Here is a 44327-nt window from a genome sequence, read left to right on the forward strand (position 1 = left end):
CGAGCGCGCTGTGGCGGCGCAGCCGCGCACCGGCCGCATTCGGGCTGGCGGCGGTGTGCGCATGGGTCGGCGTCGGCGCAGTCGGAAAGTCGGAAGCCATCGATGCCGCGCGGCGCCATGCGGCGGAGCAGGGCATCGCCGCGGTCGCGATCGACGCGATTCCCCGGCCGGCTTCGCCCTTCAACTGGACCGCGGTGATCGACGACGGCGAGCGCTTCCATACTGCGCATATCAATACGCGGCGAGAGGAGATTCTTCAGGCCGGGCCGGACGACAACCTCATTCGTCGCCTTTCGTCGCATTACCGGCCGGTGGCGATGGCGCAGTGGCAGGTGCGCGAACGTTTCGGAAATGGCGGACAGGGCGAACTGCGGGAACAGGTGCGCGCCGTCTGGTCGGCGCCGGACTTCGCAGTCTTCCGCTGGTTCGCAATGTTTCCGGTGCTCGACAGCGTCGGCAGTGCGGCGGGTGGCGCCTGCATCAGCTTTCGCGACCTGCGCTTCGAAACCCCCGGGCGCGACAACCTGCCGTTCCGCTATGGATTGTGCGAGAGCGGCGCTGGATGGGCGCTGGTCGAACGCACGATGGCGGGCTGGCGCAGGTTGAGCGGACGCTGAACGAAAAAAGCCGGGCCGGCAGTCCGCAGACCACCGGCCCGGCTTCACTGTTCCCGGCCGCTCAGTACCGCACGGCCACCGTCAGCTGAATGGCGCGTTCGGTGCCCGGCACGGCGAAGCCGCCGTTTTCATACAGCGCCTCGTAATAACGCTTGTCGAACAGGTTGAGCACGTTCAGACGAACATCGTAGCGCGGCTGTTCGTAGGCCAGCATCAGGTCGGCTCGTACGAAGCTCGGTGCCTGCGCGATGGCGACCGGGTTGGTGCCGCCGGTACCGTAGGCGAGGCGATTGCCTTTGGCCTCAAGGCCGCCGCCGACGCGCCAGGCCGGCGTAATGCGGTAGGTCGTCCACAGATTGCCGGTATAGCGCGGTGTGTTGCGCGGGCGCAGGCCGACGATGTTCGGATTGTTTGCTGCGAACACTTCGTCGATTTCCGCCCGCATCAATGCAATGCCGCCAAACACGTCCCACTGCGGCGTGATGCGGCCGGCCGCCTCGATTTCGAAGCCATCGGTGTGGCGCTCCTTCGACAGCACGGCGGCGTTCGCCTGCTCGAGATCCGTATTGCGCTCGTTGAATTTGGTGGCGCGGTACAACGCGGTACGCAGCGACAGCGCGCCGTCGAACAGTTCCCACTTGGTGCCCAGTTCCACCGTGCGGCTGCGCTCGGCGTCGTAGCGGATACCGTTGTTCAGCTGGTACAGGTCGGCGGTCGGATTGAACGAGTCGCTCCACGCGAAGTAGTAAGTCTGTACGTCGCTGGGCTGGAACAGCAGGCCGCTGCGATAGCTCCATTCGCTGTACTTCAGGTTGAATGCGGTCGTCGCCAGCGTGGTTGAATTCAGCGTGTGGTAGTCGGCGTCCATGTGGTCATGGCGAAGCCCCAGCAACAGCTTCCAGTTCGGCATGAATTCGATCTGGTCCTGCGCATAGACGCCGATCGAATCGCCTTCATAACCCGCCGGGTTGAACCGGACGCGGTTGCCATAGGCCGCCGGTACCGCCACATCCGGATCGGGGTTGCCGACGGTGGTGGTGGGTGCGGTGACATTGACCGAAGTGTAGGACCAGCGATCCGCCTTTTCACGCAGCAGTTCGAGTCCGAACAGCGCCTCGTGCTTCATGCCCGCCAGCGCGAATTTCGTTGTCAGGTCGCTCTGCAGCGTGTAGGTGCTTTCTTCACCGCCGCGCGCCTGACGGCCGCGTGTGATCACGGTCGCGTCGTTCACCGTCGCAGTGGTCGCGCCGCCCGGCAGACGCGGTGCCACGCCCCACAGATCGCGCTTGTAGTCCGCGTAGCGGGCAACGGTGCGCAGTTCGGTGTCGGACGAGAAGCGGTGCGTCCAGATGCCGGTGGTGATGTTGGTGTCGTTCTGCTCGTAATCGGACGACGTGCCGTAAAAGCGGCTGGCCGAAACGTCGAGTGGCGATCGGGTGACCTGCGAGCGGGTGATGGTGCCCGGTCGGCTGACGAAAGGCACACCGTAGTCCGGCACGTTCTTCGTCGTGTAGTAGAGGTGACCGATCGAGAATTCATCGGCGGTGCCGATACCCCAGCGCAGCGTTGGCGCGATGCCTTCGCGGTCCGATTCGACGCCATTGCGCGAGCTTTCGGCGTCGGTCTTCATCGCGCTGATGCGAAATGCCATGTTTTCACCCAGCACCTTGTTCACATCTGCGGTGACGCGTCCGTACTCATGGCTGCCGACGGTGGCCGATACTTCGGTGCGATCGACCAGGCCCGGCTGCTTGCTGACCCGGTTGATGACGCCGCCGGCCTGACCGCGGCCGAACAGCATGGCGGCCGAGCCGCGCAGCACATCGATCTGCTCGACGTGGAACACCTCGCGGTTGTACTGGGCGACGTCGCGGATGCCGTCCAGATACAGGTCGCCGAACGAATAGAAGCCGCGCAGCATGATGTTGTCGCCGATGCGGCCGCCTTCGCCCGAATTGAACGTGAGGCCGGCGACGTGGCGCAACGCGTTCTTCATCGTGTCGGAATTGCTGTCCAGCATGAGCTGTTCGGTCACGGTGGTGATCGCCTGCGGAATGTCCCTGGACAGCTGATTCGTCCTGGCCGAGCGGACGATGCCCGACTGGTATCCGTTGTTCGGCGAATTCGGGCGTTCGCGTGTGTCGCTCACCTGAACTTCAGGCAGTACGGGGGTCGTGCCGGCGGGGGCCGTCTGTTGTGCCTGGGCGACATTGCCGGTCGACAGCGCCATCAGCATGGCGGCCGCCAGCGACAGCGGCTGCTGCGGGGGAGTGCGGGTCATCTGAGTCAGTCCTGGAGTGAAGTTGTCGGGACTGGCTTGCAGAGGGGCTGGCTGGTCCGCGGTCTGTCCGGTGAAAACACCGGCAGCGACGCGAGGTGGACTATAATCGAGAATGATTCTCGTTAAAATTAGCGTTGTAATCATTTGATGCGTGAACGCAATACGGGCCGACCTGCGCCGGATAGGCAGCCGCCCCGTTACCCGGGTCGCGCCAGAACGGCGCGCTTCGCCGCACACGCTGCAACCTGCGCCTATCGACTGCTACCGGATCACGTACACCCTGGATGACCATGCCTGATACGGAAATGCGGCTGAGCGATGCGGAAACCGGCGCGCCCATGGTGGTGATCGGTCTGGACGAACGTGCCGGACTGCCGGATCTGCAGATGCGCCTGCGCGAGCTGGGCTTCATGGAGGGGGAACCGGTGTGCGTGCTGCGTCGCGGGCAGCCCGGCGGCGAGCCGCTGGCGGTGCGCATCGGCGCATCGACCTTTGCACTGCGCCGCATCGAAGCCGCCTGCGTGCGTGTCGCGTCCAGGCAGGTCAAGTGATGACCGCAATCCCCATCGACAGCCGTCGTTTGACGCCGCCCACGCTGGCGTTGGTGGGCAATCCGAATTGCGGCAAGACGGCGCTGTTCAATCTGCTGACCGGCAGTCACCAGAAGGTGGCCAATTACGCCGGTGTCACGGTCGAGCGCAAGGAAGGCTGGCTGCGCACGCCGGCCGGCAAACGCCTGGCTGTGCTCGATCTGCCCGGTACCTACAGCCTGGCGCCGAATTCACCGGACGAACAGGTGACCTGCGACGTGCTCGCCGGCCGGCTGCCGGGTGAGCGTCGCCCCGATCTGGTGCTGGCGGTGGTCGATGCGACCCAGCTGGCGCGCCAGCTGCGACTGGTGCTGGGCCTGCGGCGGCTCGGCCTGCCGCTGGTCGTGGTGCTCAACATGACCGACCTCGCACGGGCACGCGGTGTCGATGTCGATGTCGAGGCGCTGTCGCGCGCACTTGGCGTCCCGGTCGTATCGACCGTCGCGGTGCGCGGTGGCGGCGCCGATGCGCTGTTCCGGTTGCTCGATGCGGCGCTGCCTCCGGTAGCACTCGCAGCCTCTGCCGGCAGCGTGGTCGATGACTACCGGCAGGTGAAGGACATCCTGACGACGCTGGGCCTCGATCGCGTGCCGGCACACGCCTTCACCGATCGCGCCGACCGTGTGCTGCTGCATCCACTGGCCGGTCCGATGCTGCTGTTCGCGCTGCTGTTCCTGATCTTTCAGGCCGTGTTTGCGTGGGCCGAAGCGCCGATGGGCTGGATCGAATCGGCCACGGCGCTGCTCGGCGATTTCGTCGGAAGTGTGCTCCCGGACGGTCTGCTGCGCAGCCTGCTCACCGACGGGCTGATCGCCGGACTGGGCGGCGTGCTGGTGTTCCTGCCGCAGATCGTCATCCTGTTCTTCTTCATCCTGCTGCTCGAAGAGTCCGGCTACCTGCCGCGCGCCGCCTTCCTGCTCGATCGGCTGATGGGCGGCGTCGGGTTGTCCGGGCGAGCCTTCATTCCGCTGCTGTCGAGCTTTGCCTGCGCGATTCCCGGCATCATGGCCACGCGCACCATCCAGAATCCGCGCGACCGCTGGGTGACCATCATGATCGCGCCGCTGATGACCTGTTCCGCCCGGCTGCCGGTGTATGCGCTGCTGATCGGCGCCTTCATTCCGGCGCGCCGCGTGGCCGGCGGACTCGAACTGCAGGGGCTGGTGCTGTTCGCGCTCTATCTCGCGGGCATCGTGTCGGCCGTGCTGGTGGCCTGGCTGCTCAAGCGGCTTGGCTCGAAAGACCGGCAGCACACGCTGCTGATGGAACTGCCGGACTACCACTGGCCGTCGCTGCGCAACCTGGCAATCGGCCTGTGGCAGCGCGTGCTCATATTCCTGCAGCGGGTCGGCGGCATCATTCTCGCGCTCACCGTGCTGCTGTGGTTCATGGCCAGCTTTCCGGGTGCGCCGGCTGACTTCGCAGGCGCGCCGATCGAATACAGCTTCGCGGGCCGGCTCGGTCATTTCCTGCTGCCGCTGTTCGAACCGATCGGCTTCAACTGGCAGATCGCGGTGGCGCTGGTGCCGGGCATGGCGGCGCGTGAGGTCGCGGTGAGCGCGCTCGGCACCGTGTATGCGCTGTCGGCCACGGCCGACGATACCGCGCAGGCCCTGGTGCCGTTGATCGTCGCCGGCTGGAGTCTGCCGACCGCGCTGTCGTTGCTCGCCTGGTATGTGTTCGCGCCGCAGTGTCTGTCGACGCTTGCCACGGTACGGCGCGAAACCGGTGGCTGGAGCGCGCCGCTGCTGATGGCGGGCTATCTGTTCGCGCTGGCGTATGCGGCCTCGTTCGTCACCTACCGCATTGCACTGGCCTGCTGCACATGATCTTTTCCGTGACCGATCTGCTGGCGCTGGTGATCGTCGGTCTGGCCGCATGGAAGGTGATGCGCGTCGCCCGGGCGCGGCTGAGTCCGCCTGGCGAGTCGATGAGCGATCCGGGAAGCAAGCCGGATGCAGACGCGGGCAGCGATGGAGGCGATGACGGCTGCCATGGCTGCCGTCAGTGCCCGGGGCGCGAGTCACGCCGCTGAGCGCGCGCCGCGCGTCAGGCGGCTGGCTCGGCCATCAGCAGCGGGCGCGAAGTGTGTGGGTCGATCCAGACGCGGCAATCCAGTCCGAAGGCGTCCGCCAGCGCGGCCGACTGAAGCACTTCGAACGGCGCACCGTCGGCCCGGATGCGGCCGTCGGCCAGCAATACCAGACGGTCGGCATAACGGGCGGCAAGATTGAGGTCGTGCACGATGGCGAGCACGCCGGTCATGCGGCTGTGTGCGCGATCGCGCGCGCAGGCCAGCACGCGGTGCTGCCAGGCGATGTCGAGGGCCGCGACCGGTTCATCGAGCAGCAGGAAGTGGGCGCCGGGTGTGCCGCGCCAGATCTGTGCCAGCGCGCGCGCCAGATGCACGCGCGCCTGCTCGCCGCCGGACAATGTGCTGCACAGCCGGTCGGCCATGGCCTCGCAGCCGGTGAGTGCCATCGCGGCACGCGCGATGGCGCGGTCGTCGGCACCCGGCCGGCCGCCGTGATGCGGGAAGCGGCCGAGGGCGACCACCTGCCGTGCGGTGTAGTCGAGATCGCTGCGCTGGTGCTGGGCGTGCACCGCGCGCAGCGTGGCCAGTTCGGCTGCGGGAATGTGGCGCAGCGGGCGCCCGTTGCACGACACGGCATCGCAGGCGGCGTCGATGTCGCCGGATAGCGCACGCAGCAGCGTGGTCTTGCCGGCGCCATTCGGGCCGATCAGGGCCAGCATTTCGCCGGGTCGCACGTCGATCGACACGTCGTCGATCAGCCTGCGCTGACCGGCCATGACGCAGAGGTGGCGGGCGCTCAGCATGTCAGTGTTCCTGCGCGGCGCGCCGGCGCAGCAGCAGCATGAAAAAGGGCGCACCGAACAGTGCGGTCAGCACGCCGATCGGCAGTTCGGCCGGGCTGACCCAGGTGCGTGCCGCACTGTCGGCCAGCACGACCAGCAAGGCGCCGGCCAGCGCACTGGCCGGCAGCAGCAGGTGGTGCGATGGCCCGGCGAGGCGGCGTGCCAGATGGGGTGCAATCAGGCCGATGAATCCGATGGTGCCGGTCAGTGCCGTGGTGGCGCCGACCGATAGCGCGATCAGCACCACGCAGGCGCGGTTCAGCGTGCCGACCGCCACGCCCAGGTGCGCCGCCTGTGCTTCGCCCAATGCCAGCGCATCGAGCGGCCCGGCCTTGCGCAGCAGCAGCGCGAGTGCCACGCCGACCGCCGCGGCGGCGGCGATGACACCCGGCCAGGTGGCGCCGGCCAGACTGCCCAGCGTCCAGAATGTGAATTGTCGTACCTGCGCGTCGCTGCCCATGAACAGCAGCAAGCCGATGCCCGACATGGCGAGCGCGTTGATGGCGATGCCCGACAGCAGCATCAGCGTGACCGAACTGCGGCCATTGCGGCGCGACGCGGCATAGACCAGCGCCGTGGTGAGCGCGGCACCGGCGAATGCGGTCAGCGGCAACAGCGCACTGGCGGCCCAGCCACCCGTGCTCATGGCGCGCTCGCCAAGGATGACCACGGCGGCTGCGGCCAGTGCGGCGCCGCTGCTGACGCCGACCAGACCGGGGTCGGCGAGCGGGTTGCGCATCAGGCCCTGCATGGCGGCACCGGCGATGCCCATGCCGGCGCCGGCGATCACCCCGAGCAGCACGCGCGGCAGACGCAGCGTCCAGATCACCAGATCGGCATCCGACCCGACCTGCTGCCCGAGCAGCGCGCTGACGACGGTCGCCGCCGGCAGGTCCACCGCACCACTGGCCAGCGCATGCACGACGGCGCCGATCAGCGCGGCCGCCAGCAGCCAGAGCGTCAGGCTGGCCGGCGGGCCGATGCGCGGCAACTCGACACTGCGCAGGTTCATGGCGTGCGCATCCGCTGCGCCAGATCGAGCACCGCGGCCGGCAGACGCGGCCCGAAACCGAGCAGGCGCAGCGCGTCCAGCGTCACCAGCCGGCCGGCACGCGCGGCGGGCAGCGCGGCCAGACCGGGTCGGCCGAGAAAGGCGGCGCGGCCGCCGGCGGTGGCGATCGCCTCGTCGGTCGTGACGATGATGTCGGGTGCCGCCGCCAGCGCTGCTTCCAGCGTCAGCGGGCGGTAGCCGTTGAAGCGGCCGGCCATGACGTTGACGGCACCCGCATAGTCGATCATGGCTGCGGCGGCCGTGCCGTCGCCGGCGACCATCGGACTGGCACCGCCATGATCGAGAATGAACAGCGCACGCGGACGTCCCGGCAAGGCAGCGACCTGTTGCCGCGCCGCCGCCCAGTCGGCATCGAAGCGCTCGGCCAGCGTGCGCCCGGCGTCGTCCAGCGCGAGCGACGCGGCGATGGCGCGGATGGTGCCGCCGACCTGATCGGCACGGTGGCCGGCGTCCAGCTGCAGCACGCGCACGCCGGCACCCTGCAACTGGGTCAGCGCAACCGGCGGGCCGGCGTCGGCGGTGGCGATCAGCAGCGTGGGCCGCATCGACAACACGCCTTCGGCCGCCAGCGCACGCTGGTAGCCGACCCGCGGCAGTGACTGCGCCGCCTCCGGCCAGGTGCTCGTGGTATCGGTCGCGACCACGCGGGCGCCCGCGCCGAGCGCATAGACGATTTCGGTGACCGCACCGCCGACCGTGACCAGACGCTGTGCGCTGTCGGCCAGCGCCGGGCCGCACAGCGCGGCCAGAACGCTCAGCAGGGCAAGACGCTTCATGCGGCGACGCGGTCGGTCGACGGGCAGACCTGACGCACCAGCGCACGCCAGTCTTCGCGTTCCGGCTTGCCCGGTTTGCGCTCGCCGAAGAACAGTGCAATCGTTTCGCCGCCGGCGTCGAGCAATTCGACCGAGGTGACGATGCCATCGGAGGTCGGCTTGCGCACCAGCCAGGTTTCCGCCACCAGATCGTGCCGCAGGTGCAGGTTGAATCCGGGGTCGAGCACATTCAGCCAGTTGCCCATGACTTCGATGCGATGCACCGGCCCGGTGTGGATCTGGATCATGCCGGGGTTGCCGACGAAGCACATGATGGACACCGACTGCGCTGCCGCCTGTTCCAGCAGCGGGCGCGACAGGACGTTGTCCAGCCGTTCGGCATGGCCGTCAGGCGCCAGCTGCATGGCCTGTCGGCGCGACACCTTGTGACGGCGCAGCAGCGGGAAGAAGTCGTGCGTGTCCTTCATGGCCAGCCAGTCGCGACGGAAGGCGTCGGCGTCGATCGTGGCCAGTGGCGTTTCCGCGTCCGGCTCCGTGCTGCGCAGTTCGACCTGTTCACCTGCCTGCTGGTCGTCGGCGGTGCAGGTCGCCACCAGTGCGTGCCAGGCGTCGAGCTTCGTGCCGGCGCGCGAGAACACCTTGTGCACGGCGTCGCCGTGGCGGTCGTAGAACTGGAAGCTGAGCGAGGTGCCGCGTGGCGTTTCGTCGGTCACGGCATAACCATGCGTCCATTGACCGTAAAAGATGCGCAGGTCGATCACGCTGCCCAGCGCCAGCCCGACTTGGGCGTTGCCGGACATCTGTTCGAAGCTGCCGGTCTTTTCATGCACCGCGGCTTCGTTGCGGGTCAGCACCATGACTTCGCCCAGTTCCGGCATGCGCTGGAACAACGCATCGAACGGGCCGTGCAGACGTATGGCATCGCGGCCGACGCCGCAGGCAATGGCTTCTCCTTCGCTGATGCCCAGTGCCGCCGCGGCGTCGCGGTTGCGCAGGCGCCGTTCGGCTTTCAGGGCGTGGAAGGTGTGGTACAGGCTTTCGGGATCGGCAATGCGGGTCATGGAAGTCTCCGGCTCGGGGTGGGCGGGGCGGCGCGTCAGGCGCGGCGGCGGGCGATGGCGCCAAGCAGGCCGAGGCCGGCCAGCAGCGACAGCCAGGTGGCGGGTTCGGGCACCGGTGCCGCGAGCACGGCCAGCTGGTCGAGGCTCAGGTGGGCGGCCGGGCTGGCGAAGGCGAACTGCAGGGCGAGCGGGTCGGTGACCGTCCAGCGCCACCAGGCTTCTTCCTCGCTGCCACCGAAGCCGCCCAGCGTGGCGCTGAACGACACGACCTTGCTGGCGGCGACGCCATTGAGCGTTGCGATGTCGTTGGCCGCCGTGCCCTGGGTGGCGATGCGCAGCCACACGTCGTAGGTGCCGGCGGCCGGGGCGGCGAGATCGACGATGAAGTTCGCAGCGCCGCCGCTGCTGTACAGATTGCCGCTGCCGGTCAGGAAGGATCCGGCGGCCGGATTGGTCTGGCTCAGCGAGCCGCTGCCGGCGATGTCGGGGGTGGCGTCAAGGCTGGTGCTGTCGAATACATTCCATTCGGCATAGATGTCAGCGCTGGCCCAGGGCGTGGCGGAGGTGGCACCGTTGCCGTCGAAACCGGCGAGCGGGGTATCCCAGACCGCACCGGCGGCGAAAACGGAAGAAGAAGACAGCACGCACAGCGCGCCGGTCGAGCACAGACGACGGAAAGACATGATGGGCCTCGTTCAGAGCCATGCATCCCTTCCCCGCGAAGGCGACTGCTCAGGTGTTGTTTCTGATGATGTGAGTCCGCGGCCCCGCGCCGCCGGACGGTGCTGCACGAACGGTTCGGTTCAGCCGGCGGCGAAATCGATCACGTAGCGGTACTGCTTGCCGCAATCGATGATCACTTCCTTCTGCCCGCGCTTGAGCAGGCGCACTTCCACACTGAGCGACCCGAAGCCGTCATGCCGTATCAGCTCGTCGAGCAGGCCGGCAAGTCGGGATTTCAGGGCGTCTGAAGATGAAGCGTCCAGACCTGACGTGGCGTCGTGCATGGTGACCGGAATGTCCGGCGCGGCTGGGCCGCGCTGTGTTGAACCGGTTCAAATAATAATGATTCTCAGTTCGGTGTCAAGCTAAACGAGCTGGAAAGAGGCGGGAGCTTGCTCCGCTGGTGCGCAGTGCGCAGGTTCAGCTGGCCTGCGGACGCAACACGAAGCGGTCGGTCAGGGCGGGCGTGCCATGTGGCGTGACCGAGGGGTTGAGCACATCGAGGAGATACGCGCCTTCGCCCAGCCGCGCAAAACTTGATGCGTCGATCCAGTATTCGCAGCCGGCGATTTCGCCCAGCTTCACGTCGGACTCGCCGAGCGCGATCGAGCCGATGGGCCGGCACAGCGGCTGCACGCTTTCAGCCATCGCATCGTGGCGGAACATCAGCGGGCCGTAGCGCGCAGACAGCCGGATGATGAGCATGACGGCGTCAACGCTGGCGGTCAGCGAGACAGATCGAATATGACCGGTACGGTGGAGCGAGCATTCGGGATCGGATGAATGTGGCATGTGCGGATGTCGTGGCACAACGTGTGGATCATGTGAAATGGTTCGTGTGCGTTGCATTTGCAGGCCGGCGCACACAGCGGTTGAATCAGCAAATCCCGCGCCATATCAGGCGATGCGCTGCAGGATACGGGTGGTAAAGGAAAACTGCGCAATCCTCCGGATGGCCTTTTGCGTGGTTGTCCAGTAACGGTGCACCGGACTGTCCATGGCTGAAACGTCACCCCGATGAAATATCGGTGAGCGCGCGGATTCTGTCAGGCTCGCACGATAGCCGGAATATGAAAAACAGTTCCGGTTTGTGCGATGACGAGGCATCGGCATCATCAGAAGCGCAGCGTCAGCGACAGCTTCGCGCTGCGGCCCGGCGCCTGCACGCCGACTGCGCCGGCGAAGCCGTCCTGCAGGCAGTACACCTCGTCGGTCAGGTTGTCGATGTTGAGCCGCAGCAAGGCGTCCGGCGTGACGCGCCAGCTGGCGAACAGATCGAACACCCGCGCACCGAACTGGGTGCCGATGCGCCCGACGCCGTCGATGAACAGCGTGCCCGGGCGCGAGCACACCGTGGGTTGGTTGCCGGCACTGGCGCGCCGTTCGCCGATGTCGCGCATGCGCAGACCGGCTTCGACGCGTCCGTCGAAGCCGCGCACGCCGGCACTGGCGCTCAGCGTGTCGCCCGGTACGCCGTAGATCGCGTAATCCGTACCGGCGACCGGGTTCGTGATGCGGCCGTCGATCTGCGACCAGGCGAGCGTGGCGAAGCTGCGCAGGCCGTCGTAGGACACTTCCAGTTCGGTGCCGGTGCGCCGCTCCCGACCCGGCTGGGCGACCCGGCCGCCCACGTTCGAGATCGATTGCAGCAGATGACGGGTATGGATGTCGTACCAGGTCGCGCGCGCCTGCCAGCGCCCGTCGGCGGCGCTCGCCGGCTGCGGTGACCAGGCGATCGTCAGTTCGTGGTTGGACGATTCCTGCGGCTTGTAGAGACCGCCGCAGATGCCGTTGGCAGGCGCCAGGTCGAGCGCCGCGTTGTACGGCAGGCCGATGCCCGACGGGTCGTACAGCGGATTGGCGTTGAGCTGGCCCTGACCAAGTCCGTCGGGTTCGGTTCGCGCGCAGCGGCTGGCAAAACTGCCGCGCGCGAAGTACTCATCGACCAGCGGTGGCCGGAAGGCTTCGCTGTAGCGCGCCGTCAGCGACACATCGCTGGCAGGGACGCGCCAGGTCAGCGCAAGTGCCGGCGACACCTTGACGAAGCGCAGATCGGGCGACTGGCCGGCGGCAATCATGTTGGTGCGCGTCTGGCCTTCGGCGCTCACGTGGTAGCGGTCGATGCGCGCGCCCGGTGTCAGCGTGAATGCGCCGTAGGTCATCGCGTTCTCGACGATCAGCGCGTCGGACACCTTGTCGCCGGGCGGCTGCGCCTCGTTGAAACCGCCCGGGTAGTTGTTTGCATTGGCGAATGCGTTCGACGTCACGCGCACGATGTCGCGGCTGTTGCGGATGCCCTGGTAGCCCACGGTCAGCACGCCGCGCAGCGCGCCCAGCGTGTAGCGCAGATCGTTGAACAGCTCACCGGTCCAGATGGCATAGCGCCAGTCGTCGTTGCAGCGGTCGATCCGGAACATGGCGGAGGGTGAGGGCGACACGCAGATGCGGCTCTGGCCAAGGCGGTGCAGGTCGGCCAGTTCGGTCGTTTCGTAGGCCAGCGTGCCGCGCAGTGCGATCCACGAATCGGGCGGCAGATAGCGCAGCGACAGATTGGTCGTGGTGTCGTCGATGTTGCGCTGGACGATGCCGAAGGCACCGCTGCTGCCCGCCGTCGCGTCGTACGGCGCGCGCTCCGGGCCGCCGGTGTAGCGCGTCTGGCTCAGTTCGATCACCAGGTCGTCGGTGGCGTAGAAGCTCGCCTTGACGAAGCGGCTTTCCGACGCGGTGGCGGTCAGTTCGAGGGGCTCGCCGTCGGGCAGCCGGAAGTCATCGGAATCGCGCCGGGCGACCGACACGATGAGGTCGAGGTGGGCATTCGGCCGGCCATAGATGGTCACCATGCGCAGCCGTTCGTGGCTGTTCCAGTTGTAGCCGTACTTCACTTCGCTGCCGAAGGTCTGGCCCGGCTTCAGGAAATCGGACGCCGATCTGGTGGTGGCCGACACCGTGCCGCCGAGGGCGCCCGACCCGGAAGTGACCGACGGGCCGCGCTCGACCTGCAGCGCTTTCAGCAGTTCCGGCTCAATGAACACGCCGCTGCCGAAGCGGTACTTTTCGAAGCCCTTGACCGCGCCGTCGACCTTGAACAGCACGTCCTCGTTGTCGGAGAAACCGCGCAGATTGAATTTCATGCCGCTGGCGCGCGGTCCGCCATCGACCGCCACGCCGGGGATGTCCTTCAGGATGTCGAAAATGGTGCTGGCCTGGCGCCGCTCGATTGCGGCGGCATTGATGACCGTGACCGGGCGGTCCGGCGGCAAGTCGATCTCGACCGGGCGCTGCAGCTCGCGTTCGTCGGTCACCTCGACTTCGGGCAGCACGGTCGCGTCGGTGTCGATCGCTTCGCCGGGGTCCTGCGCGCCGGGCAGTGGCTCTGGTGGTGTACGCGCTTGAGCGTCCTGCATCGGCGCGACGCGGTCAGGCGTGTGCGTGCCTTGTGCCACGGCCGCCGAGGCGGCGAGACAGGCGAATGCGCACAGTCCGGCTGCAGGCCAGCAGGCGGAGCGGCGGAGAGGACGCCTTGCGGCGGTGGAGGGCTGGGGTGTCACGGGAAGTCTGCAACGGATGCGGTGCGCAGCGCGCACCGCAGGGTGGACCGCCGGACCTGATTGTCCGGCGGTGGGCGGCAATCAGCCCTTGTTGATGCGGCGACGTGCGCTCAGCGTGATCAGCCCGAGGCCGCCCAGCATCAGGGCCCAGGTTTCCGGTTCCGGCACCGGTGCCGCGACCAGCTGGTCCAGCTGGAAGGCCTGGGTCTGCGAGTGGGTGTCGGTGCCGAAGGTGATGCGGAAGCTGTCGACCGGCACGGTGACGCCCAGCGCCGCGAGATTCCACGTGAAGGTGGCGTGGTTCGGGTTGTTCGGGTCGGACGCCACGACCTGACCGGTGAAGAAGTCGGTGTAGCTGAGGTTTTCCGTCTCGACCAGCGACGTGGTCAGGAACTGCGTGCCGTTGTTGTAGCTCAGGCGCGGCTCGTAACCGGTTTCGAACAGCCCGTCGACGCCATTGGCGCCGCGGCTGATGTTGATGTAGCTCTGGAACACGATGCTGGTCAGGCCGTCGGCGGCGTCGGCAACCGCCATTTCGAAGCTCGAGCCGGCACCGCTGAATTGGTACAGGCCGGCCGATGCGGGGTAGGCACCGCCCGACATCTTGCGGAAGATCGTGTCGCCGGCGCTGCCGTCGACATTGGCGACCAGGCCGGCAGTCAGTTGTGCGGCCGTGATGCGGCCCGCCGTCAGGTTGTTGAAACCGTCGCTGGCGACCGAATCGGCCGGCGCGGTGAACGATTCATGCGCGGTGGCGGCAACTGCCTGACCGGCGAAGGCAAAGGACAGCAAGGCGGCGGTGGTGAGAGCTGCACTGGGCAGGCGTGACGTGATCATGATTGACCTCTCGAAGCGGGTTGAAGACGTGGAGCCGGCGCGGTTGCGCGGCCATTGACAGGAGACGCGCCCGGTGGAGGAAAGGCAGTGAAGCGAACCGGCGATGCAGATCGATGATGCGAACAGCGACATGTCAGCGTCTCCTGAAGATGCGTGACTGGCTGGATCGCGTGAGCGGATCTGGCTGGCAGCCCCGGCCGCGGCGCGGGCGGGGGAAAGTGGAAAAACAACAGAGAAGAAAAAGCGGCAGGCAGATCGGCGCAGGGTGTCCGATCGACCGTGTACCGGCGCGCGATCAGACGCGCAGGGCGTAGAACTCGACCACTTTCTGTGCTTCGAACGCAAAGGGTGTGGCATCGCCCGGTGGCAGATGGGCGAGGCGCAGGCTCAGCGTCGCGGCATCGAAGGCGATCCAATCAGCCCGTTCGAGCGGCGGTGTCTGCAGCGCATCGACCACGCTCTGGACGGTGCGACCCTTGTCGGTCAGGGTGATGGTGTCGCCGACGCGCAGCCGGATCGACGGAATGTTCACCCGTCGTCCGTTGAGCAGCACATGCTTGTGGCGCACCAGCTGGCGGGCCGCCGGAATCGTTGGTGCCAGACCGCCGCGGAACACGATGTTGTCGATCCGGCGCTCCAGCAGTTCGACCAGTTTTTCGCCGGTCGGCAGCTTCGAACGCTCGGCTTCGCGGAACACGCTGCGCAGCTGGGTTTCGTTGAGACCGTAGTTGTAGCGCAGCTTCTGCTTTTCCATCAGCTGGGCGCCGAATTCCGACTTGCGGCGGTTCGGGCGCGCGCCATGCTGGCCGGGCGGCGAGGTGCGGTTCTCGATGTTCTTTCGGGTCAGACCGGGCAGGTCGGTGCCCAGTGCGCGCAGCACGCGCAGGCGGGGGCCGGTGTAGCGGGACATCTTCGGGGTTCTCCGGATCAGTGGGCGGCGCGCAGGCCTGCATCGCCGACGGCATGCAGGCTCCAGCGGCCGATGAGCGCGTCGCACACCTCACGCATCAGCGGATCGGCGCGCTCGTCTTCGGCCACGACTTCGAGATGGCGGATCACCATCTGCGCAACTTCCGGGCACGGGCGTTCCGCAAACCGGGTCATGACGAACAGCGTGGCAGCCGCCAGCATGTTCGGACTGGCGTCGCCAGTGGCACTGTGTTCGGTCGTCATACCTGCATCCTCCAGCGGTTGGACGTGCGGTGCACGGGGTGGCTGGCGGGTGGCTGCCGGGGCAGCAGGCTGGCGCATGTCCTGTTCAATAATGAATAGGAATGATTCGCATTCAAACACGTGGGATGTGGCGTGTCAAGCGTCGCTGTGCGCGCAGCCGGTGAAGGAATGTGTCGGCAGCCGGCCGGTCGCGACGAAAAAAAACCGCCGGTCAGGGCGGTTTTTCCGGGAGCCGAAGCGCCTTACTTCGCGCTGGAAGGATCCGTCACGAAGCCGATGCGGGTCAGCCCGAGTCGTGCTGCCTCGCTCATGACGTGGGCCACCGAGCGATAGGGTACGTTCTGGTCGGCACGCAGCTGGATTTCCGCGGTCTTGTCGCGCGCGGCCGCTTCCTGCAGTTTCACCTTCAGCGTTTCCTTGTCGATCTTCTCGCCCGACCAGAACAGCTGCTCGTCGGCACCGATCGCGATCTGGATGTTCTCCGGCGGCAGTTCGTTCGCGGAGGTCGATTCCTTGGGCAGGTCGACTTTCACCGCGTGGGTCAGCAGCGGTGCGGTCACCATGAAGATGATCAGCAGCACCAGCATCACGTCGATCAGCGGAATCATGTTGATTTCCGCCATCGGTCCGTCGTCGTCCTGTTCGAAGCTTGCGAAGGCCATCTGTCTGCTCCCCTCAGTGCGCCGGACGCGCGGCGTCGCGGCCGTGCTCGACCAGTGACAGCACGCGGTCGCCGGTGGCTTTCGGGTCATTCGTGCCGACGTCCTTGATGCCGGTGGACAGCATGACGAACACGTCGTGAGCGAAGCTGTTCAGTTCGGCCATCACGTTGCGCGTCGAACGGGCGAAAAAGTTGAATGCCAGCGCCGCCGGGATGGCGGTGGCGAGACCGATGGCGGTCATGATCAGCGCCTCGCCGACCGGCCCGGCCACTTTGTCCAGCGTGCCCTGACCGGACATGCCGATCGCCAGCAGCGCGTGGTAGATGCCCCATACGGTACCGAGCAGGCCGATGAACGGCGCGCTCGATGCGACCGATGCAAGGAAGGTCTGGCCGTACTCCATGCGGCTGCGGTCGCGTTCGATCGAACGCTTCAGCGCACGGGTCAGGAATTCGTCGGCGCTGCCGGTGGCGATCAGGCCGCGCGCGCCCGCCTTGCCATTGCGCAGTGTCTCGACGGCGCTGAACCCCTCATGCACCAGATGCGAAAACGGGTCGGTGACGCCGTTGGAGCGCATGTCACGCGCCACGTCTTCCAGCGACGAGGCGTTCCAGAAGCGATCCATGAACTGGCCGCTGGCGCTGCGCTGGCGCAGCGCGACGATGCCCTTGAGCACGATCAGGAACCAGGTACCGACGGACGCGAGCGCCATCAGCACGACGATGGTGATTGCGACAGCATCCGCGTTCGACAGGAAGTGCGCAAAACCCAGTGATTCATTCATCAAGACTCTCCATGTGAAGCCAGATTCAAAGCCATAGTGCAAAAAAGGATCGCCGCGCAGTGTACGCCAGCGGGTGCGCCGGTCAAATCATCGCGGCAGGCTGAAGCTGAGCGGGACCATGACCGATTCGGCGACCGCTTCGGTGCCGCGCCGTGCCGGCACGAACTTCCATTTCTTCACCGCGTCCAGTGCGGCCTCGTCGAGTCGGGGGAAGCCGCTCGACTTTTCGATATCGACCTTCGATGGCAGGCCGTTTGCCTCGACCATCACGCGCAGCATCACCCGGCCTTCTTCTCCGGCACGGCGTGACAGCATCGGGTAGGCCGGTTTCGGGTTCGACAGGTAGGCGGCGTCGAAGCGCGGCGCCTCCAATGGTGGCGCAGCGGCCACTGGTGCTGCCGTGACCGCGGCGGGCGCCGGCGCGGCAGCGGGCACGGCGTCGATCGCAACCGGCTCGGGCGGCGCAGGTTCCTGTACCGGGACGCTGTCGGCGCTGGGCGCATCGGCCGCCGCGGTCGGCTTCGGCAGCGCGACTTCCTTGCGTCGGGGCACCGGCCTGGTGACCGGCTTCGGCGGTTCGGGCTCGACCTTCGGTTGCTCGCGAACCGGTTCGATCTCGGCCATCGGCAGCGGTTCCGGCGCAATCAGCGTCGCCAGCATGAGGGGGGCGGGCGCGCTGGGCAGCGGCAGTCGGGCATGCGTCAGCCAGAACAGCGCGAGGGCATGCAGCAGCAGTACGGTGCCGAACGAAAAGATGCGCGCCGGCGCGCCTGCATCGGGCAGACCGGACCGCCGGCCCGACCGGGTGTCCGGCGTTGCAGCAAGGCGGAAGGCGGGTGGCAGATGCGGTGGCAGGGTTCCTGCACCACCCGCCAGCGCTGCGCTGCTCATGGCGCCCATACGGTTGACGACCGGCGGGCAGGGGGCATCAAGGGGCGGGCGGGCAACGTCACGACAGGCATTGTGGGAACGAACATCCGTGCTACTTCAACGTCGGTTGAGGGCCATGGTCGTGACGGGAAAGGAAGGGAGCGGCAGGCATTGATGGCCTGTCCCGCTCCTCCGACCGGCAGCTCAGCTGCCGATTTCTCCCATCGCGGCCTGCGTGTAATTCTGCAATCCCATCTTGTCGATCAGATCAATCTGGGTTTCCAGCCAGTCGATATGTTCTTCGGTATCCGCCAGGATCGAACGGAACAGGTCGCGTGAGACGTAGTCGCCGGCTGTTTCGCAACAGGCCACCGCTTCCTTCAGCGTCGTATGCGACAGGTGCTCGATCTTCAGGTCACAGCCCAGCATTTCCGGCACGTTCTCGCCGATCAGCAGCTTGTGCAGATCCTGCAGGTTGGGCAGGCCTTCGAGCAGCAGAATGCGTTCGATCAACGCATCCGCATGCTTCATTTCCTCGATCGATTCGTGGTGTTCATGGTCGCCAAGCTGCTTCAGGCCCCAGCTCTTGTACATTTTCGCGTGCAGGAAATACTGGTTGATCGCAGTCAGTTCATTCACCAGCTGCTTGTTCAGATACTGCAGAACCTTCTTGTCGCCCTTCATGTGCCGTCTCCTGTTCAGGCGGTGTCACTGGCGTGACGCCTGATCGCATTCTAGGCCACACGAACAAATGTGTTGCACAGCATCAATTTCAGGCGGCGCAGCCGGATGCCAGCGGCGCGTGCGCCACAAGTGCCCGCAGATCTGCCCGGGCAGCGTCAATCACTTCCTTTGCGGCGCGCACGCACTTGCCGCAATCCCGGCAGCAGCCAAGCTGTCCTGCCACGTCCCGCACGCTGCGGCAACCGGTGCTGACCGCGGCCTTGATGTCCCGGTCGGTGACCGGTTCGCACAGACAGATGTACATGGCGACCCTATTTGGTAAGTATCAACTTGCCATTGCGCGTGAGGCGCAATGAGTAAAGTTCGCCACCGTGACTGATGGCAACCTGTTTGCGGCCACCCAGCAGCTGTGCCGAATCGAGCGTCGGCGACGGTTCGGGTGACGCGGCGGGAGCGTTGGCGGGTGTCTGCGGCAGCGGAAGTGCAGGCGTAGTCATGTGCCAACAAACGAATAGTAATGAGAATGGTTCGTATTAATACAGAACGCTGTCCCGGTGTCAAGCGTTCGCTGCGCGGGCCGTCGACACCCCCGGCCAAAGGGTTTGCGCTGCCTGCTCACCACTGTGGGCAGCGATCGCGTCAGCGTGATGTCACAGCGTCAGCGTCGCACCCTACAATCGACCGATGAACACACCTCCCCGCGACGTACAGGACACGCATGCATCGTCCTGCCCGACCCGCCAGCCGGAATTCCTGCTATCGCAACGTCAGGCGGAAAGGGCGGTCGGTCATGTGCTGTGGCTGAGTGCGATCGCCATGCTGACGGAAATCGTCGCCGGCCATCTGACCGGGTCGATGGCGCTGCTGGCCGACGGCTGGCATATGGCGACGCATGTGGCCGCCATGGGCATCAGCGCATTCGCGTACCTATATATGCGCAAGCATGCCGGGCAGGCGCACTACAGTTTCGGCCCGGGCAAGGTGTCCTATCTGGCGGCCTACTCGTCGAGTCTGCTGCTCGCGGGTGTTGCGCTGGTCATGCTGTACGAGGCGGCGTCGCGGCTGCAGGCGCCGCATGACATCCATTACGACGAAGCGCTCGCGGTCGCCGTGCTCGGGCTGATCGTCAATCTGCTCAGCGCGTGGCTGTTGCACGGTCACGATCATGATCACGACGGAGACGCCCACGCGCATGAAACCGCGAACGGGCACGCCGACCAGAACCTGCGCGCTGCCTATATTCACGTGGTGGCCGACGCGATCACGTCGGTCGCCGCCATCGTGGCGCTGATCGCCGGCAAGTGGGCCGGCATGGCGTGGCTTGACCCGGTCATGGCGGCGCTCGGCGGCGTGCTCATCCTGCGCTGGGCCTGGCGACTGGCCGGCGACAGTGCCGGCGTGCTGCTGGATCGTCAGATCGACAGTCATCTGCTGCACGACATCCACGCCTGCCTCGCACGACACGGCGCGCATGCGCTTGACCTGCACCTGTGGCTGCTTGCCCCCGGGCGCCATGCGCTGCTGCTGACGCTGGAAGGGAGACCGGAGCTGGATGTCGACCGCCTGCGGCATGAACTGGGCGCCATGGCGACGCTGGCCCATGTGACACTGGATGTCGTGTCGCGGGAGGTATCTTCTGTTGCGCCGCAACAATCGCTATAATCGCGGGCTTTTCAAAAGGAGCGAGACATGGGTCTGGAACGAGTTCCGTCGGGCAAGGATCTGCCCAATGATTTCAACGTGGTCATCGAAATCCCGATGCATTCGGACCCGGTCAAGTACGAAGTGGACAAGGAGTCGGGCGCCGTCTTCGTCGATCGCTTCATGTCGACCGCGATGCACTACCCGTGCAATTACGGCTACATCCCGCACACCATCGCCGGTGACGGTGACCCGGTCGACGTGCTCGTGCTGGCACAGTTCGCGTTGCCGCCGGGCGTGGTGGTTCGCTGCCGTCCGATCGGCATGCTGAAGATGGTCGACGAAGCCGGCGAGGATGCCAAGCTGCTGGCCGTGCCGGTGGACAAGCTCACGCCGATGTACCGCTCGGTGCAGAGCCCGCGCGACCTGCCGCAGATCCTGCTGGACCAGATTTCGCACTTCTTCGAGCACTACAAGGATCTCGAACCCGGCAAGTTCGTCAAGGTTCAGGGCTGGGGCGACATCGAAGATGCCAAGCGCGAAATCATGTCGGGTGTCGACGCCTACCAGAAAGCGGCAGACAAGCCGGCGTTCTAGTATCGGCCGACATTGAATTGCAGTCGGCTTGCGATTTGATGCCGGCTCACCCTGGTCGCCCGACGCACGCTCACACCGCCTGTCGGTAGGGCGTGCGCTCTTCCAGTTCGTCGATGTGCAGCGCCACGCCGGCGCGCTCCCGTTCCAGGTAGCGCGCCACGGCGTCGGCAAAATCCGCGTCGCGCAGCCAGTGCGCCGACCAGGTCGTTTCCGGCACGAAGCCGCGTGCCATCTTGTGCTCGCCCTGGGCGCCGCCTTCGAACACCTCGAGCTTGCGTTCGATCGCGTATTCGATGCCCTGGTGGTAGCAGGCTTCGAAGTGCAGGCAGGCAACGTGTTCGAGTTCGCCCCAGTAACGACCGTACAGCCGCCTGCCGTCGCGCAGGTTCAATGCGCAGGCGATGTCGCGCCCGGCCACCGATGCCACCACCAGCATCAGCGCGTGCGGCACACGTTCGCGCAGCAGTTCGAAAAAGCGGAAGTTCAGATACGGGCGCTGGCCGCGCACGCGATAGGTATTGCTGTAGCACTTGAAGAACAGCGCGAGCTCGGCGTCGCGGATGTCCGGTCCGTCGATGCGCCGCAGCGTCACGCCGGCGTCGGCCACGCGCCGCCGCTCCTGACGGATCTTCTTCCGCTTGTCGCGCGCCAGCGATGAAAGGAAGGTTTCGTAGCTGTCGTACCCCGCGTTGGTCCAGTGGAACTGCACCGACTGGCGCAACAGCAGCGACGTGTGCCCGAGTGCGGCCAGTGATTCGGCATCCGGGAACAGCAGATGGGCGGACGACACGCCGCTGTCGCGCGCATGGTCCAGCCAGGCGTCGAGCAGAGCGGTGCGCGCCGCCGTGTCGCGCGCCAGCAGCCGCGGGCCGGGCACCGGCGTGAATGGAATGGCACTCAGCAGCTTGGGGTAGTAGGGGCGCCCGGTTCGTTCAAGCGCCTCGGCCCATGACCAGTCGAACACGTACTCGCCATAGCTGTGCAGCTTGCGGTAACCGGGCAGCGCGGCGATCAGTTGCCCGCCCTCGTGCACGGACAGGTGGTCCGGCTGCCAGCCGGATGCTTCGGTGACGCAGCCCGAACTTTCGAAGGCGTCCAGCAGCGCGTGCGACAGCGTGGCGTGGCCGCCGGTCAGTGCGTCCCACTGCGCCGCGTCGAGTTCGGCAATCGCGCTGTGTCGCTCGATGTGCAGTACCGGTCCGCTCACTCAGTCGTACTTGATGTACTTGAAGCGCGGGTCGTCCGGCGTGCCGGCCAGCGCCGATCCTTCCGTCAGCGCGGGCTGCCACATGACGACCTCTTCGATCTTCTTCGCCAGCTGGAAGTCGCGCTCGGTCACGCCCTTTGCTTCGTGGTTCATCAGCTTGACGATCACGAAGGCGTAGGACACCGCGAGATCCGGGTGGTGAAAGGCCGCTTCTGCCAGATGACCGACCGTATTCACGACCATCAGCGTGCCCTTCCAGCCGCTGGTCTTGTACTTGCGGCGTATCCAGCCGTCCTCGTAGTACCACTTCGGCAGTTCGCCCTTCAGGCGGGCGTCGATTTCTTCCGGCGTGAAGGCCTCGCTCGGGCCGGCGGTTCTCCACTGTGTCATGTCGGTACTCCTCGGGGTGATGGGTCCAGCCATGAAAAACGCGCTGCCCCGCCCGGCCAGGGCCGGATGAGGCAGCGCGCATCTGCGTCGCATGCCGGAGGCGGACTCCGGCGGGCGGTCAGGCCGCGAAGTTCTTCGCCGCGAAGTCCCAGTTTGCGAGGCTGGCGAGGAAGGTATCGACGAAGTCCGGACGGCGGTTGCGGTAATCGATGTAGTAGGCGTGTTCCCACACGTCGAGCGTCAGCAGCGGCTTGGCGTCGGAATTGAGCGGCGTGCCGGCGCCGCTGGTGTTCACGATGTCCAGCGAGCCATCCGGCTTTCTGACCAGCCAGGTCCAGCCGGAGCCGAAGTTGCCGACCGCCGACGCCTTGAATGCCTTCTTGAATTCGTCGAAGCTGCCCCACTTGGCATCGATTGCCGACGCCAGCGCGCCGGTCGGTGCGCCGCCGCCTGCAGGCTTCATGCTGCTCCAGAAGAAGCTGTGGTTCCACACCTGCGCGGAATTGTTGAACACGCCGCCGGCCGGCGCCTTCTTGACGATGGCTTCCAGATCGAGGTTTTCGAACTCGGTACCCTTGATCAGGTTGTTCAGGTTGGTGGCGTAGGCCTGATGGTGCTTGCCGTAGTGGAATTCGAGGGTTTCGCGCGAAATGTGCGGGGCCAGAGCGTCGAGCGCATAAGGCAGCGGGGGCAGCGTGTGTTCCATGGTATCTCCCAGTCGTGTCGGTTCAAAGTCAGGTATGCGAGTTTAGGGTTGCCCAAGTCCCAGCACAAGGCAAAGCTTGCAGGCAGAAGGGCTCCCTCAGGTGCCGGGTCTCAGGTGCCTGGTGTTTCATCGGCGGCAGCCAGTGCGTCGACACGATTGACCGTCACGCCGGCCGCGCCACGTCCGAACTGCAGTTCAAGGCCTTGTCCGGCTGCAAGCGCAGCCGCGTCGCGCACGATGCGACCTTCGCTGTCGCGCACGATGGAAAAGCCGCGCGCCAGCACGGCCGCCGGATCAAGCTGCGCCAGTTGGGCTGCATTGAGACCGCTGCGGTGGCGCGCGGTTTCGAGCAGCCAGCGCGCCGAGGTGCGCAGCCGCTCGGTCAGCCGCAGCAGTGCGATCCGACGGCGCGCGAGATCGGGGCGTCTGTCGTGCAGGCGCTGGGTCAGGGCATCGGCGTGACGGCGCTGCTGCGCCAGGCTGACATCGTGGGCGCGGCGCATGCGCGCGTGCAGCGCATGCAGTCGCTCGCCTGCCCGCGTCAGCTGTCGCGCCGGCGCATGCAGTCGCGACGACAGGTCGTCGAGCCGCTGGCCGCGTCGCTCGACACGGGCGCGCATGGCCCGGGCCAGCCGCTGCGCCAGTCCGATCAGCCGGGCAGCGGCCTCGACGTGGCCGGCGCTGACCAGCTCGGCAGCGGCGGTCGGCGTGGCGGCACGGACGTCCGCCACGAAGTCGGCGATCGAAAAATCCGTTTCGTGCCCGACCCCGGTCACCACCGGCACCGGGCAGGCGGCGATGGCGCGCGCCACACCCTCGTCGTTGAACGCGGCCAGGTCTTCCGCCGATCCGCCGCCGCGCACCAGCAGCAGGGCGTCGCAGCCAAGGCGCCCGGCCCGCGTGATGGCGGCGGCAATCTGCGCTGGCGCATCCGCGCCCTGCACGAGACAGGGCAGCACGGTCACCTCGATGTGGCGGGCGCGCCGCGCCAGCGTGATCAGCACGTCGCGCAGTGCGGCACCCGACGCTGAGGTGACCACGGCCAGCCGGGCGGGCAGCGCTGGCAGCGGCCGCTTGCGCGCGGCGTCGAACAGGCCTTCCTGCTCCAGTTTTGCCTTCAGGCGCAGAAAGGCGTCGTGCAGCGCACCGGGGCCGGCCGGGCGCATCGCATCGACGGTCAGCTGGAAGTCGCCGCGCGCCTCGTACAGCGACACCTGTGCGCGTACCTCGACGCGCAGTCCGGCGCGCACTTCGAACGGCAGCAACTGGCTGCGGTTGCGGAACATGACGCAGCGCACCTGGGCCAGCTCGTCCTTCAGCGAAAAGTAAAGATGGCCGGATGCAGCCCGTGTCACACCCGACAGTTCGCCGCTGACCCACAGCACCGGAAAGCTGCGCTCCAGCGTCAGCCGGGCGCGTCGCACCAGTTCGGAGACCGGCATGCCAGGTCCGCTGCCCGGCATCGGTGATTCAGGAACCATCGTTCACCACGCTGTCATCGAAGCTTAATTTTTGATCGCCGCAAGAAAAACGCCTGTACTGGCCGCGATTTCTCGCCGTCATCCGGCCGCTACCCACACGGTTATCCACAAGTTCTGTGGATAACCCCGTCCGGCAGCATGCTGCGGTGCGCAACGACATCGGGTCAGGGTTGCCCCGGCTGGTGGCGCAGGCTACAGTTCGCCGCTTGCTGACGAGGGGAGCGCACGTGTTTGACATCATCCGGGCGGCCGGCTGGCCCATCTGGCCGCTGATCGCGGCGTCCATCATTGCCTTGGCGCTGATATTCGAACGTCTGGCAAGCCTGCGACGCAGCAAGGTGGTGCCTCCGGCGCTGCTCGATTCCGTGCTGGCCGACCTGAAGGGCGGTCTGCCGAACGCCGACATGATACGCCGCGTCGCGGCCCACTCGCCGCTCGGCCGCGTGCTGGCGGCCGGCCTGCGCAATGTGCGCAACCCGCGCGAAATCATGAAGGAAGCGATCGAGGAAGAAGGGCGTTCGGTGGTGCATCATCTCGAGCGCTATCTGACCACGCTGGGCACGATCGCCGCAGCCGCACCGCTGATGGGGCTGTTCGGAACGGTCGTCGGCATGATCGAAATCTTCGGTTCGCAGACGTCGACCGGCAGCAATCCGCAACAGCTCGCCAGCGGCATTTCGATCGCGCTGTACAACACCGGCTTCGGCCTGCTGGTGGCGATTCCCGCATTGATCTTCCACCGCTACTTTCGCGGTCTGGTCGACGATTTCGTGATCGAAATGGAGCAGCTCGCGATCAAGCTGGTCGAAGTCGTACATGGCGAGCGTTCGGCAAAGTAGGGCGCCCAGATGAATTTCCGACGCGGACGTGGGCGCGAAGAGCTGGAAATCAACCTGATTCCGCTGATCGACGTGCTGCTGGTCATCCTCATCTTCCTGATGGTGACCACGACATATTCGAAAACGGCGGGCCTCGAAATCACGCTGCCCAGCGCGCAGGCGCCGGAGGCCGAGCCGGTAGCGCGCGAAATCAATGTGATGATCACTGCTCGCGGCGACATTCTGGTCGATCGTCAGCCGGTGCCTGCCGGTGACATCGAGCGGCTGCGCAGCGCCCTGGCGGGCGCGGCGTCGGGCAAGGAAGATCCGGTGGTGATCATTTCGTCCGACCGCGACGCACGGCTGCAGTCGTCGATCGATGTCATGCAGGCCGCGCAGAAAGCCGGCATCGCCGGCATTTCCTTCGCCACCCAGTCCGACGCGCCGGCCGGTCGATGAGCGCAGCGCGGGCGCTGCCCGAAGCGTGGCAACGGCGCGGGTGGCTGGCCTGGCTGCTGTGGCCGCTGTCCCTTCTGTACCGGCTGGTCACCACGCTGCGCCGGGCCGGCTTTCGCGCCGGCGTGTTTCGCGCCGACCGGCTGCCGGTGCCCGTGGTGGTCATCGGCAACATCATTGCCGGCGGTGCCGGCAAAACCCCGTTCACCCTCTATCTGGCGCGTGCGCTGACGGCGCGCGGTCACCGGCCGCTCATCGTGTCGCGCGGCTACGGCGGGGCGGTGCACGGTGTGCACGAGGTGGCGGCCGACGATGACCCGGCGCGTTGCGGCGATGAAGCCCTGTTGCTGGCACGGCGCAGCGGCGTGCCGGTGTGGGTCGGGCGTCGCCGTGCGGTGGTCGCCCGCGCGGCACTTGCCCGTCATCCGCAGTGCGACGTCGTGCTGTGCGACGACGGTCTGCAGCACTACGCGCTGGCGCGCGACATCGAAATCGCGGTGTTTGACCGGCGCGGTGTCATGAACGGATTTCATCTGCCGGCCGGCCCGCTGCGCGAACCGCCATCGCGTCTGGCACAGGTGTTTGCGCAGGTGCTCAATGGCACTGCCGACACGCCGCTGACCGGCCCACCACGTTTTTCGATGCATCTGAAGGGTGAGCGCTTCCATCGGCTCGACCATCCCGGGGACAGCGCAGGTGTCGCCGACCTGCAAGGTCTGCGTCTGCACGCCGTGGCCGGCATCGGCGAGCCGGCGCGCTTCTTCGACCACCTGCGCACGCTCGGACTGGCGTTCGTGGCGCATCCGTTTCCCGATCATCACGCGTATTCGGCCCGGGACCTGAGGTTTCAGGACTGCGATGCCTTGCTGCTGACCGAGAAGGACGCGGTAAAATGTCACGGATTGTCGGACACCCCTGTGTGGGTATTGCCGGTCGAGGCACACCTCGATCCTGATCTGGCGGGCCGGGTATCCGACCGCCTTGCGGAGCTGAAGCATGGACCCCCGACTACTTGAAATTCTCGTCTGCCCGGTCACCAAGGGACCGCTGGTGCTCGACCGGGCGCGCAACGAGCTGCAGTGCAAGGCAAGCCGCCTGGCCTACCCGATCCGCGACGGCATTCCGGTCATGCTGGAAGACGAAGCGCGCGAAATGACCGAGGACGAAGTGGCCGCGCTGCGCGACCCGGCGCCGGGTCGCGGTACGGCGTCCATCTGAGGCTCTAGACATGTTCAAGGTGGTGATTCCCGCCCGCTTCGCCTCGACCCGCCTGCCCGGCAAGCCCCTGCTGGACATCGGTGGCCTGCCGATGGTCGTGCGTGTCGCGCAGCAGGCGGCGCGCAGCGGCGCCGACGCGCTGGTGGTGGCGACCGATCATGAAGGCATCGCCGCCGCGGTCACCGCGCACGGTTTCCAGGCGGTGATGACACGCAGCGACCACTCGACCGGCACCGACCGCATCGCCGAGGTCGCGGAGCAACTGGGTTGGTCACCCGCTACCGTGGTGGTCAATGTGCAGGGCGACGAACCGCTGATCGATCCGGACCTCATCCGTGCCGTTGCACTGGCGCTCGATCAGGATCCGGAATCGTCGATCGCGACCGCCAGCAGCGCCATCACGGAGGCGGCTGATTTCTTCAGTCCCGGCGTGGTGAAGGTGGTGTGCGATGCGCAGGGCCGCGCGATGTACTTTTCGCGCGCACCGATTCCGTGGGCACGCGACGATTTTGCCGTCTCGCGCGACGTGCTGCCGCCCGGTCTGGATGCGCAGCGCCACATCGGCATCTACGCTTACCGGGTGCGCTTCCTGCAGAAGAACGCGCGTCTCGCACCGGCGGCAGCCGAGCAGTGCGAGGCGCTGGAACAGCTGCGCGCCCTGTGGCATGGCCACCGCATCCGCGTCGTCGGCAATATTCCCATGCCGCACGCCGGCGTCGATACCGAAGAAGATCTCGTGCGCATGCGTGCGCTGTTCGCCAACGACGTTGCGTGACGCACTGCGGTTTGACCGCGCCGCACATTGGCGGTAAGTTCGCGCCCGCTGACACCGGACGGTAAAGAAGCCGGTGCGGCCTGCAGAAGAATAATCCGGACATCACATCAACCCCGACAACAACACCACATCAGGAGCGGACATGCGCCTCATTCTTCTGGGCCCGCCGGGCGCCGGCAAAGGTACTCAGGCCACCTTCATCAAGGAACGCTTCAGCATTCCGCAGATTTCGACGGGTGACATGCTGCGTGCCGCCGTGAAGGCCGGCACGCCACTCGGCATCGAAGCCAAGAAGGTGATGGATGCCGGCGGCCTGGTGTCGGACGACCTGATCATCGGGCTGGTCAAGGACCGCCTGCTCGCCGACGACTGCAAGGCCGGCTACATGTTCGACGGCTTCCCGCGCACCATTCCGCAAGCCGACGCGATGAAGCAGGCGAAGGTGGCGATCGACTTCGTGCTGGAAATCCAGGTGCCCGATTCGGACATCATCACCCGCATGAGCGGCCGCCGCGCCCATCTGGCGTCCGGCCGCACCTATCATGTGGTGTTCAACCCGCCGAAGGTCGAAGGCATCGATGACGTGACCGGCGAGCCGCTGGTACAGCGCGATGACGACCGCGAAGAAGTGGTGAAGAAGCGTCTCGAGGTGTATCACTCGCAGACCCGTCCGCTGGTCGATTACTACTCCGGCTGGGCACAGCGCGGCGAGCCGGGCGCACCGCAGTACCGCGCCATCTCGGGCGTCGGTCCGGTGGACGAGGTGATGAAGCGCGCACTCGAGGCGCTGCGCTGACATTGATGCCCGCAAACCTGTTCTACGCGCAGTCCGGTGGCGTCACCGCGGTCATCAACGCCACCGCCTGCGGTGTCATCCAGGCGGCACGCGAGCAGGGCGGTCGCATCGGCAAGGTGTTCGCCGGGCGCAACGGCATCCTCGGTGCGCTGCATGAAGACCTGATCGACACGTCGTTCGAAAGCGACTCGGCCATCGCCGCCCTGCGGCACACGCCGGGTGGCGCCTTCGGCTCCTGCCGCTACAAGCTGAAGGGGCTGGACGAAAGCCGTGCCCATTACGAGCGGCTGATCGACGTGTTCCGCGCGCATGACATCCGCTACTTCCTGTACAACGGCGGCAACGACTCGATGGACACCGCATGGAAGGTGTCGCAGATCGCCGAGCGCCTGAATTACCCGCTGGTGTGTGTCGGTGTGCCGAAGACGGTCGACAACGATCTGGTCGGTACCGACAACTGTCCGGGTTTCGGCTCGGTGGCGAAATACGTCGCCGTGTCGATGATGGAAGCCGGTCTCGATGTCGCGTCGATGGCGCGCACCTCGACGAAGATATTCGTCATGGAAGTGATGGGCCGGCATGCCGGCTGGATCACCGCAGCAGCCGGACTGGCTGCGCGCAATGCGGGCGACGCGCCGCACCTCCTGCTGTTCCCCGAAATCCCCTTCGACCAGGCCGCCTTCATGGCACGTGTCGATGCCTGCGTGCGCGAACACCAGTTCTGCGCCATCGCGGTGTCGGAAGGCCTGCGTGGGCCCGACGGCAAGCTGCTGGCCGAATCGGGCACGCGTGACGCCTTCGGTCATGCCCAGTTGGGTGGTGTCGGCCAGCAGGTGGCCGAATTGATCAAGGCGCAGCTCGGTCACAAGTATCACTGGGCGCTGCCCGACTACCTGCAGCGCAGTGCCCGCCACGTGGCCTCTGCGACCGATGCCGCGCAGGCCCATGCGCTGGGTCGCCGCGCCGTCGAACTGGCGCTCGAAGGACGCAATGCCGTGATGCCGGCCATCGTGCGGACCGCCGACAGTCCCTACCAATGGGAGATCGGCGTCGTGCAGCTCGCGGATGTGGCGAACCACGAAAAGATGATGCCCAGGGATTTCATTTCCGAAGACGGCTTCGGCATCACCGACGCCTGCCGGAAATACCTGCAGCCGCTGATCGCGGGCGAGGACTATCCGCCCTATGTCGATGGACTGCCGGCCTACGTGAGCCTGAAGAACGAAAGTGTGGCGGCCGTGCTGCCCGCATTCGGAGGCTGACACAGACCACGTGCAACCGCTTGTTGCAGTCCGCTCTCCCGCGGGCTGCCGATTTACCAGGGCAGCAGCCGGGGAGGCGGCGCCCGGCGATCCACAAGATCGCTGCAGCTTTCGGATGTCCTGCTTCGGCGGGCCGTCCATCTGGCGCAGTAAAACAAGGGGGGAGGGGTGATGTTGTCGTCCGGTCTGATATTTGCACTCGTGTGTTCGGTGGTCGCCATCGCGTATGGCGCCCTATCCAGCAAGTGGATTCTTGCTCAACCCAGCGGCAATGAGCGCATGCGCGAAATTGCCGATGCAGTGCAGGTGGGCGCACAGGCCTATCTGAACCGGCAGTACCGGACGATCGCCATCGTCGGCGTCATTCTCACCGTTGTCCTGTGGCTCACGCTCGGCACCTCGACCGCCGCCGGTTTCGTCATCGGCGCCGTGCTCTCGGGGGCGGCCGGCTACATCGGCATGAATGTGTCGGTGCGCGCCAATGTGCGTACGGCAGAAGCCGCGCGCAAGGGCATTTCCGAAGCGTTCGACGTCGCCTTCCGCGGCGGCGCCATCACCGGCATGCTGGTGGTCGGCATGGGCCTGCTGGGGGTGGCAGGCTACTACGCGATCCTGAAGGGCTCTGCCGCGCATGACGCGACGATCGATCAGATCATCCATCCGCTGATCGGGCTGGGCTTCGGTTCGTCGCTCATTTCGATCTTTGCGCGCCTGGGCGGCGGCATCTTCACCAAGGGTGCCGACGTCGGTGCCGATCTGGTGGGCAAGGTCGAAGCCGGCATTCCGGAAGACGACCCGCGCAACCCGGCGGTGATCGCCGACAACGTGGGCGACAACGTGGGTGACTGTGCAGGCATGGCGGCCGACCTGTTCGAAACCTATGCGGTGACCATCGTGGCCACCATGCTGCTCGGCTCGCTGCTGCTCAAATCCAATGCCGAGGCGGCAGTGATCTACCCGCTGGCGCTGGGCGGCTTTTCGATCATTGCATCCATCATCGGCTGCCTCTTCGTCAAGGCGAAGCCGGGCCAGAAAATCATGGGCGCGCTGTACCGCGGCCTGATCGTGGCCGGGGTGCTGGCGACCATCGCCTTCTATCCGCTGACCGCCGCGCTGATTCCCGACGACGCGCTGAACGCCGTCATGGGCATCGACGGTGGCGCGCAGATGCGGCTCTACCTTGCGGCACTGGTGGGCCTGGCGCTGACCGGCCTGATGGTGGTGATCACCGAGTACTACACCAGCACCGAGTTCAAGCCGGTGCGCCATATCGCCGAAGCATCGACCACGGGGCACGGCACCAACATCATCGCCGGCCTCGGCGTGTCGATGAAGTCGTGCGCCTGGCCGGTGCTGTCGGTGTGCGCGGCCATCTGGGCCGCCTACATGCTGGGCGGCCTGTACGGCATCGCGATCGCCGCGACGTCCATGCTCAGCATGTCCGGCATCATCGTTGCGCTCGACGCCTATGGTCCGATCACCGACAACGCCGGCGGCATCGCCGAAATGTCGGATCTGCCCGCTTCGGTGCGTGCAGTCACCGATCCGCTGGATGCCGTGGGCAACACGACGAAGGCGGTCACCAAGGGTTATGCAATCGGTTCGGCGGGTCTCGCGGCACTGGTGCTGTTCGCCGACTACACGCACGCGCTCGAAGCGGTCGGTCACAGCGTCACCTTCGATCTGGCCAACCCGGCGGTCATCATCGGCCTGTTCATCGGCGGCCTGATTCCGTACCTGTTCGGCGCCATGGCGATGGAGGCGGTGGGTCGTTCGGCCGGGGCGGTGGTGGTCGAAGTGCGCCGCCAGTTCAAGGAAATCCCCGGCATCATGGAAGGCACGGCCAAGCCGGACTATTCGAAGGCGGTCGACATGCTGACCGCGGCGGCGATCAAGGAAATGATGATCCCGTCGCTGCTGCCGGTGCTGGTGCCGGTGGTCGTCGCCTTCGGCATGGCCTTCCTGATGGGGCCGGAAGCCGGCGTGCAGGCGCTCGGCGGTCTGCTGATGGGCACCATCGTGACCGGCCTGTTCGTCGCGATTTCCATGACCACCGGCGGCGGTGCGTGGGACAACGCGAAGAAGTACATCGAGGACGGTCACTTCGGCGGCAAGGGTTCCGAAGCGCACAAGGCCGCGGTGACCGGTGACACCGTGGGTGATCCGTACAAGGACACCGCCGGCCCGGCGGTCAATCCGCTGATCAAGATCATCAACATCGTGGCGCTGCTGATCGTGCCGCTGCTGCCGTCCGCGACCGGTTCCGCGGTCAGTGCCGCCAACCCGACTGTATCGGTGGCTCAGGTGCAGCAGGTCGAACAGGCACGCTGAGCATTCAATGAACTGAAAAGGCCGTGCCGGAGTTCCGGCACGGCCTTTTTTTGGTTCGTCGCGCCTTCGCCTGGTCGGAGATTGTCTGCCCTGGATGCTTCTGGCGGCGTGCCGCCGAATTCATCGGCGCCGACTTCCGCTACGGGAAGGTGTTCCTGCCCTGCTCACGGTTGGTGCGCGGTCGTCGATTCGATCGCCTGCGGGGCAGGCTCCTGCGAAAGGCAAAACCGCACTGTTGTTCGTAGGAGCCTGCCCCGCAGGCGATGGCACACCCAACTTCGCCCGGATCGCGTCCAGCGTGTCCTTCGCCGCGTTCGGGATCGGCGTCCCCCGGACCGAACACGCAGGCCACGCCGTGGCCGAACAGCTCTTCAGCGCTTGCGGGGAACCGCGGGTGAACCGCGTCAACGACCTGCACCAGCCTCCGAATCGCCAACCACTGTTTCTCCCCGGCTAACGTGATGATTTTCGGATGCGTTCAGCGCATCGGCGGCAGACGGCTGGCGCGTACCGCCGCTTCGATCGCCGCGTGGTTGCGCGGCTCGGCTTCAACCCATTCCTGGGTGACCGCCTGCAGGCGGTCCCATTCCTGATCGTTCTCGTGCTGGATGGCGCGCAGGAAGAAGGGCTTGTCCGCTTCGGCTGCGGCCCAGAAGGGCGGCGTCGTGGCAACGACCGGCAGATCCACCTCGTGTGCATTGTCCAGTCCGGCCTGCATCCATTCGGTCGGCACCGCGAAATGGCGCTGCATGCCCGGGATGAAGAAGGTCAGCACGCCAACCAGCCGGCCTTCGGCGTCGAACAGCGCACCACCGGATGCCCCCTGCTGGAACTGGGCGTCGGTTTCGATCACCGCCGCGTTATCCATCTCGTGCAGTGCGGTCACCCGCCCGACGCTCATCGACAGCGCCTTGCCGCCGGAAAATCCCATGGCATGCACTTCGTCGCCGACCTTCAGCGTGCGCGACGACGACACTTCGACCGGGCGCGCGATCGGCTGGGCGATGCTCAGCAGACACAGGTCGTGCCGTGTGTCGACCGACCGCGCCTGCGCCGGCACGCCGGTGCTGCCGCGCGCGACGATGACGTTCTGCGCGTGGCCAACGACATGGCAGTTGGTGATCACGTGATTCGCGTCGAGCTGCACACCGGTGCCGCTGTTGATGCGGCCGTCAGGTGCCGCGGCAAGGATTTTCACCATGTGCATCGAAAGCTGTATGTAGCGCTCGGCGCTCGCCTGGGCGCCGGTGGCAAACAACAGCATCAACAGCAATCCCGGGATGCGCATGATGATCTCCTTGCGGACCGTCGGGCAGTGGATGAAGCCCGGCGGTGATGAATCGACTAACGGAACATGTGGTGGAACCTTGTGGTTTTTTCTGCGTGGTGCAGTGCACAACCCTAAGCGTAAATCGTGCCACACCCTGCTGTCTGTACGGGAGAACACTCACTTCCGGACCCTGTTCACACGGTCTTTGTGGCGGAAATGACGTCAAAGGGCGCAACGCAGCCGGTTTTGTGCGGTGCCGCATGATTGACGCGTCGGGTAACGAATGACGAGGGTGATGCGGGAGCGTTGAAGTGTGCGACACCCAACCCGCCGACGTTGCAGATTGCCACTCCGTACGGGTGCGCGACTGGTGCAGCGGGCGCTGCACCGTGAAGCAGTGTGCCCCGTTGTGGTGCGAGTGCCGCGTCGAACTGACGTCAGGCTTCGATCAGCCCGTTGCGCAGCGCGATCAGCGTCAGCTCGGCCTGATTGGTCGCACCGAGCTTCTGCTTCACGTTGTACAGGTGGGTGCCGATGGTCGAGGTCGAAAGATGCAGGGTTTCCGCGATCTGGTTCACCGACTGGCCGCGCGCGAGGTGGATGAATACTTCGAATTCTCGTTCCGACAGCGCCTCGACCGGGTTCTGTGCGCCGGTCACGTCCTGCATCGCCAGCTTCTGCGCAATTTCGGCGTCCAGATACATGCGTCCGGACGCCACCGTGCGCACCGCATCGATCAACGCTTCCGGCGCGCCGCGCTTCGACAGGTAGCCGGTGGCGCCCGCCTTGAGCACGCGCTTGGGATGCGCCGTGTCTTCGTGTGCCGACAGCGCGAGGATGCGTACGCCCTTGTCGCGCGCAGTCAGGCGGCGCACCGCTTCGATACCGCCCATGCCGGGCATCGACAGGTCCATCACCACCACGTCGGGCTTCAGTTCGGCATAGCGCACATAAGCGGTCTCGCCGCTGTCTGCTTCACCGACCACCTCGATGTCCTCGCACGCGGCCAGCAGCAGCTTGAAGCCCATGCGCACCACTGCATGGTCATCGACCAGCATCACCTTGATCGGGCCCATCGTTGTTGTCTCCCCTGTCTTATTCGAGTGGCAGCCGGGCCACGACCTGCGTGCCGCCGCCGTCACGCGCCGTCACGTCCAGCTCGCCGCCGAGCGCCTGTGCGCGTTCGCGCATGCCGCGCACGCCGTGATGACCGCGCTTGTGCGCCCAGCCTTCGGCCAGTCCGCTCCCGTCATCCTCGACTGTCAGATGCAGGAACTGTTCAGTACCCCGCAGCGAAATCATGATTTTCCCTGCACTGGCGTGTTTCAGCGCATTCGTCACGGCTTCCTGCACGATGCGGTAGGCCGCCAGCTTGAAGGAATCGCCCGGCGCTTCCGGCAGATCCGACATCCGCAGTTCGAACTGCATGTGCGGGTGGTGGCGGCGCCACTCGGCCACCAGATCGTCCAGCGCGTCTTCCAGCCCGAGATTGTCCAGCGCCAGCGGACGCAGGCGCGGAATGATGCTGTGCATGACGTCGTACAGATGGTCAGCCGTGTCGACGATGAGTTGCGCCGCCTCGGCACTGCGCGGGTCGCTCTGTACATCACGCCGCGCGATCGACAGGCCCATGCTCTTGATGGCCGTGACCGCCTGGCCCATTTCGTCGTGCAGCTCGCGCGCGATGTCGCGTCTTTCCTCCTCGATGCGGCTCTGGATGAATTGCGTCAGTTCGCGGTTTTCTTCCAGATGGCTGCGCGCCTCGAGCGCTTCCTGTCGCGCAGTCATGTTGTCCTCGATCGACTGCGCCATGCGGTTGAACGCCTGTGCCATCGAGCCCGCTTCGCGTCCGGGCAGCTCTTCCAGGCGCGTGTGGTAATCGCCGGCGCGCATCTGTTCCAGCCCGCGCACGATCCGGTTGAACGGCCGCGTCGCGCGGCCGACCAGCCAGAATACGAGTGCATTGCCCAATATCAGCGCGATCGTGCCCGCGATCAGCAGGCGCACGGCTTCATCCCAGCCGTCGAGAATCGCGCGCGAGGCGTCGGCTTCGACCACCAGTTTTGCGCCATCGGCCAGCGTGATTTCCTGCCGTGGATTGCGCGGCAGGATGGCCTCCGAATACCAGTCCGGCGCGTCCCTTCCGGCCTTGTAGGGCGTCGGCGGCGACGCATACAGTTGGACGCCGTCGCCATCGACCAGACGGATTTCGGTCGCCCGCACCCGCCCGAGGCGGTGCAGGAAGTCGACCAGGGCGGGCGACCCGGTATTGGCATAGACCAGCGTGACACGCGACAGCAGTTGCGTGGCCACCCTGTTCGCTGCCTCGATCTCTTCGCTGACCGCACGGCGCGTGCCCATCAGCTCCAGCGTCAGCATGGTGCTGGTGAAGGTCAGGATGACCAGTGCAATCAGCAGATTCAGTTTCAGTCGCAGGCTCACGCGGGGGCTCCGGGCCAGGCCGCGAAGTCGCCATCGCGCGCGTGCGCATCGATCGCCGACACCAGCAGCGCGACGCTCGCCGGATGGAAGGGGTCGTGCCCCGCACCCTGCGCCCAGGCCAGTTTGCTGCCATGCGCGGTGCGATGTGCGCGCCAGGCGTTCTGCGGCCGGCACACCAGATCGTGGCTGCCATGCACGATGGCCACAGGCAGCCCGTGCAGATGCGCGATGGCATCGAGCACCTTCGCCTCGCCGAGAAAGCAGCGGTGGGCGAGGTAGTGCGCCTGCACGCGGTAGCGGTTGCGCAGCCCCGGCCATTCGTCGTCGGTGGGCACAGCAGGCGGTACCGTGTGCGGCCGGCTGCCGAGCGCGTGTTCCCAGTTGCGCCAGGCCAGCACGGCGTGATCGACGCGCGCCGCATCGCCCGACGACAGCGCGCGGTCGAGCCACACGACGATGCGGTCGCGCCAGCGCGCCGGCACGGCCTGCATCAGCGCGCCGTGCGCCTGCGGGGCGAGGGCCGCCGCGCCGTGGAAAAACCAGTCGAGATCAGCGCGCCCGGCGAGGAACACACCACGCAGGATGAGCCCGCTGCAGGCTGCGCGGTGGCGAGCCGCCCAGACGACTGCGAGCGTCGAACCCCAGGAGCCGCCGAACACCAGCCAGCGTTCGATGCCCAGATGGGCGCGCAGCGCCTCGATGTCGGCCACCAGCGCATCGGTGTGGTTGTGGGCGATGTCGCCGCCCGGTGTGCTGCGGCCGCAGCCGCGCTGGTCGAACAGCACGACGCGATCGCGCGCCGGATCGAAGAAGCGGCGCTGGCGCGGCGAACAGCCCGAACCGGGGCCGCCGTGTACATACAGCGCGGGCAGGCCGTCCGGATTGCCGCATTGTTCGTAGTAGATGCGATGGCCGTGTCCGACGTCGAGCCAGCCGGTGTCGTACGGTTCAGTCGGAGGATGCAGCATGGGCGGCGCGTGGTCGGGCGAATCGATCGGGCGTCGATGTTAGCCCATGCATGCCTGCACGACACCGTGCCATGTGACAATCGCACCATGGACGACCGCAACCATCGGGTGGAACAGTACGGGCAGGTGTTCACCCGTGACGATGTCGTGGCGCAGATGCTCGCGCTGCGTCGCAATGCCGGGCGGGTGCTCGAACCTTCGGCGGGCGACGGCGCGTTCTCGTCGCGCCTGCCCGGTTGCACCGCAATCGAGCTCGATCCGTCGGTTGCGCCGGCCGGCGCGCAGGTCATGGATTTCTTCGACTATCCGCTGACCGAGCGCTTCGACACCATCATCGGCAATCCGCCCTATGTGCGGCACCAGGACATCCTGCCCGCGACGCGCACCCGGCTGGCCAGCGCGCTGTTCGACCTGCGCAGCAATCTCTACCTGTTCTTCATCGAAAAGTGCGTGCGCCACCTGAATCCGGGCGGCGAACTGATCTTCATCGTGCCGCGCGAATTCATCAAACTGACCGCCGCCCGTCGGCTGAATGCCTGGCTGTTCGAGCAGGGCAGCATCACCGACTTCATCGAAACCGGCGATGCACGCGTGTTCGGCGCCTATGTGCCGAACTGCGCGGTGTTCCGCTTCGAGAAAGGACGCGCGGACCGCCGCATGCACGACGGCCGGCGCTTTCATTGCGAGCAGGGACAACTGATGTTCCTGCGCGGCGACTACGGCGTGCCGCTGTCGGCACTGTTCGACGTGCGCGTGGGCGCCGTATCCGGTGCCGACGACGTGTTCGTGCATCCGGAAGGCAATATGGAATTCGTCTGTTCCAGCACCGTCGACACCGGCCGTACTCGGCGCGCCTTCTTCGATGTGCGCAACGACTGGCTGGAACAGCACAAGGCCCGATTGCTGGCGCGCCGCGTACGGCTGTTCGATGAACACAACTGGTGGTGCTGGGGCCGGCTGCATCACCGCTCGGACGCTGCGCGCATCTACGTGAATGGCAAGACGCGCAAGCCGCGTCCGTTCTTCCTGCATGATTGCCCGCATTACGACGGCGCCGTGCTCGCGCTCTTCGCACGCTCGCCGGCGCTCGACATCGCGCGCGCCGCGAGCCTGCTCAACGATGCGGTCGACTGGGAAGAACTGGGCTTCGTGTGCGACGGGCGCTTCCTGTTCACGCAGCGCAGCCTTCAGACCTGCGTGCTGCCGGACGACTTCCGCGCATTGCTCTCATGAAAATCGTGAGCCTTCTTTCGTGACCGGCCCGAGGTGACGCGCAAGCGATCGGCGCAGTATCCGTTTCATGCACAGCACGTCGCTGTGAGACGAAGCGAAAACACCGAGGAGACACATATGAACTGGCAAACCCCGAAGGCGACCGATCTGCGTTTTGGCTTTGAAATCACGATGTACATCGCCAACCGCTGATCCCGGTATTGCGACAAGGAAAAATGCGGGCATTGCCCGCTTTTTTCTTTGGTGCGTCGCGAATGCCGCATCACGAAGTGCGCCGACGCATGTCCCGCACCCTTCGTCACCGCTTGTGCGCCTCGCGCCACTGGCGCGGTGACAGCCCGGTCTGTGCCTTGAAGGCACGCGACAACGCGGCTTCTCCTCCATAACCGACTTCATCGGCGATCAGCGCCAGCGTACGCCCCCGGCGCAATGCCTGCTCGGCAAGGCCGATGCGCCAGTGCTGAAGGTACGCACCCGGCGTGCAGCCCACCGTGTCGCGGAAGGCATTGGCGAACACGCTGCGCGACATGCCGGCGCGCGCGGCGAGGGTGTCCAGCGTCCAGCCCTGCGCCGGATTTTCGTGCATCGCCACCAGCGCGAGGCGCAAGCGAGGGTGTGACAGTCCGGTCAGCATGCCTGCGCCGGTCTTACCGCTTTCCATCAGGTGCCTGAGCACCTGCACCAGCATTACCTCGAACAATCGATCCAGCACGGTCTGACGGCCGCAGTGCTGGTGTGATGCCTCGTCGAACAGCAGATCGAGCACCGGTCCCGCACCGAGGATGTCGTCCAGCGCCAGACAGGTGAAATCCGGCAGCGCCGAAGCGATCGGATTGGTCACGCCGCCGGAAAAGTGCATCCGCGCGCACGCAAAGTCGGCGCCGCGCTGCGGGTCGGTGACGAAACGGTAGGCAACCGGTCGCGGAAACAGCAGCAGGCTGGGCCGGGTCACGCGCTCGATGCCGCCCGGATGATGCACGTCGGCTTCGCCTGCGCGGATCAGGTGCATGCGGCCGCTGTCACCGGCGTCCAGTTCGGTGATGCCGCACAGCGCGCCGGTGTTGAACACGCGGGCGCTGACCGAAAAGTGCGCGAGCAAGGTATCGAGTCTGTCCAGCATGGTGCGTTTTGATACGACGAGACAAGTTTTCAGGACTATACGTTGCATTCGGTATCGAATGCTGGCGCAAAGTTCGTCCTGCCAACCGGCATTGCCTCACCCGCTCAACGCACAGGAGTTAACCATGTCCATCGAAAAAGTCCTCTACACCGCCCAGGCCACCGCCACCGGAGGCCGTGAAGGCCGCGCCAAGTCGTCCGACGGCGTGCTCGACCTGCAGTTGTCGACCCCGCACGAACTGGGTGGCGCCGGCGGTGCCGGCACCAATCCCGAACAACTGTTCGCCGCCGGTTATTCGGCCTGCTTCCTCGGCGCGCTGAAGTTCGTCGCCGCGCAAGACAAGGTCGAACTGCCGGCCGACACGCAGATCACCGGCCGCGTCGGCATCGGCGCCATCCCGACCGGCTTCGGCATCGAGGTCGAGCTGACCATCGCCGTGCCCGGTGTGCCGCGCGAACAGGTCGAAGCGCTGGTCGCGAAGGCGCACATCGTGTGCCCGTACTCGAACGCCACCCACGGCAACATCGACGTGACCCTGGTCATCGCCGACTGACACCTCACGGACAGGCACCGTCGCCCGCGCGGCACGCGAATCGAGTGTCAGCGGACCCCCATCGGTTGCCATGGAACCGCCCGTGTGAAGAAGGCGGTGCTGGTCAGTTCGGCGCCGCCGATGATGCTGAAGACCGCCGACAACCCGGGCGGCCTGCCGATCGAGGTGTTCGACGGCATCCGCAAGGGCTCGCAGGCAAACCGCTCGCAGCTCTATCTCGACATCGCATCGGGCCCGTTCTACGGCTACAACCGTCCGGGTGCGCAGCCGTCGCAGGGGCTGATCCAGTCCTTCTGGGCGCAGGGCATGCAGGCCGGCCACAAGAACACCTACGACTCGATCGCCGCGTTCTCGGCCACCGATTTCCGCGCCGACCTGAAGAAGTTCGACGTGCCGACGCTGGTGATCCACGGCGACGACGACCAGATCGTGCCGATCGACCTGTCGGGCAAGGCATCCGCGGCGCTGATCCGCAACGCGGAACTGATCGTCTATCCGGGTGCGCCGCACGGCATCACCGACACGCACAAGGATCGGCTCAACCAGGACCTGCTGGATTTCGTGCGCAAGTAAGGCTGCGGGAAACCCGGTCCCGCGACGCGGGCCGGGTTTTGTTGTTCAGTGGCGGGTGAACCGCAGTCGTGACGGATGGATCAGGCAAGCGTTGAGGTAAAGAGCGCCTTCGACGCGCGACCCGTCCCCACGTCCACGGGCAGTGCCTCTCCGCGTCATTTTTCGCCCATCGCCGGGGCCTACCGGCCGAACAGCGCGGCGCTTGCTTCCATCTGGGCGTGCTCGAAGGCCGGCGCGAAATCGTCCAGCTCGCTTTCCTGCAGTCCGACCTCCGGGCTCAGCGCGACTTGCCTCCATCGAGAGACCGCCACGGAGACCGCTTTCAGCACCGACAGTGCCTGTTCCGCGCTCAGTGCGAAGTACGACGATCGGGCCAGCAGCATCTGCACGTCGGTGATCGGCCCGTCCTGCTCCGACAACCAGGTTTTGGATTCCCGCTCCTTGTCCGGAAACGGGTTGATGTCGAAAGCAGGCGCGAGACGCCATTGACCGTGGGCCACGTGCAGGAAGCCGTGGTTCTGCAGGTGGTCGTCCACGTTGGTGATGAGCAGATTGAACGCCATGCGGCGCCAGAGCTGCTGCAAGTCCTGCGTGGGCGCGTGGCCGTGGGTGCGGATGGCGTCGGCGATCTCGGTGTAACTGCGATCCTCCTCGCGCGAGGCCTGCAGCAGGGATGCCGCCGACTGGTAGGGGATGCGGCCGTCGGCGCCATCGCGATCGAAGCGGCCGATCACGGCCACAGGCACTTCGTTTCCCTCGTCGCCCAGCAGAACGATGCGCGCCGGCGCGGCCTCGATGCCTGCGCGCGCTGCGAGCTTCAGCGCCAGCACCTCGCCGCGGGTGACGCTGCGCGTATCGCCCACACTGGGAAATTTGCCGATGGCGAGCCGGCCGTCCTCGTCCACCAGGGTGCACTTGGGCCGCATGCCACCGAGCGAGGTGCCCTTGCCCTGCAGGTAGCGCAAGTCCTCGGCCGTCTCCTGTCCGCGCTCGACGGCGCGGCTGGCCTGGTAGATGCGCTGCAGCTCGATCAAGGGCGGGGTACTGCGCCGTCCCTCGGGCGTCGTTCGGTGCCAGTCTCCATCCGCATCGCGCAGGCGCAGCGCGCCGACGCGGCTGAAGTCATCCACCGCCAGCAGGTAATCCAGTTCGGTGAGGGCCGGCAGTTGCGGATCGGTCTTGCGGCGCCTGGCGTGGGCGCGGGCGATGACGCGCCGCCCCCAGGCGTCGGGCGCGGTATCGGCGATGGCGCCATGAAAGACAGAATCGTGCGGCGAGCGCGCCTTGTGCGGCTGGTAGCCCGGCAGCAGTTGCAGGTCGGCCGATACATTGAAGCGCGCTGGGGTATCCAGCCAATGTGGGTCATAAGCAAAGGTGCAGTGCTCGCGCCGACCCTGCCGCACATGGACGAGCGAGCCAACAGGCAGACCGGCTTTGCCGATGCATATCTGAATCTGCCGGCGGGTTGGCGTGGACACCGTCATCAGAGCGCCCCCGACGTACCGGCCTTGCTGCGCACGCGCTTGGGCAGGTTTTCGTCCATCAAGGTCAGGCCGATGTCGTCCTTTGCCGTGTCCAGCAGGTTTTCCAGCGACTGTATTTCGCCGAAGACGTGAAGCGCGCGGGCGAAGAAGTGAATGGGCACCCGCAGGTCCCCTTTCTCCATGCGCCGCACGGTGGACAGTGACGCACCCATGCGCTCGGCGAGCGAGGCCTGCGAAATGTGCCGCCGACGGCGGGCAAGGGAGACGTCGCTGCCAAGCTTGCGGATCGCCCGCTCGACCGGCAGAGGCACTGGTGCTTGCATATTAAGTGTCCCGATAGGGCTGCTTATATTTTATTAATGTTTCTATCGGAATGATTATAGTCGACTGGCGCAGTGCGAGAACTGCGCTTCTTGTGGGCGTCTTGACGACACAGGAAGATGGGTTCGGTTCGGCAAGGACGCTCCGTCGGGGCCGCCAGCGACGCCTGCGTACATGGCTTCAGGCTGGCATGGAGAGGACTCGGCTGTCGCGAACGAGGCCAGGGCTCGGGCTACGTCGCCCGGTTTCGTCGCGATAAAGCGGACGCGTGCCCTGACGGACTGATGGGGGCCAGGAAATAAAACCAAGTCCGACTCCATTTATTAAATGTTGGCGCCAGCTTGGGCTTAACTTGACGGAATTAAGTCTTACACCATTAATACGTTGTGGTCCCGTCGCTCACACTATCTGTGATACCGGTAGTGATAGCGCCGGCCTCATTCGATTGATCTTGGTCGCGCAATCCGATTAGAAAATTCAAAGGCAAAGGAAGACGATAGTGGCGGCAAGCGACAATGATCAACGGCCACCAACTATATTTCACGGCTGAAAGTTCCACAAAATTCTTGGTTTCGTCGCACTCGCCAAACACCTGCGCTAGAAAATCGTGTGCTGAAATGTTAAGAGCAAGATTGGAGAGCACGGCTCCGTGAGAATCGCAGTCCTTGTAAAAATGATTCTCTGAGTGCTCATCTGGATACCATAACTGGAATGTGCAGTGCGGCATCAGCTTCTGCGCCTGGGCGACCTTGCTGTAGAGCGGTTCATCTTGCAGGAGCGCTGCCCAAAGCGCGATGACCGGGTAGAGAATGCTCCCACTCGTGGCGTTCTTGCGGTAATCATCATCCCGCGATTTCGGATGCTCAAGAAGTTCTGTGTACGAGGACAAGATATTCGGATATCTCGAATGCGCTTCGTACGAAAACTTGGCCCTAGCGAGCATTTCGTCAAGCCAACTTAGGATGAAATTGCGGTTGCTGCTGTCGATAATAAGAGCCAAAAGAGCAATGGAAATGTCAATTGCCTGCTCATCCTTCAATGGTAGTAACAGTACGGGGTTGTTATTTACAAGAGCCTTGATCGCTTGCAGATAAGTTAGTGTCTCGTCGCGCATCTGTTCCCTTGCGGCGGAGTCATCCTCAGAGCACTGTTGTATGCCCCAGTACGCCCAAAGCGCGTCAACGCCAAGTCGGCCAAGGAGATCAAAGAGCTTGAGATTTACATCCACGCTGCACGATCCCCAGACAGCAGATGACACGGCGTGAAGCTTGTCCGCATAAGGAAGAACATTGACGCGCAGGAATTCGCTACAAATCTGGTGATATGCCTTGAAAATTGACAAAAGAGCAGCCTGCATCGCCCTCGCCGTCTTGTTGTCTTTGCCTGCATGAAGTTTGGCGATGCTCCACGCATGTAGAAGCGTAAGCTCGCCTACGCGATATGCAGCTTCGATGTTTTCTGCCTCGCGGGCCCAACTATATAGAATCCACAGGCAAATGCTCATCTGCCTAATGGCAGTGACACGTTGCGCGTCATTCAATTCGTCAACTGTAGAAAGCAACTGAACAAGCCGAGCAAAATGACGATAAGACACATTCGGCTCATCGAGCATCGCGAGGGCTTTTCGAAGATGAGAGCGCGCACGATCGGGAAGTAAGTCCTCCCGTAAAAAGCTGGATTGAATATACGCAGCGAGTTTGTCGCCGTTCCACTCCTCAAATGTGAGATTGTCCGTTGTGTTTTGCCCAATGAATCCTGTGACAAGCGGGCGAACAGGCTCCTGCACATCTCCACCGAGCGCAATGCAGACAACAATATCTTTACCACGATGTTCGGCGGGCAGTCTGTTTGGGATATAAGAATCGATAATTTCGTTCAACGACGGACGGAGAGACTGCTCGGAGTCGCCGTCCCAACCCCTTCGCGTAAGATCGCCCGGCTTGATCGAGAAAAGGTAAACCTTCTCCGCACCTCCATCCAGGCTTCCGACTCAGGGCTTCCGCACTCGAAACGCATAGCGCCTGAACCATGCCGAATGGGTTGTTCCGCATGTTATCCCGTTTACCGTCAATGACCTGATGCAGCCCCTTGTGGACCTTCGCGAAACGGCGTCTACTCTCGTCTTTTGGA

48 protein-coding genes (1 of these 48 cut by a window edge) are annotated in these 44327 nt (G+C 65.5%); 18 read left to right on the forward strand and 30 right to left on the reverse strand.

Features of this window, described 5'->3' with window-relative positions; all coding sequences use genetic code 11:
- Window positions 1-617, forward strand: partial view of a metal-dependent hydrolase gene (locus Q8Q80_RS13595; RefSeq protein WP_305633426.1) — the 3' portion only. Its footprint begins 460 nt before the window's first position; the window shows 617 of its 1077 coding nt (coding positions 461-1077); its start codon lies beyond the left edge, outside the window; its stop codon occupies window positions 615-617.
- Window positions 618-678: 61 nt separating this feature from the next.
- Here Q8Q80_RS13595 and Q8Q80_RS13600 read toward each other — a convergent pair whose 3' ends face one another.
- On the reverse strand, window positions 679-2898 hold the full coding sequence (locus Q8Q80_RS13600) for a TonB-dependent siderophore receptor (protein ID WP_305633427.1): 2220 nt from the start codon (window positions 2896-2898) through the stop codon (window positions 679-681).
- Between the two features lie 284 nt (window positions 2899-3182).
- Here Q8Q80_RS13600 and Q8Q80_RS13605 point away from each other — a divergent pair, with 284 nt between their 5' ends.
- Genes Q8Q80_RS13605 through Q8Q80_RS13615 form a run of 3 tightly spaced genes read left to right on the forward strand, consistent with a single transcriptional unit; the run spans window position 3183 to window position 5523 of the window.
- Complete coding sequence (locus Q8Q80_RS13605; protein WP_305633428.1) at window positions 3183-3449, forward strand: FeoA family protein; 267 nt, start codon at window positions 3183-3185, stop codon at window positions 3447-3449.
- Window positions 3449-5317: a ferrous iron transporter B gene (locus Q8Q80_RS13610; protein WP_305633429.1), complete on the forward strand. Its 1869-nt coding sequence runs from the start codon at window positions 3449-3451 to the stop codon at window positions 5315-5317. Before Q8Q80_RS13605 ends, Q8Q80_RS13610 begins: the two co-directional genes overlap by 1 nt.
- The gene (locus Q8Q80_RS13615; RefSeq protein WP_305633430.1) at window positions 5314-5523 is read left to right on the forward strand and encodes a hypothetical protein; all 210 of its coding nucleotides are present in this window, start codon (window positions 5314-5316) and stop codon (window positions 5521-5523) included. Before Q8Q80_RS13610 ends, Q8Q80_RS13615 begins: the two co-directional genes overlap by 4 nt.
- Before the next feature lie 14 nt (window positions 5524-5537).
- On the opposite strand, the gene Q8Q80_RS13620 is transcribed toward Q8Q80_RS13615, so the two are convergent.
- The 17 genes from Q8Q80_RS13620 to hemP all read right to left on the reverse strand — a co-directional run bounded on the left by Q8Q80_RS13620 (window position 5538) and on the right by hemP (window position 19052).
- Window positions 5538-6380, reverse strand: a complete 843-nt coding sequence (locus Q8Q80_RS13620) for a heme ABC transporter ATP-binding protein (RefSeq protein WP_371132766.1) — start codon at window positions 6378-6380, stop codon at window positions 5538-5540.
- On the reverse strand, window positions 6328-7377 hold the full coding sequence (locus tag Q8Q80_RS13625; RefSeq protein ID WP_305633432.1) for an iron ABC transporter permease: 1050 nt from the start codon (window positions 7375-7377) through the stop codon (window positions 6328-6330). The genes Q8Q80_RS13620 and Q8Q80_RS13625 overlap by 53 nt, the downstream gene beginning before the upstream one ends.
- Complete coding sequence (locus Q8Q80_RS13630; protein ID WP_305633433.1) at window positions 7374-8213, reverse strand: hemin ABC transporter substrate-binding protein; 840 nt, start codon at window positions 8211-8213, stop codon at window positions 7374-7376. The genes Q8Q80_RS13625 and Q8Q80_RS13630 overlap by 4 nt, the downstream gene beginning before the upstream one ends.
- Window positions 8210-9274 (reverse strand): hemin-degrading factor, encoded by a 1065-nt coding sequence (locus tag Q8Q80_RS13635; protein WP_305633434.1) that lies wholly within the window; start codon window positions 9272-9274, stop codon window positions 8210-8212. The genes Q8Q80_RS13630 and Q8Q80_RS13635 overlap by 4 nt, the downstream gene beginning before the upstream one ends.
- 35 nt (window positions 9275-9309) lie before the next feature.
- Window positions 9310-9957, reverse strand: a complete 648-nt coding sequence (locus tag Q8Q80_RS13640) for a PEPxxWA-CTERM sorting domain-containing protein (protein WP_305633435.1) — start codon at window positions 9955-9957, stop codon at window positions 9310-9312.
- 120 nt (window positions 9958-10077) lie between these two features.
- Complete coding sequence (locus Q8Q80_RS13645; RefSeq protein ID WP_305633436.1) at window positions 10078-10281, reverse strand: hypothetical protein; 204 nt, start codon at window positions 10279-10281, stop codon at window positions 10078-10080.
- A 136-nt stretch (window positions 10282-10417) separates the two neighbouring features.
- Window positions 10418-10702 carry a DUF779 domain-containing protein gene (locus Q8Q80_RS13650; protein WP_305633437.1) on the reverse strand — a complete coding sequence of 95 codons (285 nt, stop codon included), beginning with the start codon at window positions 10700-10702 and terminating at the stop codon, window positions 10418-10420.
- A gap of 410 nt (window positions 10703-11112) precedes the next feature.
- A complete protein-coding gene (locus tag Q8Q80_RS13655) occupies window positions 11113-13401 on the reverse strand; it encodes a TonB-dependent receptor domain-containing protein (RefSeq protein ID WP_305633438.1) in 2289 nt (762 codons plus the stop codon).
- A 225-nt stretch (window positions 13402-13626) separates the two neighbouring features.
- The gene (locus Q8Q80_RS13660; protein ID WP_305633439.1) at window positions 13627-14382 is read right to left on the reverse strand and encodes a PEPxxWA-CTERM sorting domain-containing protein; all 756 of its coding nucleotides are present in this window, start codon (window positions 14380-14382) and stop codon (window positions 13627-13629) included.
- Window positions 14383-14677: 295 nt separating this feature from the next.
- Window positions 14678-15292, reverse strand: coding sequence for a 30S ribosomal protein S4 (gene rpsD, locus Q8Q80_RS13665; RefSeq protein ID WP_305633440.1), 615 nt, complete (start codon window positions 15290-15292; stop codon window positions 14678-14680).
- A 17-nt stretch (window positions 15293-15309) separates the two neighbouring features.
- Window positions 15310-15555, reverse strand: coding sequence for a hypothetical protein (locus Q8Q80_RS13670; protein WP_257094964.1), 246 nt, complete (start codon window positions 15553-15555; stop codon window positions 15310-15312).
- 242 nt (window positions 15556-15797) lie between these two features.
- Window positions 15798-16217 carry a biopolymer transporter ExbD gene (locus tag Q8Q80_RS13675; protein WP_305633441.1) on the reverse strand — a complete coding sequence of 140 codons (420 nt, stop codon included), beginning with the start codon at window positions 16215-16217 and terminating at the stop codon, window positions 15798-15800.
- Window positions 16218-16230: 13 nt separating this feature from the next.
- Window positions 16231-17001: a MotA/TolQ/ExbB proton channel family protein gene (locus Q8Q80_RS13680; protein WP_305633442.1), complete on the reverse strand. Its 771-nt coding sequence runs from the start codon at window positions 16999-17001 to the stop codon at window positions 16231-16233.
- An 87-nt stretch (window positions 17002-17088) separates the two neighbouring features.
- Window positions 17089-17892 (reverse strand): energy transducer TonB, encoded by an 804-nt coding sequence (locus tag Q8Q80_RS13685; protein WP_305633443.1) that lies wholly within the window; start codon window positions 17890-17892, stop codon window positions 17089-17091.
- 183 nt (window positions 17893-18075) lie between these two features.
- Window positions 18076-18555, reverse strand: coding sequence for a bacterioferritin (gene bfr, locus Q8Q80_RS13690; RefSeq protein WP_305633444.1), 480 nt, complete (start codon window positions 18553-18555; stop codon window positions 18076-18078).
- An 88-nt stretch (window positions 18556-18643) separates the two neighbouring features.
- Entirely contained in the window at window positions 18644-18859 is a 216-nt protein-coding gene (locus Q8Q80_RS13695) for a (2Fe-2S)-binding protein (protein WP_305633445.1), read from the reverse strand.
- 7 nt (window positions 18860-18866) lie between these two features.
- Window positions 18867-19052 carry a hemin uptake protein HemP gene (gene hemP / locus Q8Q80_RS13700; protein WP_305633446.1) on the reverse strand — a complete coding sequence of 62 codons (186 nt, stop codon included), beginning with the start codon at window positions 19050-19052 and terminating at the stop codon, window positions 18867-18869.
- Between the two features lie 187 nt (window positions 19053-19239).
- Here hemP and dmeF point away from each other — a divergent pair, with 187 nt between their 5' ends.
- Both dmeF and ppa read left to right on the forward strand, forming a co-directional pair.
- Window positions 19240-20217, forward strand: a complete 978-nt coding sequence (dmeF, locus tag Q8Q80_RS13705) for a CDF family Co(II)/Ni(II) efflux transporter DmeF (RefSeq protein WP_305633447.1) — start codon at window positions 19240-19242, stop codon at window positions 20215-20217.
- A gap of 27 nt (window positions 20218-20244) precedes the next feature.
- Complete coding sequence (ppa, locus tag Q8Q80_RS13710) at window positions 20245-20793, forward strand: inorganic diphosphatase (RefSeq protein ID WP_305633448.1); 549 nt, start codon at window positions 20245-20247, stop codon at window positions 20791-20793.
- Window positions 20794-20863: 70 nt separating this feature from the next.
- On the opposite strand, the gene Q8Q80_RS13715 is transcribed toward ppa, so the two are convergent.
- The 4 genes from Q8Q80_RS13715 to xseA form a co-directional block, all read right to left on the reverse strand.
- On the reverse strand, window positions 20864-22000 hold the full coding sequence (locus Q8Q80_RS13715) for a GNAT family N-acetyltransferase (RefSeq protein WP_305633449.1): 1137 nt from the start codon (window positions 21998-22000) through the stop codon (window positions 20864-20866).
- Entirely contained in the window at window positions 22001-22390 is a 390-nt protein-coding gene (locus Q8Q80_RS13720) for a 4a-hydroxytetrahydrobiopterin dehydratase (RefSeq protein ID WP_305633450.1), read from the reverse strand.
- A 118-nt stretch (window positions 22391-22508) separates the two neighbouring features.
- The gene (locus Q8Q80_RS13725; protein WP_305633451.1) at window positions 22509-23096 is read right to left on the reverse strand and encodes a superoxide dismutase; all 588 of its coding nucleotides are present in this window, start codon (window positions 23094-23096) and stop codon (window positions 22509-22511) included.
- Between the two features lie 110 nt (window positions 23097-23206).
- On the reverse strand, window positions 23207-24577 hold the full coding sequence (gene xseA / locus Q8Q80_RS13730; protein WP_371132767.1) for an exodeoxyribonuclease VII large subunit: 1371 nt from the start codon (window positions 24575-24577) through the stop codon (window positions 23207-23209).
- 227 nt (window positions 24578-24804) lie between these two features.
- Between xseA and Q8Q80_RS13735 the strand changes: the two genes are divergently transcribed.
- The 8 genes from Q8Q80_RS13735 (at window position 24805) to Q8Q80_RS13770 (ending at window position 32233) form a co-directional block, all read left to right on the forward strand.
- Window positions 24805-25416 carry a MotA/TolQ/ExbB proton channel family protein gene (locus Q8Q80_RS13735; protein WP_305633453.1) on the forward strand — a complete coding sequence of 204 codons (612 nt, stop codon included), beginning with the start codon at window positions 24805-24807 and terminating at the stop codon, window positions 25414-25416.
- Window positions 25417-25425: 9 nt separating this feature from the next.
- The gene (locus Q8Q80_RS13740) at window positions 25426-25854 is read left to right on the forward strand and encodes a biopolymer transporter ExbD (protein ID WP_069040118.1); all 429 of its coding nucleotides are present in this window, start codon (window positions 25426-25428) and stop codon (window positions 25852-25854) included.
- Entirely contained in the window at window positions 25851-26867 is a 1017-nt protein-coding gene (lpxK, locus tag Q8Q80_RS13745) for a tetraacyldisaccharide 4'-kinase (protein ID WP_305633454.1), read from the forward strand. The genes Q8Q80_RS13740 and lpxK overlap by 4 nt, the downstream gene beginning before the upstream one ends.
- The gene (locus Q8Q80_RS13750; RefSeq protein WP_305633455.1) at window positions 26848-27069 is read left to right on the forward strand and encodes a Trm112 family protein; all 222 of its coding nucleotides are present in this window, start codon (window positions 26848-26850) and stop codon (window positions 27067-27069) included. The genes lpxK and Q8Q80_RS13750 overlap by 20 nt, the downstream gene beginning before the upstream one ends.
- 10 nt (window positions 27070-27079) lie before the next feature.
- A complete protein-coding gene (gene kdsB, locus Q8Q80_RS13755; RefSeq protein WP_305633456.1) occupies window positions 27080-27844 on the forward strand; it encodes a 3-deoxy-manno-octulosonate cytidylyltransferase in 765 nt (254 codons plus the stop codon).
- A gap of 142 nt (window positions 27845-27986) precedes the next feature.
- Window positions 27987-28640, forward strand: a complete 654-nt coding sequence (adk, locus tag Q8Q80_RS13760; RefSeq protein WP_069040122.1) for an adenylate kinase — start codon at window positions 27987-27989, stop codon at window positions 28638-28640.
- A 5-nt stretch (window positions 28641-28645) separates the two neighbouring features.
- Entirely contained in the window at window positions 28646-29902 is a 1257-nt protein-coding gene (locus Q8Q80_RS13765; protein ID WP_305633457.1) for a 6-phosphofructokinase, read from the forward strand.
- A gap of 171 nt (window positions 29903-30073) precedes the next feature.
- The gene (locus Q8Q80_RS13770) at window positions 30074-32233 is read left to right on the forward strand and encodes a sodium-translocating pyrophosphatase (RefSeq protein WP_305633458.1); all 2160 of its coding nucleotides are present in this window, start codon (window positions 30074-30076) and stop codon (window positions 32231-32233) included.
- Between the two features lie 478 nt (window positions 32234-32711).
- On the opposite strand, the gene Q8Q80_RS13775 is transcribed toward Q8Q80_RS13770, so the two are convergent.
- The 4 genes from Q8Q80_RS13775 to pip all read right to left on the reverse strand — a co-directional run bounded on the left by Q8Q80_RS13775 (window position 32712) and on the right by pip (window position 36913).
- Window positions 32712-33521, reverse strand: a complete 810-nt coding sequence (locus Q8Q80_RS13775; protein WP_305633459.1) for a serine protease — start codon at window positions 33519-33521, stop codon at window positions 32712-32714.
- Between the two features lie 419 nt (window positions 33522-33940).
- Window positions 33941-34579, reverse strand: a complete 639-nt coding sequence (locus Q8Q80_RS13780) for a response regulator transcription factor (RefSeq protein WP_305633460.1) — start codon at window positions 34577-34579, stop codon at window positions 33941-33943.
- Window positions 34580-34598: 19 nt separating this feature from the next.
- Window positions 34599-35945 carry an ATP-binding protein gene (locus Q8Q80_RS13785; RefSeq protein ID WP_305633461.1) on the reverse strand — a complete coding sequence of 449 codons (1347 nt, stop codon included), beginning with the start codon at window positions 35943-35945 and terminating at the stop codon, window positions 34599-34601.
- On the reverse strand, window positions 35942-36913 hold the full coding sequence (gene pip, locus Q8Q80_RS13790; RefSeq protein ID WP_305633462.1) for a prolyl aminopeptidase: 972 nt from the start codon (window positions 36911-36913) through the stop codon (window positions 35942-35944). The genes Q8Q80_RS13785 and pip overlap by 4 nt, the downstream gene beginning before the upstream one ends.
- Window positions 36914-37000: 87 nt before the next feature.
- On the opposite strand from pip, the gene Q8Q80_RS13795 reads away from it, so the two are divergent.
- Window positions 37001-38146, forward strand: a complete 1146-nt coding sequence (locus Q8Q80_RS13795) for a class I SAM-dependent methyltransferase (protein WP_305633463.1) — start codon at window positions 37001-37003, stop codon at window positions 38144-38146.
- Between the two features lie 117 nt (window positions 38147-38263).
- Window positions 38264-38338 (forward strand): pyrroloquinoline quinone precursor peptide PqqA, encoded by a 75-nt coding sequence (pqqA, locus tag Q8Q80_RS13800; protein WP_083224124.1) that lies wholly within the window; start codon window positions 38264-38266, stop codon window positions 38336-38338.
- Between the two features lie 106 nt (window positions 38339-38444).
- On the opposite strand, the gene Q8Q80_RS13805 is transcribed toward pqqA, so the two are convergent.
- Window positions 38445-39266, reverse strand: coding sequence for an AraC family transcriptional regulator (locus tag Q8Q80_RS13805; RefSeq protein ID WP_305633464.1), 822 nt, complete (start codon window positions 39264-39266; stop codon window positions 38445-38447).
- A gap of 124 nt (window positions 39267-39390) precedes the next feature.
- Here Q8Q80_RS13805 and Q8Q80_RS13810 point away from each other — a divergent pair, with 124 nt between their 5' ends.
- Window positions 39391-39819, forward strand: coding sequence for an organic hydroperoxide resistance protein (locus Q8Q80_RS13810; protein ID WP_305633465.1), 429 nt, complete (start codon window positions 39391-39393; stop codon window positions 39817-39819).
- 84 nt (window positions 39820-39903) lie between these two features.
- Complete coding sequence (locus Q8Q80_RS13815; RefSeq protein WP_305633466.1) at window positions 39904-40392, forward strand: alpha/beta fold hydrolase; 489 nt, start codon at window positions 39904-39906, stop codon at window positions 40390-40392.
- 179 nt (window positions 40393-40571) lie between these two features.
- On the opposite strand, the gene Q8Q80_RS13820 is transcribed toward Q8Q80_RS13815, so the two are convergent.
- From Q8Q80_RS13820 to Q8Q80_RS13830, 3 genes are all read right to left on the reverse strand, one after another.
- A complete protein-coding gene (locus Q8Q80_RS13820) occupies window positions 40572-41876 on the reverse strand; it encodes a type II toxin-antitoxin system HipA family toxin (RefSeq protein WP_305633467.1) in 1305 nt (434 codons plus the stop codon).
- Entirely contained in the window at window positions 41876-42199 is a 324-nt protein-coding gene (locus Q8Q80_RS13825) for a helix-turn-helix transcriptional regulator (protein ID WP_305633468.1), read from the reverse strand. Before Q8Q80_RS13825 ends, Q8Q80_RS13820 begins: the two co-directional genes overlap by 1 nt.
- Window positions 42200-42573: 374 nt before the next feature.
- Complete coding sequence (locus tag Q8Q80_RS13830) at window positions 42574-44076, reverse strand: hypothetical protein (protein WP_305633469.1); 1503 nt, start codon at window positions 44074-44076, stop codon at window positions 42574-42576.
- Between the last annotated feature and the right edge of the window lie 251 nt (window positions 44077-44327).

Source organism: Methyloversatilis sp. (assembly GCF_030698125.1).
Classification (GTDB): Bacteria; Pseudomonadota; Gammaproteobacteria; order Burkholderiales; family Rhodocyclaceae; genus Methyloversatilis.

Bases quoted from the DNA above. Each gene is read 5' to 3' on its own strand.
- Q8Q80_RS13645 (WP_305633436.1), bottom strand. From the start codon at position 10,281: ATGCACGACGCCACGTCAGGTCTGGACGCTTCATCTTCAGACGCCCTG.
- lpxK (WP_305633454.1), top strand. From the start codon at position 25,851: ATGAGCGCAGCGCGGGCGCTGCCCGAAGCGTGGCAACGGCGCGGGTGG.
- Q8Q80_RS13795 (WP_305633463.1), top strand. From the start codon at position 37,001: ATGGACGACCGCAACCATCGGGTGGAACAGTACGGGCAGGTGTTCACC.
- pip (WP_305633462.1), bottom strand. From the start codon at position 36,913: ATGCTGCATCCTCCGACTGAACCGTACGACACCGGCTGGCTCGACGTC.
- Q8Q80_RS13775 (WP_305633459.1), bottom strand. From the start codon at position 33,521: ATGCGCATCCCGGGATTGCTGTTGATGCTGTTGTTTGCCACCGGCGCC.
- Q8Q80_RS13810 (WP_305633465.1), top strand. From the start codon at position 39,391: ATGTCCATCGAAAAAGTCCTCTACACCGCCCAGGCCACCGCCACCGGA.
- Q8Q80_RS13615 (WP_305633430.1), top strand. From the start codon at position 5,314: ATGATCTTTTCCGTGACCGATCTGCTGGCGCTGGTGATCGTCGGTCTG.
- Q8Q80_RS13640 (WP_305633435.1), bottom strand. From the start codon at position 9,957: ATGTCTTTCCGTCGTCTGTGCTCGACCGGCGCGCTGTGCGTGCTGTCT.
- Q8Q80_RS13655 (WP_305633438.1), bottom strand. From the start codon at position 13,401: ATGCAGGACGCTCAAGCGCGTACACCACCAGAGCCACTGCCCGGCGCG.
- Q8Q80_RS13720 (WP_305633450.1), bottom strand. From the start codon at position 22,390: ATGACACAGTGGAGAACCGCCGGCCCGAGCGAGGCCTTCACGCCGGAA.
- Q8Q80_RS13740 (WP_069040118.1), top strand. From the start codon at position 25,426: ATGAATTTCCGACGCGGACGTGGGCGCGAAGAGCTGGAAATCAACCTG.
- dmeF (WP_305633447.1), top strand. From the start codon at position 19,240: ATGAACACACCTCCCCGCGACGTACAGGACACGCATGCATCGTCCTGC.
- Q8Q80_RS13605 (WP_305633428.1), top strand. From the start codon at position 3,183: ATGACCATGCCTGATACGGAAATGCGGCTGAGCGATGCGGAAACCGGC.
- Q8Q80_RS13670 (WP_257094964.1), bottom strand. From the start codon at position 15,555: ATGACGACCGAACACAGTGCCACTGGCGACGCCAGTCCGAACATGCTG.
- Q8Q80_RS13770 (WP_305633458.1), top strand. From the start codon at position 30,074: ATGTTGTCGTCCGGTCTGATATTTGCACTCGTGTGTTCGGTGGTCGCC.
- xseA (WP_371132767.1), bottom strand. From the start codon at position 24,577: ATGGTTCCTGAATCACCGATGCCGGGCAGCGGACCTGGCATGCCGGTC.
- bfr (WP_305633444.1), bottom strand. From the start codon at position 18,555: ATGAAGGGCGACAAGAAGGTTCTGCAGTATCTGAACAAGCAGCTGGTG.
- Q8Q80_RS13680 (WP_305633442.1), bottom strand. From the start codon at position 17,001: ATGAATGAATCACTGGGTTTTGCGCACTTCCTGTCGAACGCGGATGCT.
- Q8Q80_RS13725 (WP_305633451.1), bottom strand. From the start codon at position 23,096: ATGGAACACACGCTGCCCCCGCTGCCTTATGCGCTCGACGCTCTGGCC.
- Q8Q80_RS13635 (WP_305633434.1), bottom strand. From the start codon at position 9,274: ATGACCCGCATTGCCGATCCCGAAAGCCTGTACCACACCTTCCACGCC.
- Q8Q80_RS13685 (WP_305633443.1), bottom strand. From the start codon at position 17,892: ATGAGCAGCGCAGCGCTGGCGGGTGGTGCAGGAACCCTGCCACCGCAT.
- ppa (WP_305633448.1), top strand. From the start codon at position 20,245: ATGGGTCTGGAACGAGTTCCGTCGGGCAAGGATCTGCCCAATGATTTC.
- Q8Q80_RS13820 (WP_305633467.1), bottom strand. From the start codon at position 41,876: ATGACGGTGTCCACGCCAACCCGCCGGCAGATTCAGATATGCATCGGC.
- Q8Q80_RS13825 (WP_305633468.1), bottom strand. From the start codon at position 42,199: ATGCAAGCACCAGTGCCTCTGCCGGTCGAGCGGGCGATCCGCAAGCTT.
- Q8Q80_RS13675 (WP_305633441.1), bottom strand. From the start codon at position 16,217: ATGGCCTTCGCAAGCTTCGAACAGGACGACGACGGACCGATGGCGGAA.
- Q8Q80_RS13805 (WP_305633464.1), bottom strand. From the start codon at position 39,266: ATGCTGGACAGACTCGATACCTTGCTCGCGCACTTTTCGGTCAGCGCC.
- Q8Q80_RS13695 (WP_305633445.1), bottom strand. From the start codon at position 18,859: ATGTACATCTGTCTGTGCGAACCGGTCACCGACCGGGACATCAAGGCC.
- Q8Q80_RS13600 (WP_305633427.1), bottom strand. From the start codon at position 2,898: ATGACCCGCACTCCCCCGCAGCAGCCGCTGTCGCTGGCGGCCGCCATG.
- Q8Q80_RS13660 (WP_305633439.1), bottom strand. From the start codon at position 14,382: ATGATCACGTCACGCCTGCCCAGTGCAGCTCTCACCACCGCCGCCTTG.
- kdsB (WP_305633456.1), top strand. From the start codon at position 27,080: ATGTTCAAGGTGGTGATTCCCGCCCGCTTCGCCTCGACCCGCCTGCCC.
- Q8Q80_RS13625 (WP_305633432.1), bottom strand. From the start codon at position 7,377: ATGAACCTGCGCAGTGTCGAGTTGCCGCGCATCGGCCCGCCGGCCAGC.
- hemP (WP_305633446.1), bottom strand. From the start codon at position 19,052: ATGACTACGCCTGCACTTCCGCTGCCGCAGACACCCGCCAACGCTCCC.
- Q8Q80_RS13650 (WP_305633437.1), bottom strand. From the start codon at position 10,702: ATGCTCATCATCCGGCTGTCTGCGCGCTACGGCCCGCTGATGTTCCGC.
- Q8Q80_RS13765 (WP_305633457.1), top strand. From the start codon at position 28,646: ATGCCCGCAAACCTGTTCTACGCGCAGTCCGGTGGCGTCACCGCGGTC.
- Q8Q80_RS13630 (WP_305633433.1), bottom strand. From the start codon at position 8,213: ATGAAGCGTCTTGCCCTGCTGAGCGTTCTGGCCGCGCTGTGCGGCCCG.
- rpsD (WP_305633440.1), bottom strand. From the start codon at position 15,292: ATGTCCCGCTACACCGGCCCCCGCCTGCGCGTGCTGCGCGCACTGGGC.
- Q8Q80_RS13750 (WP_305633455.1), top strand. From the start codon at position 26,848: ATGGACCCCCGACTACTTGAAATTCTCGTCTGCCCGGTCACCAAGGGA.
- Q8Q80_RS13780 (WP_305633460.1), bottom strand. From the start codon at position 34,579: ATGGGCCCGATCAAGGTGATGCTGGTCGATGACCATGCAGTGGTGCGC.
- adk (WP_069040122.1), top strand. From the start codon at position 27,987: ATGCGCCTCATTCTTCTGGGCCCGCCGGGCGCCGGCAAAGGTACTCAG.
- Q8Q80_RS13610 (WP_305633429.1), top strand. From the start codon at position 3,449: ATGACCGCAATCCCCATCGACAGCCGTCGTTTGACGCCGCCCACGCTG.